The organism is Acidovorax sp. LjRoot38 (genome assembly GCF_964252975.1).
In the GTDB taxonomy this organism is placed as follows: Bacteria; Pseudomonadota; Gammaproteobacteria; order Burkholderiales; family Burkholderiaceae_C; genus Acidovorax; species Acidovorax facilis.
In genome coordinates this window covers 282,512-338,539 of sequence record NZ_CAXUPT020000005.1, presented here as the reverse complement: position 1 = coordinate 338,539, position 56,028 = coordinate 282,512, and the positions used below count along the sequence as shown (strand labels likewise).

The 56,028-nt window shown below is 66.5% G+C and carries 52 protein-coding genes (2 of these 52 only partly in view); 19 read left to right on the top strand and 33 right to left on the bottom strand.

Annotated elements, in window-relative coordinates; translation table 11 throughout:
* From ACSQ22_RS11645 to ACSQ22_RS11610, 8 genes are all read right to left on the bottom strand, one after another.
* On the bottom strand, positions 1–82 hold the 5' end (the start) of the coding sequence (locus ACSQ22_RS11645; protein WP_436130374.1) for a DUF2855 family protein. Its footprint begins 1,013 nt before the window's first position; the window shows 82 of its 1,095 coding nt (coding positions 1–82); its start codon is at positions 80–82; its stop codon lies off the left edge, out of view.
* An 85-nt stretch (positions 83–167) separates the two neighbouring features.
* Complete coding sequence (locus ACSQ22_RS11640; protein WP_436130373.1) at positions 168–1,607, bottom strand: protein kinase domain-containing protein; 1,440 nt, start codon at positions 1,605–1,607, stop codon at positions 168–170.
* Positions 1,604–2,362: a metallophosphoesterase family protein gene (locus tag ACSQ22_RS11635; protein WP_436130372.1), complete on the bottom strand. Its 759-nt coding sequence runs from the start codon at positions 2,360–2,362 to the stop codon at positions 1,604–1,606. The genes ACSQ22_RS11640 and ACSQ22_RS11635 overlap by 4 nt, the downstream gene beginning before the upstream one ends.
* 134 nt (positions 2,363–2,496) lie before the next feature.
* Positions 2,497–2,883 (bottom strand): DUF1304 domain-containing protein, encoded by a 387-nt coding sequence (locus ACSQ22_RS11630; RefSeq protein ID WP_121422133.1) that lies wholly within the window; start codon positions 2,881–2,883, stop codon positions 2,497–2,499.
* A 3-nt stretch (positions 2,884–2,886) separates the two neighbouring features.
* Complete coding sequence (locus ACSQ22_RS11625) at positions 2,887–3,303, bottom strand: organic hydroperoxide resistance protein (protein WP_121423023.1); 417 nt, start codon at positions 3,301–3,303, stop codon at positions 2,887–2,889.
* A gap of 72 nt (positions 3,304–3,375) precedes the next feature.
* Complete coding sequence (locus ACSQ22_RS11620; protein WP_436130371.1) at positions 3,376–3,840, bottom strand: MarR family winged helix-turn-helix transcriptional regulator; 465 nt, start codon at positions 3,838–3,840, stop codon at positions 3,376–3,378.
* Between the two features lie 270 nt (positions 3,841–4,110).
* On the bottom strand, positions 4,111–4,929 hold the full coding sequence (locus tag ACSQ22_RS11615) for a crotonase/enoyl-CoA hydratase family protein (RefSeq protein WP_436130370.1): 819 nt from the start codon (positions 4,927–4,929) through the stop codon (positions 4,111–4,113).
* A gap of 81 nt (positions 4,930–5,010) precedes the next feature.
* Entirely contained in the window at positions 5,011–5,859 is an 849-nt protein-coding gene (locus ACSQ22_RS11610) for a 3-hydroxybutyryl-CoA dehydrogenase (RefSeq protein WP_436130369.1), read from the bottom strand.
* 128 nt (positions 5,860–5,987) lie between these two features.
* Here ACSQ22_RS11610 and ACSQ22_RS11605 point away from each other — a divergent pair, with 128 nt between their 5' ends.
* Together ACSQ22_RS11605 and ACSQ22_RS11600 are read left to right on the top strand one after the other, a co-directional pair.
* A complete protein-coding gene (locus tag ACSQ22_RS11605; protein WP_436130368.1) occupies positions 5,988–7,577 on the top strand; it encodes a GMC family oxidoreductase in 1,590 nt (529 codons plus the stop codon).
* A gap of 188 nt (positions 7,578–7,765) precedes the next feature.
* Positions 7,766–8,503 carry a hypothetical protein gene (locus ACSQ22_RS11600; RefSeq protein ID WP_436130367.1) on the top strand — a complete coding sequence of 246 codons (738 nt, stop codon included), beginning with the start codon at positions 7,766–7,768 and terminating at the stop codon, positions 8,501–8,503.
* 27 nt (positions 8,504–8,530) lie between these two features.
* Here the strand turns inward: ACSQ22_RS11600 and ACSQ22_RS11595 are convergent, their stop codons facing one another.
* From ACSQ22_RS11595 to ACSQ22_RS11585, 3 genes are read right to left on the bottom strand one after another with little or no spacing between them, the layout of a single operon-like run.
* Positions 8,531–9,883 (bottom strand): GAF domain-containing protein, encoded by a 1,353-nt coding sequence (locus tag ACSQ22_RS11595; protein ID WP_436130478.1) that lies wholly within the window; start codon positions 9,881–9,883, stop codon positions 8,531–8,533.
* Positions 9,880–10,395, bottom strand: a complete 516-nt coding sequence (locus ACSQ22_RS11590; protein ID WP_436130366.1) for a hypothetical protein — start codon at positions 10,393–10,395, stop codon at positions 9,880–9,882. The genes ACSQ22_RS11595 and ACSQ22_RS11590 overlap by 4 nt, the downstream gene beginning before the upstream one ends.
* Positions 10,392–11,243, bottom strand: a complete 852-nt coding sequence (locus tag ACSQ22_RS11585) for an ABC transporter permease (protein ID WP_056745601.1) — start codon at positions 11,241–11,243, stop codon at positions 10,392–10,394. The genes ACSQ22_RS11590 and ACSQ22_RS11585 overlap by 4 nt, the downstream gene beginning before the upstream one ends.
* A 90-nt stretch (positions 11,244–11,333) precedes the next feature.
* Between ACSQ22_RS11585 and ACSQ22_RS11580 the strand changes: the two genes are divergently transcribed.
* From ACSQ22_RS11580 to cynS, 6 genes are all read left to right on the top strand, one after another.
* On the top strand, positions 11,334–12,542 hold the full coding sequence (locus ACSQ22_RS11580; protein WP_436130365.1) for a PAS domain S-box protein: 1,209 nt from the start codon (positions 11,334–11,336) through the stop codon (positions 12,540–12,542).
* On the top strand, positions 12,539–13,234 hold the full coding sequence (locus ACSQ22_RS11575) for a response regulator (protein ID WP_094289105.1): 696 nt from the start codon (positions 12,539–12,541) through the stop codon (positions 13,232–13,234). Before ACSQ22_RS11580 ends, ACSQ22_RS11575 begins: the two co-directional genes overlap by 4 nt.
* Before the next feature lie 146 nt (positions 13,235–13,380).
* Entirely contained in the window at positions 13,381–14,787 is a 1,407-nt protein-coding gene (locus tag ACSQ22_RS11570; protein WP_108499165.1) for a CmpA/NrtA family ABC transporter substrate-binding protein, read from the top strand.
* Between the two features lies 1 nt (position 14,788).
* Entirely contained in the window at positions 14,789–15,658 is an 870-nt protein-coding gene (gene ntrB / locus ACSQ22_RS11565; RefSeq protein ID WP_099731375.1) for a nitrate ABC transporter permease, read from the top strand.
* Positions 15,648–16,523: an ABC transporter ATP-binding protein gene (locus ACSQ22_RS11560; RefSeq protein ID WP_436130364.1), complete on the top strand. Its 876-nt coding sequence runs from the start codon at positions 15,648–15,650 to the stop codon at positions 16,521–16,523. The genes ntrB and ACSQ22_RS11560 overlap by 11 nt, the downstream gene beginning before the upstream one ends.
* A 112-nt stretch (positions 16,524–16,635) precedes the next feature.
* Entirely contained in the window at positions 16,636–17,079 is a 444-nt protein-coding gene (gene cynS, locus ACSQ22_RS11555) for a cyanase (RefSeq protein WP_055396329.1), read from the top strand.
* A gap of 196 nt (positions 17,080–17,275) precedes the next feature.
* Here the strand turns inward: cynS and ACSQ22_RS11550 are convergent, their stop codons facing one another.
* The 8 genes from ACSQ22_RS11550 to ACSQ22_RS11515 all read right to left on the bottom strand — a co-directional run bounded on the left by ACSQ22_RS11550 (position 17,276) and on the right by ACSQ22_RS11515 (position 25,398).
* Entirely contained in the window at positions 17,276–18,043 is a 768-nt protein-coding gene (locus tag ACSQ22_RS11550) for an anti-sigma factor (protein ID WP_055396331.1), read from the bottom strand.
* Positions 18,040–18,606 (bottom strand): sigma-70 family RNA polymerase sigma factor, encoded by a 567-nt coding sequence (locus ACSQ22_RS11545; protein ID WP_055396332.1) that lies wholly within the window; start codon positions 18,604–18,606, stop codon positions 18,040–18,042. Before ACSQ22_RS11545 ends, ACSQ22_RS11550 begins: the two co-directional genes overlap by 4 nt.
* A gap of 107 nt (positions 18,607–18,713) precedes the next feature.
* The gene (locus ACSQ22_RS11540) at positions 18,714–19,292 is read right to left on the bottom strand and encodes a DUF3455 domain-containing protein (RefSeq protein ID WP_055396334.1); all 579 of its coding nucleotides are present in this window, start codon (positions 19,290–19,292) and stop codon (positions 18,714–18,716) included.
* A gap of 156 nt (positions 19,293–19,448) precedes the next feature.
* Complete coding sequence (locus ACSQ22_RS11535; protein WP_436130363.1) at positions 19,449–20,774, bottom strand: FAD-dependent oxidoreductase; 1,326 nt, start codon at positions 20,772–20,774, stop codon at positions 19,449–19,451.
* Positions 20,771–21,928: an acyl-CoA dehydrogenase family protein gene (locus ACSQ22_RS11530; RefSeq protein ID WP_436130362.1), complete on the bottom strand. Its 1,158-nt coding sequence runs from the start codon at positions 21,926–21,928 to the stop codon at positions 20,771–20,773. The genes ACSQ22_RS11535 and ACSQ22_RS11530 overlap by 4 nt, the downstream gene beginning before the upstream one ends.
* Before the next feature lie 43 nt (positions 21,929–21,971).
* On the bottom strand, positions 21,972–22,541 hold the full coding sequence (locus ACSQ22_RS11525; protein ID WP_008905298.1) for an OsmC family protein: 570 nt from the start codon (positions 22,539–22,541) through the stop codon (positions 21,972–21,974).
* 83 nt (positions 22,542–22,624) lie between these two features.
* Positions 22,625–23,536: a sulfurtransferase gene (locus ACSQ22_RS11520; RefSeq protein WP_056745584.1), complete on the bottom strand. Its 912-nt coding sequence runs from the start codon at positions 23,534–23,536 to the stop codon at positions 22,625–22,627.
* 233 nt (positions 23,537–23,769) lie between these two features.
* Positions 23,770–25,398, bottom strand: coding sequence for a sigma-54 interaction domain-containing protein (locus ACSQ22_RS11515; RefSeq protein WP_436130361.1), 1,629 nt, complete (start codon positions 25,396–25,398; stop codon positions 23,770–23,772).
* Positions 25,399–25,506: 108 nt separating this feature from the next.
* Here ACSQ22_RS11515 and purT point away from each other — a divergent pair, with 108 nt between their 5' ends.
* Complete coding sequence (gene purT, locus ACSQ22_RS11510; protein ID WP_436078308.1) at positions 25,507–26,709, top strand: formate-dependent phosphoribosylglycinamide formyltransferase; 1,203 nt, start codon at positions 25,507–25,509, stop codon at positions 26,707–26,709.
* Between the two features lie 64 nt (positions 26,710–26,773).
* Positions 26,774–29,185: a putative bifunctional diguanylate cyclase/phosphodiesterase gene (locus tag ACSQ22_RS11505; protein WP_436130360.1), complete on the top strand. Its 2,412-nt coding sequence runs from the start codon at positions 26,774–26,776 to the stop codon at positions 29,183–29,185.
* Here the strand turns inward: ACSQ22_RS11505 and ACSQ22_RS11500 are convergent.
* The 4 genes from ACSQ22_RS11500 to ACSQ22_RS11485 form a co-directional block, all read right to left on the bottom strand.
* Entirely contained in the window at positions 29,160–30,095 is a 936-nt protein-coding gene (locus tag ACSQ22_RS11500) for an ATP-binding cassette domain-containing protein (RefSeq protein WP_218298944.1), read from the bottom strand. The genes ACSQ22_RS11505 and ACSQ22_RS11500 overlap by 26 nt on opposite strands.
* 117 nt (positions 30,096–30,212) lie before the next feature.
* Positions 30,213–31,349 carry a GGDEF domain-containing protein gene (locus ACSQ22_RS11495; RefSeq protein WP_436130359.1) on the bottom strand — a complete coding sequence of 379 codons (1,137 nt, stop codon included), beginning with the start codon at positions 31,347–31,349 and terminating at the stop codon, positions 30,213–30,215.
* 24 nt (positions 31,350–31,373) lie between these two features.
* On the bottom strand, positions 31,374–32,855 hold the full coding sequence (locus ACSQ22_RS11490; RefSeq protein WP_055396354.1) for an AMP nucleosidase: 1,482 nt from the start codon (positions 32,853–32,855) through the stop codon (positions 31,374–31,376).
* A gap of 68 nt (positions 32,856–32,923) precedes the next feature.
* Complete coding sequence (locus tag ACSQ22_RS11485; protein ID WP_228897479.1) at positions 32,924–34,996, bottom strand: putative bifunctional diguanylate cyclase/phosphodiesterase; 2,073 nt, start codon at positions 34,994–34,996, stop codon at positions 32,924–32,926.
* A 164-nt stretch (positions 34,997–35,160) separates the two neighbouring features.
* Here ACSQ22_RS11485 and ACSQ22_RS11480 point away from each other — a divergent pair, with 164 nt between their 5' ends.
* The 5 genes from ACSQ22_RS11480 to ACSQ22_RS11460 all read left to right on the top strand — a co-directional run bounded on the left by ACSQ22_RS11480 (position 35,161) and on the right by ACSQ22_RS11460 (position 40,964).
* On the top strand, positions 35,161–36,441 hold the full coding sequence (locus ACSQ22_RS11480; RefSeq protein WP_436130358.1) for an MgtC/SapB family protein: 1,281 nt from the start codon (positions 35,161–35,163) through the stop codon (positions 36,439–36,441).
* A gap of 33 nt (positions 36,442–36,474) precedes the next feature.
* Entirely contained in the window at positions 36,475–37,878 is a 1,404-nt protein-coding gene (gene dbpA / locus ACSQ22_RS11475; RefSeq protein WP_436130357.1) for an ATP-dependent RNA helicase DbpA, read from the top strand.
* A 389-nt stretch (positions 37,879–38,267) separates the two neighbouring features.
* The gene (locus tag ACSQ22_RS11470) at positions 38,268–39,011 is read left to right on the top strand and encodes a GntR family transcriptional regulator (protein ID WP_436130356.1); all 744 of its coding nucleotides are present in this window, start codon (positions 38,268–38,270) and stop codon (positions 39,009–39,011) included.
* Between the two features lie 120 nt (positions 39,012–39,131).
* The gene (locus ACSQ22_RS11465; RefSeq protein ID WP_436130355.1) at positions 39,132–40,142 is read left to right on the top strand and encodes a tripartite tricarboxylate transporter substrate binding protein; all 1,011 of its coding nucleotides are present in this window, start codon (positions 39,132–39,134) and stop codon (positions 40,140–40,142) included.
* 3 nt (positions 40,143–40,145) lie between these two features.
* The gene (locus tag ACSQ22_RS11460; RefSeq protein ID WP_436130354.1) at positions 40,146–40,964 is read left to right on the top strand and encodes an amidohydrolase family protein; all 819 of its coding nucleotides are present in this window, start codon (positions 40,146–40,148) and stop codon (positions 40,962–40,964) included.
* Between the two features lie 55 nt (positions 40,965–41,019).
* Here ACSQ22_RS11460 and ACSQ22_RS11455 read toward each other — a convergent pair whose 3' ends face one another.
* From ACSQ22_RS11455 to ACSQ22_RS11440, 4 genes are all read right to left on the bottom strand, one after another.
* Positions 41,020–41,709: an ankyrin repeat domain-containing protein gene (locus ACSQ22_RS11455; protein WP_436130353.1), complete on the bottom strand. Its 690-nt coding sequence runs from the start codon at positions 41,707–41,709 to the stop codon at positions 41,020–41,022.
* 41 nt (positions 41,710–41,750) lie between these two features.
* Entirely contained in the window at positions 41,751–42,245 is a 495-nt protein-coding gene (locus tag ACSQ22_RS11450) for a GlcG/HbpS family heme-binding protein (protein WP_436130352.1), read from the bottom strand.
* 139 nt (positions 42,246–42,384) lie between these two features.
* Positions 42,385–43,017, bottom strand: a complete 633-nt coding sequence (locus tag ACSQ22_RS11445) for a response regulator transcription factor (RefSeq protein ID WP_436130351.1) — start codon at positions 43,015–43,017, stop codon at positions 42,385–42,387.
* On the bottom strand, positions 43,007–44,554 hold the full coding sequence (locus ACSQ22_RS11440) for a sensor histidine kinase (RefSeq protein WP_436130350.1): 1,548 nt from the start codon (positions 44,552–44,554) through the stop codon (positions 43,007–43,009). The genes ACSQ22_RS11445 and ACSQ22_RS11440 overlap by 11 nt, the downstream gene beginning before the upstream one ends.
* A 146-nt stretch (positions 44,555–44,700) precedes the next feature.
* Here ACSQ22_RS11440 and ACSQ22_RS11435 point away from each other — a divergent pair, with 146 nt between their 5' ends.
* Positions 44,701–45,651, top strand: coding sequence for a cation diffusion facilitator family transporter (locus tag ACSQ22_RS11435; protein ID WP_436130349.1), 951 nt, complete (start codon positions 44,701–44,703; stop codon positions 45,649–45,651).
* Positions 45,648–46,100, top strand: a complete 453-nt coding sequence (dtd, locus tag ACSQ22_RS11430; protein WP_436130348.1) for a D-aminoacyl-tRNA deacylase — start codon at positions 45,648–45,650, stop codon at positions 46,098–46,100. Before ACSQ22_RS11435 ends, dtd begins: the two co-directional genes overlap by 4 nt.
* 40 nt (positions 46,101–46,140) lie before the next feature.
* Here dtd and ACSQ22_RS11425 read toward each other — a convergent pair whose 3' ends face one another.
* The 6 genes from ACSQ22_RS11425 to ACSQ22_RS11400 all read right to left on the bottom strand — a co-directional run bounded on the left by ACSQ22_RS11425 (position 46,141) and on the right by ACSQ22_RS11400 (position 53,780).
* On the bottom strand, positions 46,141–47,430 hold the full coding sequence (locus ACSQ22_RS11425) for an MFS transporter (protein ID WP_436130477.1): 1,290 nt from the start codon (positions 47,428–47,430) through the stop codon (positions 46,141–46,143).
* Between the two features lie 11 nt (positions 47,431–47,441).
* Positions 47,442–48,182 carry a sulfite exporter TauE/SafE family protein gene (locus tag ACSQ22_RS11420; protein WP_436130347.1) on the bottom strand — a complete coding sequence of 247 codons (741 nt, stop codon included), beginning with the start codon at positions 48,180–48,182 and terminating at the stop codon, positions 47,442–47,444.
* Positions 48,183–48,425: 243 nt separating this feature from the next.
* Complete coding sequence (locus ACSQ22_RS11415) at positions 48,426–50,258, bottom strand: FG-GAP repeat protein (protein WP_436130346.1); 1,833 nt, start codon at positions 50,256–50,258, stop codon at positions 48,426–48,428.
* A gap of 75 nt (positions 50,259–50,333) precedes the next feature.
* The gene (locus ACSQ22_RS11410) at positions 50,334–52,163 is read right to left on the bottom strand and encodes an FG-GAP repeat protein (protein WP_436130345.1); all 1,830 of its coding nucleotides are present in this window, start codon (positions 52,161–52,163) and stop codon (positions 50,334–50,336) included.
* 132 nt (positions 52,164–52,295) lie between these two features.
* Positions 52,296–52,760, bottom strand: coding sequence for an rRNA maturation RNase YbeY (gene ybeY / locus ACSQ22_RS11405; protein ID WP_436130344.1), 465 nt, complete (start codon positions 52,758–52,760; stop codon positions 52,296–52,298).
* A gap of 63 nt (positions 52,761–52,823) precedes the next feature.
* Positions 52,824–53,780, bottom strand: a complete 957-nt coding sequence (locus ACSQ22_RS11400; RefSeq protein ID WP_436130343.1) for a PhoH family protein — start codon at positions 53,778–53,780, stop codon at positions 52,824–52,826.
* Between the two features lie 47 nt (positions 53,781–53,827).
* Here ACSQ22_RS11400 and ruvA point away from each other — a divergent pair, with 47 nt between their 5' ends.
* Together ruvA and ACSQ22_RS11390 are read left to right on the top strand one after the other, a co-directional pair.
* Positions 53,828–54,403, top strand: a complete 576-nt coding sequence (gene ruvA, locus ACSQ22_RS11395; RefSeq protein WP_121507662.1) for a Holliday junction branch migration protein RuvA — start codon at positions 53,828–53,830, stop codon at positions 54,401–54,403.
* 71 nt (positions 54,404–54,474) lie between these two features.
* Positions 54,475–56,028, top strand: the 5' portion of a protein-coding gene (locus ACSQ22_RS11390) for a trypsin-like peptidase domain-containing protein (RefSeq protein ID WP_436130342.1). It continues 381 nt past the right edge of the window; the window shows 1,554 of its 1,935 coding nt (coding positions 1–1,554); the start codon lies at positions 54,475–54,477; its stop codon lies beyond the right edge, outside the window.

Sequence of the window (56,028 nt, the reverse complement as noted above, 5' to 3'; positions counted from 1 at the left end):
CTTCCAGCGGGGTGTCGTCGGCGGTCAACAGGCGGGTGCTGGCCAGGTTGTCCTGGCGCACGAGGAGGGTGGTGGTGCTCATGCCGCCACGCTAAACGAAAGCCCGGCGCGGCTCAAGCGGGCCGCGCCACCTCGGCGACAGCGGGGCCCACTCTTTGAACAGGCGCTTAGCCCGGGAACGTCTGGCCCAGTTGCTCGAACGGCAGCGCCTGCTTGACCAGGATGACGGTGCAGGGCGCCTCACGCGCCACGCGGATGGGCACGGTGTCGATGAAGCGCTGCATCTGCAGCCCGTGGGTGGCGGCGCCCAGGATCATCATGCTCACGTGGTTGCTGGCTGCATAGCGCACCAGCGCCTGGGCCACATCGCCCGCTTCGAGCACGTGGTAGCTCACGGCATGTCCGGTCAGGTCCAGCCCCTGGGCCCACTGGCGCAGACGGGCCATGTGCTGGCGGTGCAGCGTGGTTTCACTGCGCTCGCTGTCGCTGGTGCTGCTGGCGCTGGGTGAGATCACCGTCACGCAGGCCAGCCGCGCGCCGGGGCGGATGCCCAGCGAGCGGGCCACGGCCTGGCGCAGCGAGTACAGCGTGGCATCGCTCACATCGGCATGGGGCACGGCGACCATGAGGATGGGCGTGTCCTCGATCTGTTGCGAGGGCAGGGGGCTGGGCGTGTAGTGCATGCCCGCAGCACGCAACCAGCGCCGCACGTGCGTGCGCAGTGGAGTGCGCTCGGTGCGTTCGCCGCGTTCGGTAACCTGCACCTGTTCGGGGTTCGACAGGTCGAAGGCCAGGTGCGCGGCCGACGGGTAGCGGCTCCCTGCCTCAGGCTCCAGGCAGCGCAGGATGACTTCCTGCAGCCAGGGCGGGATGTCGGCGCGGTGTTTGCGCGGCGGGGCAGGCGTCATCCACAGGCGCTGTCGCATGCCGCCGCTGGTGGTGGGCGCGCCAAAGGGCAGCTCGCCCGTGGCCAGCTCGTACAGCATCACGCCGATGGCGAAGATGTCGCTGCGCGGGTCGCCGCGCACGCCCACCACCTGCTCGGGCGCAATCCAGGCGGGCGAGCCCACGGCCTGGCGCATTTCCTCGGCCAGCAGGTCGGGGTAGTGCGCGTGGCACGACAGGCCAAAGTCCAGCAGCACGGCCGTGCCATCTTCTTTGATGAGCACGTTGGCCGGCTTGAGGTCGAGGTGGCACACGTTCTGCTGGTGCAGGCTGTGCGCCGCGCGCGCGGTGGCCGCGCCCAGGCGTGCGATGGTTGCTGTGTCGCAGCGGCCAGGCCCTTCGTCCAGCCAGTGCTGCAGCGTCTGGCCGGGCATGTATTCCATGACCAGGTAGGGCAGACGCACCAGGTCGCCCGCCGCCACAAAACGCGGCACATGCGGGCCGCTGAGCACGGGCAGGATCTGCAGCTCGACCTCGAAGCTCACGATGTTCTCGGCCCCGTCGCCCGCCGTCATGCGCGGGATCTTCATCGCCATGGGAAAGCCGGGGCTGCGGTCGGCCTGCGCGTATTCCACGGCGTAGATGTGGGCCATGCCACCCGCGTGGATGCAGTCCACCACGCGAAAGCCGTCGATCTCGGTGCCGGGTTCGAGCAGTTTCATTGACCATGCTCCAGCCTGTCGGCATAAAACGCGGGCAGTCCTGCCGCGCGGATGGCGGCGGCGGCGGCCAGGTGGTCATACGGCACGCGGTAGAAGGTGATCTGCCTGGCGGTGTCGTCGAACAGTGCGTACATGGCGCGCGCATCGCCGTCGCGCGGCTGGCCCACCGAGCCCACGATGCCCAGCCACTGGCGGTGCGGTGGCACAGGCACGGGCACGCCGGGCTCGGGCGCAAAACGCATCAGCTTGGCGGTGGGCGTGAGGAAGTACAGCACCTGCTCATGCACATGGCCGCAGAACACGTAGCGGATGGCGGGGTCGAGGGCCTGGGCCGCCGTCATGCTGCGCTCGGCGGCGTTGGAGTCCTCCACGTAGCGCCATTGCTCCGGCATGTCGGCGCTGGCATGCACGAGCAGCGCGCTGCTGCCTAGACGCGCGGTGAGCGGCAGCGACTGCAAAAAAGCGATGTGGGTATTGCCGAGCTGGTCGTGCGTCCACTGCGCGCCCAGCTCGCTGCGGTTGCGGGGGTTGGCAGGCGGCGCCAGGGCCATGGCGTCGTGGTTGCCCAGCACGCACAGGGCGCCTTGCTGGGCGAGGTCGCGCACCTGCTCCACCACGGCCACGGGCTCGCCGCCGTAGCCCACCAGGTCGCCCAGCAGCGCAAACTGCTCGGCGCCCTGGGCGCGGGCGTGTTGCAGGCAGGCGGTGAGGGCCTGGCGGTTGGCGTGGATGTCGGACAGCAAGGCGATTTTCATGGTGTTGTCTCCAACCCCATCATCGCGCGCATGGCTGAATGGCAGCTTGCAGGCGGCAGTACCTGCGTGGATTCAAAGAAAAAATAGCTGCCAGCGCTTGTTGATCAAGCGCTGGCAGCTATGGTTTTGGTAGCTCAGAGGCTGCGCTGTACGGCGGGTTTTTTGTCCAGCGCCAGCACCAGGCCCAGCGCAATGATCGCGGGCAGCGCCTGGCTGAAGAAGATCTTGGGCGCTGCGGTGGCGGCGCCAAACACCCCGGCCACGATCACGCAGGCCAGGAAGAAGATCTTGAACACCCGGTTGCCGGTGAACAGACCCCAGAACAGGCCCGCCGCCAGAAAACCGTTGTACAGCCCCTGGTTGGCCGCCAGCGTGGTGGTGGCGTCGGCCAGCTCCTGGGTCAGGTTGAAGGTCTTCATGCCCAGGGGCTTGTTCCAGAAGAACATTTCGAGCACGAGGATGTACACATGCTCGATGGCCACCAGGGCCACCGCGATGCGGGGAAGCAACTGGCGGCCCATGGCTTACACCAGCGTGATGGTCACGTCGATGTTGCCGCGCGTGGCGTTGGAGTAGGGGCAGACCTGGTGGGCTGCGTCCACCAGCTTCTGGGCGGTTTCCTTGTCCAGGCCGGGCAGGCTGATGGCCAGGCGGGCGGCGATGCCGTAGGCGTTCGGGATGGGGCCCAGGTCCACTTCGGCGTCGATGGACACGTCCTGGGGCACGGGGATGCCGATCTTGCCACCCACAGCCTTCATCGCGCCGATGAAGCACGCTGCGTAGCCGGAGGCAAACAGTTGCTCGGGGTTGGTGCCGGTGCCGGCGGTGCCGGGCGAGGACAGCTTGACTTCCAGGCGGCCGTCATCGGTCTTGGCGGCGCCATCGCGGCCACCGGTCACGTGCGACTTGGCGGTGTACAGGACTTTTTCGAGCTTGGTCATGGTGTCTTCCTTGCGGTTGTTGCCCACTGGCGGGCGGTGGAGGGAATCGGTTCTTGCGCTGTCTGCAGACCGTCAGCGTTGCTCGCTGAGCCGGTCTCGCAGCTGCTTGAGTTCGGTGGTCAGGGCCGTCAGCTCGGCAATCGAGCACTGGCTGCTTTGCAGCACACAGGGCGGGATGGCCTCGGCCTGGTCGCGCAGTGCGCGGCCTTGCGACGTGAGGGTGATGCGCACGCGGCGCTCGTCCTGCACATCGCGCAGCCGGGCAATGTGGCCCTGCGCCTCCAGGCGCTTGAGCAGCGGCGTGAGCGTGCCGGAGTCGAGAAACAGGCGCTCGCCCAGCTCGGACACGGTCACGCCATCCTGCTCCCACAGCACCAGCATCACGAGGTACTGGGGGTAGGTCAGGCCGATCTGGTCGAGCAGCGGTTTGTACAGCTTGGTCATCGCCAGCGAGGCGGAATACAGCGCAAAGCAGACCTGGTTGTCCAGCCGCAGGATGGCGGGGCTGGGTGTGGAGGGGGTGCTGGGGCTGGGCATGGGGTGAATTGTGAGTTTGAATTCAATTGTGTGCAATTAAATTGTGAAAAACTTTGTTAATGGATGGGATTGTGCCGATGGGGGAGCGGCGCCGCGCCATCGGTGCTATTCGCGCGCTCCGCTGGCGCATGCGGGGGCGCCGCATCTATGTCGCCCTCAGGAGGTGCTATCAATAGTGAAGCTGCTAGCGCGTGATTTATCTGCGCTGGCGGTCAATTGGGCTTGAAATCTGGCGCGTGGTGGCACTGGCGGCGACGCACCACCAGGCCCTCAGCGCCCGCTGAACTGCGCGGGCCGGCGCTCGACAAACGCGCGCACGCCTTCGGCCGCATCCTCGCTGTTGGCCAGTTCCTTCTGCACCGGGATGAAGTCCGCCACCGCAGCCGCCTGGCCTTGCTCGATGGCCTTGAGCACATTCAGGCGCGTGGCGACCACCGCACGCGGCGCCTGTGCGGCAATGCGCTGGGCAATCGCCAAGGCCTCGTCCAGCTCCTGGCCAGCCGGCACGACTTTCTGCACAAAGTTCAGGCGGTACGCCTCGGCGCTGCCGAACTCGTCGGCCGTCAGCAGGTGCAGCAGGGCATTGCCCGTGCCCGCGCGCTCGGCCATGCGCAGCGTGGCGCCGCCTGTGGCCATGATGCCGCGCTGCACCTCCATCTGCGAGAAGCGGCAGTTGTCGGCCGCCACCACGATGTCGGCGCCCAGCATCAGCTCGATGCCCACCGTGAAGCAGATGCCCTTGACCGCCACCACCATGGGCTTGGTGCGGCGCCGGTAGCCGGGCAGGCCGTAGTCGTGCGGCTCCACCAGGCCTTCGGGGATGGCTTTTTCGCCGCGCTGCATGTAGGCGCTCACGGCGGGCAGGTCGAGCCCGGCGGTGAAGTGGTCGCCAAACGCATGCAGCACGCCCACACGCAGGGCAGGGTCGTCGTCGAGCCGGGTGTAGGCCTCGGCCAGCTGGCGGAACATGGGGGGCGTCCAGCCATTGCGCTTGGCGGGCCGGTTGATGCCGATCAGCAGCACATGGCCGACGACCTGGGTGTCGATACAGCCCTCGGGCGGGGGCGTGGTGGGGGTGATGTTTGTCATGGGCGCATGTCTCCTGGCTCATGATTGAAAACGCAATGGAAACTGCGCGCCGTCCCCCGAGGGACAGCGCGCTGAAGGCCGTCAGTAGGTGTAGACGCCTTGCCCGGTCTTGCGGCCCAAGCGGCCTGCGGCCACCATTTCCTTGAGCAGCGGGCAGGGGCGGTACTTGCTGTCGCCAAACTCGGTCAGGTACACGTCCATCACCGCCAGGCACACGTCCAGGCCGATCATGTCCGCCAGCGCCAGCGGGCCGATGGGCTGGTTGCAGCCCAGTTTCATGCCCGCGTCGATGTCCTCGGGCGTGGCCAGGCCTTCCGCCAGCACGAAGAAGGCCTCGTTGATCATGGGCACCAGAATGCGGTTGACCACAAATCCAGGCGCGTTCTTCACGGTGATGGGGCTCTTGCCCAGCGCTTCGGCCAGCGCCTTCACGGCGTCGTGGGTCGCGTCGCTGGTCTGCAGGCCGCGAATGATCTCCACCAGCGCCATCATGGGCACGGGGTTGAAGAAGTGCATGCCGATGAACTTGTCGGCGCGGCTGGTGGCGGCGGCCAGCTTGGTGATGGAGATCGAGGACGTGTTCGATGCGATCAGCACCTCGGGGCCCACGAGGGCATCCACCTGCTTGAGGATCTTGAGCTTGAGCTCGTAGTTTTCGGTGGCGGCCTCGATCACCAATTGCGCGGCTTTGAGGTCGTCGTAGCTGGTGGTGGTTTGGATGCGTGCCAGGGCCGCAGCCTTGTCGGCCTCGGTGATTTTTTCCTTCTTGATCAGGCGGTCCAGGCTGCTGGCCACGGTGGCCAGGCCTTTTTGCACTGCAGCATCGGAGATATCAACCATCACCACGTTGATGCCCGACACCGCACAGGCCTGTGCAATGCCGTTGCCCATGGTGCCTGCGCCGATGATGCCTACGGTCTGAATCGTCATATAGAGAGCCCTCTTCAAAGTGAAACGGATGGCCGGAATGGTAAGGGGAATCGCACGACCGTTCGGTTATCGTGCGTCAAACCTGAACCAACAAGCCGCTGCGCAGCACGGCGGAGGAGACACAAAACATGTTCGACTACATCGTGATCGGTGGCGGATCGGCGGGCTCCGTGCTGGCCGGTCGTCTGACTGAGAACCCCGCCGTGCGCGTCTGCCTGCTGGAGGCCGGGCCTGCCGACAAGAGCGTGCTCATCCACTGCCCGGCTGGGCTGGCCGTGATGGCCAAGTTCGAACTGAACGGCTGGGGCTTCAACACCACGCCGCAGGCCGCGCTGAATAACCGGCGCGGCTACCAGCCACGCGGCAAGGTGCTGGGGGGCTCCAGCTCCATCAACGCCATGGTCTACATCCGGGGCCAGCACGCCGACTACGACCACTGGGCTGCGCAGGGCAACCCGGGCTGGGGCTGGGAGGATGTGAAGCCCTACTTCCTGCGCGCCGAGCACAACGAGCGCGGCGCCGATGCCTGGCACGACCAGGGCGGGCCTTTCAACGTGGCCGACTTGCGCTCGACCAACCGCTTCAGCCACCACTTCACTGAAGCGGGTGTGCAGGCCGGGTACCCGCACAACACCGACTTCAACGGGGCCACCCAAGAGGGCGTGGGCCTGTACCAGGTCACGCACAAGAACGGCGAACGCCACAGCGCGGCCAAGGGCTACCTCACGCCCCACCTTGCGCGCTCCAACCTGCAGGTCATCACCGGTGCCCACGCCACGCGCATCCTGTTCGAGGGCACGCGCGCCGTGGGTGTCGAATACCGCCAGGGCGGTACGCTCCAGCAGGTGCGCGCGGCACGCGAGGTGCTGCTGAGTGCGGGCGCGCTGCTGTCACCGCAGCTGCTGATGCTGTCGGGCGTGGGGCCCGCCGCACACTTGCAACAACAAGGCATCCCGGTGCTGCACGACCTGCCGGGCGTGGGCCAGCACCTGCACGACCACCCCGACGTGGTGCAGGTGCTGGACGCACCCGAGCTCAAGGACCTGTTCGGCCTGTCACTGTCGGGCATGGCGCAGACGCTGCGCGGCATAGCCGAATGGCGCAAGCACCGCACGGGCATGTTGACCACGAACTTTGCCGAGGCGGGGGGCTTCATCAAGAGCGACCCATCCGAGCCAGCGCCCGACCTGCAGCTGCACTTTGTGATCGGCAAGCTGGTGGACCACGGGCGCAAGACCGTGTTCGGCCATGGCTACTCGGCCCACGTGTGCCTGCTGCAGCCCAAGAGCCGGGGCGCGGTCACGCTGGCCAGCCGCGACCCCATGGCCTTGCCTTTGGTGGACCCGAACTTCCTGGCCGATCCCGATGACATGGCACGCATGGTGCGTGGCTTCAAACGCACGCGGGAGATCCTCATGCAGCCGGCGCTCGCGAAGTTCGGCGCCAAGGAGCTGGCGGCCTCGGCCAGTGCGCGCAGCGATGCGGAGATCGAGCAGTTCATCCGCCAGTACGCCGACACCATCTACCACCCCGTGGGCACCTGCCGCATGGGGCCCGGGCCGCTGGATGTGGTGGATGCCGAACTGCGTGTGCATGGCCTCGCGGGCCTGCGTGTGGTGGACGCGTCCATCATGCCGCGCATTGTGAGCGGCAACACCAATGCGCCCACGGTGATGATTGCTGAAAAAGCGGTGGACCTGCTGCGCGCCGCGCCGTGAACGATTTCACGTTTGGCGCCCGGAACGCGATTTTTAAGGTTTTCAAAGGGTCTGTTTAAGGAGTTTTTAACAGGCAAAAGCGCGGCGAATTTCTAGACTTCTTTGCATGGAAACGGGTGCATGGTGCACCCGGCCCAGCGCCCAAAAAAAGGCGCTGAAAGAGCCCACCGGGGCCATGAAAGAACGTGATGAAGATTGATGCCCGCGAAATTGCCGCACTGACACAAGCCCAGCCCGCCGCCCCCCGCATGGACATGTACGCCAGCATCCACAAGGCGCTGCGCGCCTTCATGGCAGACACGCTGCTGGGCCTGGGCCGCATGGATGTCGAGGATGACCTGGAGTTTGCCCACACCTGCGACCGCGTGATGCAGCTGCTGGACCTGTGCCGCGCCCACCTGCACCACGAGAACCAGTTCGTGCACGCCGCCATGGAGGCGCGCCAGCCCGGATCCAGCCAGAGCATTGCCGGTGAACATGTGGAGCACGAAGAGGCCATCACGGCCCTGGCAGACGGCGTGAACCACCTGATGGCCTGTGCCAAGCCCGCACGCCCCGCAGCCACCCAGGCCCTGTACCGCCAGCTGGCACTGTTTGTGGCTCACAACTTCGAGCACATGCACGAGGAAGAGACTGCGCACAACCGCGTGCTCTGGCAGTGCTACACCGACGCGGAACTGGCGGGCGTGCACGATGCGCTGGTGGCCTCGATCCCGCCGCAGGAAATGATGGTGGTGGCCCGCTGGATGGTGCCCTACATGTCACCCGCCGAGCGCACGGCCATGCTGTCGGACATGAAGCAGCATGCGCCTGCCCCTGTACTGGCAGCGGTGCTGGCGCAAGTGCAGCCGCACCTCACGCAGCCTGAGTGGACCAAGCTGATGCGCAGCCTGGGCCTGCCGGTGGTGCCGGGTCTGGTGCACTGACTTTGAGAAATCAGTGGCGTGAAGGCGTCAAGCGTCTTCCAGCACCACGGGGCGCAGTACGCACAGCCGAAAGCGCCCGCGCCCTGTTTTTTCGATGTGGATGTGCGGGCAGTTCTCCTGCAGGCGGCGCTGCAGCAACAGCAGGCGGGCCTCCAGGTTGTCGGCCACATCGGGCAGGCGCAGGGCGGGGTCCAGCCGCAGTTCGCGGTTGGTGAAGTCCACGCGCCCGGTGTGCTGGTGGTCGCGCAGCAGCTTCCAGACAATGGCGCCCGCCACGCCCTTGATCAGGTAGTCGTCGTTGATGAAGACGCTGTCGTTGGCCGCAAAGTGGCGCACCCGCAGCGCGCTGCCGCTCACCGGCGGTGCCGCTGTTGGAGTAGGCAGCGGCTCGGGCGCATCGGGCGCGGCCTGCAGCAGGTCGATGGCGGCGGCCAGCTGGCCCGCAATGGCCACCAGCAGGTCTTCATCCTCGAAACCAAAGCGCATGTCCTCGGGGCTCTCGGCAAACAGCACTCCCAGCAGGCGTCCGGCCGACAGCAGCGGCACCGCCACCTGGCTGTGCGGCTCTGGCAGGCCGGGGTAAGGGATGTCCAGGCCGCGCAACGGGGGCGCATCGGGCGCGGCATGCGCGTCCATGCTTTCGCGGATGGCGTGGCTGTACAGGGCAGCGTGCGTCATGTGGCTGATGCGCACCGGCGTGCGCTCGCGCGCGGCCATGCCGATCACTCCCTGGCCCAGCCGGATTTCTGAACCCACGCCCGATGTGGCATAGCCGCAGCTGGCCACCGTGTAAAGCTGCTGGGCGCTGGCATCCAGCATCAGCACCATGGCGTGCTGGATGCCCAGCTTGTCCTGCAGGCCCTGCAGCGCGCCTTGCAGCAATTCATCCAGCCCCGAGCAGCGCGCGATGCTTTCGCTGCACAGGCGCAGCGTGTGCAGCAAGCCAGAACGTGGCGCCGGTGCCGGCAGGCCTTCGCCCGCCACCGATTCGATGCGCTCCACAGCGTAGATGTCGGCCCCCTTGAGTTCAAACACCTCGGCCATGCCCGCATGCGACGCAATGCCCGCCAGCTGCGCGCGCATGCTCTCGAACACCGGGCCACTGTCCTCGGTGCGTTCGTACAGCAGGTGCAGGCGGTAGAAATGGGCGGTGAGGGGGTTCAGCACCAGCACGGACGCGCGCGGATTGCGCAAGATGTTCTGGCGGGTCTTGTTGAAGAACTGGAACGACAGTGCCACATGCCCCGCATCCACATAGACCACCTGCGAGATGTAGGCCACGTTGGGGGTGCCGTCAGGGTCGCAGGTCGCCATGATGGCGGGAATCGCGCCCTCCAGGCAGGGGCGGATGCTGTGCAGGGACGGCGCTGCGGTGCTCATGGCTGCGGCGTAGGTGGTGAGGGTGATGTGGGTGGCGAACACAACTCCGCGCCGGCGCGCGGGCCCGGTGTCTGGTCGAACGCGCTGGTGGGCGTGAAGCTCACGGCCACCACATCCTGCAGCGGTGCCGCCAGCATGGCGCCCACATACTGCGGCCCGTAGCCGACCTGGCCCACCTCCTGCACCATGGACTGCAGGTAGGCCTGCAACACAGGCAGGTCACCGTCATGGGCCGGGCGCTGCGTGGCCCGGCGGGCCTTGAGCTGCAGCGTCTGGTGGGTGGACGGCACGCTGAACACCACGGCAATCTCGCCGGTGTGCGCAATGTCCTGCAGCAACTGTTCGGACTGGCTGCGCCGCAGGTACACCGTGACCTCCAGCCCATCGCCGCTGATGCGACTGCCCACGGCCCGCATGATGCTCGGCCGCAGGGCCGCATCGCGTGACGCCACGATGGCCGACACGCCCTTGGCCACCATGGCGATATGGCTGGGGCCGAGCAGGGCGGTCATGCCTTGAAGCGCTTGCGGGTCAGGGCCAGGGCCACCCAGAAGGCGACCACGGTGGTCACCACCAGCACCAGGCCGTGGCGCAGGGGGTGGGCAGGCCACTGGTCCATGAACAGCGGGCGCACCAGCTCGACCGCGTTGGTCAGCGGCAGCCAGTCGGAGATGGCGCGCACGATGGGGGGCAACTGCTCGCGCGGGAAGAACACACCCGAGAGAAACATCATGGGCGTGAGCACCAGCGTGAAGTAGTAGGTAAAAAAGTCATACCCCTTGGCGAGCGCATTGAAGATGAGCGCGATGCTGGAGAACATCACCCCCACGAACAGCAGCACCGGCCAGGCCACAAGCAGCTTCGGGCTGTGGCTGATGGAGAGGGCCAGCATGACGCCCAGGATGGCGGTGACGGTGAATAGCGCCTTGAACGCCGCCCACAGCATCTCGGCCAGCACCACGTCGTCCAGGCTCACCGGCGCGTTCATGATGCCGTCCCAGGTCTTTTGCACATGCATGCGCGAGAAGGCCGAGTACAGCGCCTCGAAGCTGGCCGCGTTCATGGCGCTCATGCAGATGGAGCCGCTGGCCAGGAACAGGATGTAGGGCACCTTGGTGTCGCCCGCCGCGCCGCCCACGTTCACCTGCCCCACCAGGGCCCCCATGCCGTAGCCAAAGGCCACCAGCCACATCAGCGGCTCGGCAATGTTGCCCACCAGGCTGGGGATGGCCAGCTTGCGCCAGACCAGCAGGTTGCGCATGAACACGGGCCACCAGCGCACGGACAGGCTGGGCGGGCGCCATACCGACGGCGGGGGCGGGGCCACAGTGGCCACAGAGGGCGGGTGAGCGGTTTGCATCCGCTTATTGTGCGATGTTGGCGGGCGGGCGCACAGTCCCCGATGTGTTCCTGGTCGCCACCTGGGCACGGCCATTGCTTGGGTACCCCTATGTCCACCCACGTCCTGAACCTGCCCGCCGGTGCCAGTGCCCTCTGGCAGAACCGCCTGGGGCTGCTGCTGGAGTCCACGGGCGAGGGGGTGTTTGGCATTGATCTGGCGGGCAACTGCGTGTTCATCAACCGGGCGGGCGCGCAGATGCTGGGCTTTGCGGCCGATGAGGTGATGGGGAGCAACATGCACGCGCTCACCCACCACAGCCACCCCGACGGCAGCCCGTATGCGGACGGCGACTGCCCCATCTTCAATGCGTTCCGCCAGGGCTTGCCCTGCCGGGTGGACTCCGAGGTGTTCTGGCGCCGCGATGGCTCGGCGTTTGCCGTGGAGTATTCGAGCCACCCCATTTTGGAAGGCGATCAGGTGCAGGGTGCCGTGATCGCTTTTGTGGACATTACCAGCCGCAAGCGTGCCGCCGATGAGCTGCAGCGCGCGCACGATGAGCTGGCCCGCGCCAACGACGAGCTGGAGCGCCGAGTGGCAGCACGCACACAAGAGCTGTCACAGGCGCTGGCGCAGCTGCGCGAGCTGTCGGCCTACTCGGAGCAGGTGCGCGAGGACGAGCGCACCCGCATCGCCCGTGAGGTGCATGACGAGCTGGGCAGCCTGCTGGTGGCGCTGAAGATGGATGTGAACTGGCTGCACAAGCGCCTGGGCGAGCAGGGCGAGCGCACGCCCGAGGCCGCGGGCGACATGCGCACCCAGATGCGCTGCAAGTGCCAGAACATGAGCCGCCTGATCGAAAACGCCGTGGACAACGTGGGCCGCATCATCACCGACCTGCGCCCCAGCATCCTGGACCACCAGGGCCTGTGGGCGGCGCTGGAGTGGCAGGCACAGGAGTTCGTGCAGTCGGCCGAGCTGGAGCTGGCGTGGCAGATGGACGTGCCTGCCACCCTGCACCTGCCCGAGCCTGCCGCCATCGCGGTGTTCCGCATCTTTCAGGAGATGCTGAGCAATGTGGGCCGCCACGCGCAGGCAAGTGCCATCGACATTGCCATCGACGTGCAGGACGAGATGCTGCAACTGCGCGTGCGCGACAACGGCGTGGGCGCCACTCGCCAGGCCCTTGAGGCGCCCACCGCCTATGGCGTGATGGGCATGCGCGAGCGGGCGCGGCAGCTTGGGGGCCGGTTGAGCATCACCAGCAAGCCGGGGCAGGGCTCGTGCCTGCAATTGCTGATTCCTCTGGAGCTGTCATGAATTCCGTGGTTCGAGTGTTGATCGGTGATGACCACCGCATCGTGCGGGAGGGGCTCAAGCAGGTGCTGGGCGACCCGGCCAATGGCGTGCCCGAGATCACTGTGGTCGCCGAGGCCACCCAGGGCAACGAGGTGCTGGAGCTGGTCGCCGCCTTGCAAGGGCCCACGGGAACACCGGGGCTGGACCTGGTGCTGCTGGACATCGCCATGCCGGGCATGGACGGCCTCGAAGTGCTGCAGGCGCTGCGCAAGGCCTGGCCTGCATTGCCGGTGCTGATGCTCAGCACCTACCCCGAGCGGCAATACGCGGTGCGCTGCATCCAGATGGGCGCGGCGGGCTACCTGCACAAAAGCGCCGATCCCGACGACATGGTGGCCGCCGTGCGCAAGGTGGCCGCTGGCGGGCGCTACCTGACGGAGGCGACCGCGCAAGCCCTGGCAGGTGCACTAGAACGCACCGGGGTGGTGCGCACCGCCCAGCAGGGCACGCCCGCCGGGGTGGACGCGCTCTCCTATCGGGAGCACCAGGTGTTCCGCCTGCTCACTGCCGGGCAGAGCGTGAGCGAAATTGGTGCGCAGCTCAAGCTCGCGCCCAACACGGTGAGCACCTACCGCGCCCGCATCCTCGAAAAGACCGGCGCGCGCAACGATGTGGAGCTTGCGCTGCTGGCACGTGGCGCACCGGCAGAGTGAATTCGGTGCGTTGCACGACCGATTTGTAGTGCTGGCCCTACACGCTGTAGACACCACACCCACGAATTCATGACAGCGGGCCGACACCGGCAAAAACTGGCCCGCGCTTTGCGTAACGCCTGGCACCAACTTCTTCGAGGTGTGCCATGTCCGAATTCTTCTCGCCCTACGATGCCGACCGCCCGTTGATGCTGAAATGCAGCTGTGGCCGCGACCACACGGTGGCCGACCACCACACCGAGGTGTCGGCCGATGCCGCCGCAGCCACCCTGCGCCAGCGCAGCGAGACCCGTGAGTTCGAGCTCTACAGCAACGAGTTCATCGAAGCCACGCTGGTCAAGGCGCTGTTTCCGCAAGACGCAGTGCGCCGCCGCTTCATCAAGGCGGTGGGCAAGGGAACGGCCATGGCGGCCATCGCCAGCGTGTTGCCCGTGGCCAGCATGCAGGCCATGGCGCAAGAGAAACAGGGCGCACTGGAGAAGACCAACCTCAAGATCGGCTTCATCCCGATCACCTGCGCCACCCCGCTGATCATGGCCCACCCGCTGGGCTTCTACAGCAAGCAGGGCCTGAGCGTCGAAGTCACCAAGACGGCCGGCTGGGCACTGATCCGCGACAAGATGATCAACAAGGAGTACGACGCCACGCACTTCCTGAGCCCCATGCCGCTGGCGATCTCCATGGGCCTGGGCTCCAACGCCACGCCGATGAACGTGGCCACCATCCAGAACGTGAACGGCCAGGCCATCACGCTCAGCCTCAAGCACAAGGACAACCGCGATCCCAAGAACTGGAAGGGCTTCAAGTTCGCGATCCCCTTCGAGTACAGCATGCACAACTTCCTGTTGCGCTACTACCTGGCCGAGGCGGGCTTGAACCCCGACACCGACGTGCAGCTGCGCGTGGTGCCACCCGCCGAGATGGTGGCCAATCTGCGTGCGGGCAACATCGACGGCTTCCTCGGCCCCGATCCTTTCAACCAGCGCGCCGTGTTCGAGGAAGTCGGCTTCATCCACCTGCTCACCAAGGACCTGTGGAACGGCCACCCCTGCTGCGCCTTCGGCACCAGCACCGAGTTCATCCAGAAGAACCCCAACACCTTTGCTGCGCTGTACCGCGCGGTGCTCACCTCGGCCGCGATGGCGCGCGACCCGGCCAACCGCGAGCTCATCGCCAAGGTGATTGCGCCCCAGGCCTACCTGAACCAGCCCGAGGCCGTGCTCAACCAGGTGCTCACCGGCAAGTTCGCCGACGGCCTGGGCAAGATCCAGAACGTGCCGGACCGCGCCGACTTCGACCCCATGCCGTGGCAGAGCATGGCCGTGTGGATGCTCACGCAGATGCAGCGCTGGGGCTACATCAAGGGCGATGTGGACTACAAGCAGATCGCCGAAAAGGTGTTCCTCATCACCGATGCAAAAAAGCAGATGAAGGCGCTGGACCAGAAGGTGCCCGAAGGCGCGTACCCCAAGTTCAAGATCATGGGGCGCGAGTTCGATGCGGCGAAGGCGGCCGAGTACGCCAAGAGCTTCCCCATCCGCAAGGCGGCATGACATGACTCCCGCCAAGAACCTCAACCTGCGCGCGGGCCTGTTGTCCGTGCTCATCTTCCTGGCCCTGCTGGGGATCTGGTACATCGCCACCGCTTCTTCGGGCGCGGGCAACAGCACGGCCGGCATGACCGCCGAGCAGATCGAGTACGCCAAGATGATGGGCAAGGACCCAGGCGCCAGCGCCAAGGGCAGCGGCTTCCCCTCACTGGCAGAGATGGGCCGTACCGTGTGGGGGCACGTGTCCAACCCGTTCTATGACAACGGCCCCAACGACAAGGGCATCGCCATCCAGCTCGCGCATTCGCTGGGCCGGGTCGCGCTAGGGTTCGGCCTGGCCTGCTTGGTGGCGATACCGCTCGGTTTCGTCATCGGCATGTCGCCGCTGCTGCGCCGTGCGTTCGACCCGTTCATCCAGGTGCTCAAGCCCATCAGCCCGCTGGCGTGGATGCCGCTCGCGCTCTACACCATCAAGGACTCATCCATCTCGGGCATCTTCGTGATCTTCATTTGTTCGGTGTGGCCCATGCTGGTGAACACGGCGTTTGGCGTGGCATCGGTCAAGCGCGAGTGGCTCAACGTGTCGGCCACGCTGCAGGTCAACCCGCTGCGCAAGGCCTTCCTGGTGATCTTGCCCGCCGCAGCGCCCACCATCCTCACGGGCATGCGCATCAGCATGGGCATCGCCTGGCTGGTGATCGTGGCGGCCGAGATGCTGGTGGGCGGCACGGGGATTGGCTACTTCGTGTGGAACGAGTGGAACAACCTGTCGCTCACCAACGTGATCTTTGCCATCCTGGTGATTGGCGTGGTGGGCATGTTGCTCGACCTGGCCTTCGGCCAGCTGCAGAAGGTGGTGACCTATGTGGAGTGATGTCGCCCAGCGCCCGGCTGTTCCAGCCCCTCTTGCCACTGACGCCCCGCAACGAAAGGCCTCTGCCGTGACCCAAGGCTTCCTCCAGATCGACCGGCTGAGCAAAGCCTTTGTGCCCGCCAAGCCCGTGTTTGCTGATGTGTCGTTCACGCTCGACAAGGGCGAATTCGTCTGCATCATCGGCCACTCGGGCTGCGGCAAGACCACCATCCTGAACGTGCTGGCGGGGCTGGACACCGCCACCTCGGGCACCGTCATCATGGACGGGCGCGAAGTGGCCGGCCCCAGTCTGGACCGGGGCGTGGTGTTCCAGAGCCACGCGCTCATGCCCTGGCTGACGGTGCGCCAGAACATCGCGTTCGCCGTGAAGTCGCGCTTGCCCGACTGGAAGAAGGCCCAGGTCGATGCGCATGTGGAGAAGTTCGTGGCGCTGGTGGGCCTGAGCCCTGCCATCGACAAGAAGCCATCGCAACTTTCGGGCGGCATGAAGCAGCGCGTGGGCATCGCGCGCGCGTTCTCCATCCAGCCCAAGATGTTGCTGCTGGATGAACCCTTTGGCGCACTGGATGCGCTCACGCGCGGCACCATCCAGGACGAGCTGATGGCCATCGTGCGCCAGACGCAGCAGACGGTTTTCATGATCACCCACGATGTGGACGAAGCCATCTTGCTGGCCGACCGCATCCTGCTCATGAGCAACGGCAACGAGACGCCCGAGGGCTACCGCTCCGGCGGCATCGCCGAGGTGGTGGTGAACCCGCTGCCACGCGAACGCACGCGCACCAGCCTGCACCACCTGGACGGCTACTACGCGCTGCGCAACCACATCGTGGACTTTCTCGTCACCCGAGCCAAAGCCCACTGATTTCCTGAATAACCCAGCACTGTCGTGTTGCCCCTTGGGGTGGCAGGGAGTGCTGCACCCTGAAGTTCCTGTTCCCTGTTCCAAAACCCATCCAACCGAAGGAGCCATCACCATGAACCGCTACGACGTTACCGAAAAGATCATCAGCACCAAGGTCGCCAAGGGCCTGCAATGGGAGGCCATTGCCAAGAAGGTCGGCCAGTCCAAGGAATGGACCACGGCCCTGTGCCTGGGCCAGATGACGGCCACGCCCGAGCAGGCCAAGATCGTCGGCAAGATCTTCGGCCTCACCGCCGAAGAGCAGAAGTGGCTGCAGGTGGTGCCCTACAAGGGCTCGCTGCCCACGCCCGTGCCCACCGATCCGCTGATCTACCGCTGGTACGAGGTGGTGAGTGTGTACGGCACCACCATCAAGGAGCTGATCCACGAAGAGTTTGGCGACGGCATCATGAGCGCCATCGACTTCAGCATGGACATCCAGCGCGAGGCCAATCCCAATGGCGACCGCGTGAATGTGGTCCTGTCCGGCAAGTTCCTGCCGTATAAACAGTACTAACCCCCTGAGTCGCTTCGCGCCTTCCCCCTTTCTCTCGAATTGCTGCGCAATTCGGGAAGGGGGACACCGCCAGCGCCCGCCAGCGAAGCGCCGCCTGTGCGGCTTGGCGGCCCTTGCGCGGCGGTCGCTGGTATAGGCCGTGCTCGTTACACCGGCGTGGGCCTATGCATTGCACCGAGTGGGGTAACCAAGACGGTCAGAGCACCTTGACGGCGCGACCGATGAACTGGATGGGCCCCGTGGGCTTGCCAATCGGCGAGCCCGTGGGCGGTTCCAGCGTCAGCTCGAACAACTGGTTGGGCTGCAGCGGCGGCAGCTTGTCCAGCGGGATCTGGAGCGGCTGACCGGGCTGCACCAGGCCCAGCGATACGGGGCCGCTCCAGCCGTCGGCCTTGGTCCAGAACTCCAGGGCCTTGTCGGCCGGTACTTCGGCCATACCCAGCGGAATCAGGCTGATCTGCCGGGGCGAGCTGGCCTGCACCACCCAGCCCGGGGCCTTGTCATGCGGCGCGACCAGCACCACCATGAACTGCGGCGGCGCGGCCACTGGGGCGGTGCGGGTGACGAGCACTGCCGCGAGCACCGCCGCCATGGCAAAGCCCGAGCCGGCGAGGGCCCGCCACAGGCCCAGGTGGTCCCACCAGCGCACGGACGGTTTGCGTTTTGTTTCTGCGCGGGGCGGTGCAACGGGTGTCGCAGTCTGTTGAGGGCTCGCCGCTCGCAGCGACTGGTCGATGCGCGCCCACAAGACAGCGGGCGGCGCGATGGGCTCTGCCAGCTGGGTCAGCGGCAGCAGGCGGGCTTCCCATTCGGCAACCGCCTGTTGCAGTGCCTTGTCACCAGGCAGGCGTTGCTGCACACCCTGGCGTTCGGCAGCGGGCAGGGTGCCCAGCACGTACTCGCCGGCCAGCACGCTCAGGTCTTCCGGCGAGGGGGTGGACGGTGTGTTGCGCACGTCGGTCATGCCATGCACTCCCGCAGCGAAACCAGGCTGCGCCGGATCCACGCCTTGACGGTGCCCAGCGGCGCGCCGAGGCGCTCCGCAATTTCTCCGTGCGAGCAGCCGTCCACATAGGCGTGCAGCACGCAGTTGCGGCGCGCGGGGTCCAGGGCCTCCAGGCAATGCTGCAGGCGGCCCAGGCTGGCGTTCAGCGCAAAGGTTTCCTCGACCTCATGGTGGGCCTGCACAGACATGTCGGCCTCCAGGGCTTGGGTGGTGGTGTCGTCCACATCAACGTGGCGGCCCGCGTCGCGAACGGCGTTCAGGGCCAGGTTGCGCACCACGCTGTAGATCCAGCCGCGTGCGCTGCCCCGGCGCGGGTCATAGCTGGCGGCGCGGGTCCAGATGTTCACGCAGGCATCGTGCACGATGTCCTCGGCCAGGGCCCGCTGGCGCACGATGCGCAGCGCGACGCCCAGTAGCCGCGCGCCCTCCTGTTGGTACAGGCGGTGCATGGCCTGCCGGTCGCCCGCTGCGCAGGCGGCCAGAGCGGCTTCGTAGTCAAAATCGCCAGGGGTGTCGGGCACGGTGTGCAGGCAGCGGGGCCGCGGCTAAAGAGTGGGCGCATCGTAGCCGCAAACCCGCCACCGCCTGGCGGTAGCCCCCGCTGGGCAGGGGATTGCGTGTGCGTGGTTTACGCGGCCTTCCAGAAGATGTAGTCGGCCTGGTACTTCACGATCTGGCGCTCGCCCTTGTTAGCGGTGGTGCAGGCAGCAGCGGGTGCCACGCCACCCTTCAAGGCCACGCGCTGGATGAAGGTCACGCCGGTCATGGCGCCCGAACCCATGGCGGGGTTGGCCTTGACGAGCTGGTAGGGCAGGTTGCCCGTGCCCGATGGCGCCACGGCCAGCTGGGTGGCTGTCAGCTTGGACCCATCGCTCGACTCCCAGGTGGCCGGCGGGCCGTAGTAGGTGCCCACTTGTTTGCCGCTGCGGTCATTCAGCACGGCCTTGGGGCCCACGAACACCCATTCGGTCTGGCCGGGCATGTTGGCCTTGTCGCGGCATTCGTAGGTGATCTCGCCCACGCCCACGGTTTCCATCGCCACCTTGTTGCCAGCCGGCACCTTGATGCTGTCGGGCAGGCTGTCCTGCGAATACATGGATTTGGAGGACGACGACATCATCGAACCGCAGGCGCTCAGCAGCACGGCGGCGGCAATGGCGCCCGTCAGGGGGAGCAGGCGGGAGATGGGGGACGTGTGGATGGTCATGGCGTTTCTCTCTGGTCTGTGGGTTGATAGGACAGCAGCAACAAGATGCGCTGCTGTAGGTACTACCCACGAAAACGCCGTTTGGATGCAGTGGATGCCAAAAATTTTTTGCCGATGCCAGCCCGGTCAAGATTGCCGCCCGGGCCCGAGGCTGCCTCAATGCAGGGTCAGCGGCCGGGTGGTGGTCTTGACCCGCACCACGGCCGCCCGGTGCTCATAGGGGGCCACCGGTTGACCCAGGATGGCGGCCGCCAGCGTGCGCGCCTGCCGGGCAATCGGTTCGATGTAGCGGCTGCACTGCCCGTCGATGCTGATGCAATCGCCCAGTGCATGGATGCGGGATACGCTGGTTTGCAGCGTGCCTGCGTCCACCGCAATGCCATGGGTCCAGTCAAGCCCTGCACTCTGCGCCAGGCGGTGGGGGGGCAGCAGGCCTGCAGCCACCACCACTTCGTCCGCCGCAAAACGCCGCCCGCTGGTGGTGGAGACGCGGTAGCGCGAGCCCACGCGTTCCACCTGCTCCACCTGCAGACCGCCTTCAAAGCGGATGGACAGGTCTTTCCAGGCGTCCAGCAGCTGCGGGCCCGCCTGCTGGTCGTGCCAGCGCGCCAGCGGCTCGGTGGCCGTGTCCAGCAGCGTGATGTGGTGGCCGCCCAGGGCCAGGTCGTTGGCCAGCTCACTGCCGACCAGGCCCGCGCCGATGATGAGCACGTCCTTGGGCTGGTCGCCCAGGTGCTGGCGCAGGCGCTGGTAGGCGTCCAGGTGGTTGATGCGCCAGCACAGCCTGGCGGGCAAGCACGGAGGCAAGGCGGCCTGCGCACCGTGGGCCAGCACCAGGTGGCCGTAGCGCAGCACGCCCCGCGTGGTGCGCAATTGGCGGGTGTCGGCGCAGATGCGCACGGCATGGGTGTGGGCCAGCAGGGTGACGCCCAGGCGGTGCGCCGCATCGCGACCGGTTTCGGACACCAGGGCCAGCGGGTCCAGCTGGCGCGCCATGGCCACCGACAGCAAAGGCTTGTCGTACCGGTCGCCCGCGCAGGCCGTCACCAGGGTGATGGGCAGCGTGGCGCTGTGTTGGCGCAGGGTTTCAGCCAGTTGCCAGCCTGCACGGCCCGCGCCGACGATGAGCACGCCCGGCTCGCCACGCACGCGCAGGGAGGCGGCTGGCGCTGCGCTGGCCTGCGCCCGCAGCGCCTCCAGCGTGGGGGCTTCGTACGGCGAAAAATCGGCCTTGGTCACTCCACACAGCGGGCAGGCCCAGTCGTCGGGTATGTCCGCCAGCCGCGTGCCGGGCGGCAGGCCGCCATCGGGGTCGCCGTCGGCCTCGTGGTAGACGTAGCCGCAGGCGTTGCAGATGTAGCTTTGCCAGGGCGCCTGGGTGGCCGCGTCGGCAAACGCATCGCACAGCGCCTGCGATGCCGCGCTCAACACGAACTCGGAGGTAACCGACGGCGTGGTGGCGGTGGGGAGGGCGGGCGTCATGCAGGCATCTCCTCGGTGCTGAGCCGGGCGATCTCCTTGCGCAGGTGCTTGATGGCGGGCGTGACGATGGCCACAAAGTGCGACTCGCGCACGCGCCGCTGCACGTCCGAGCTCATCAGGTAGCCGCGCGCACCCTGGTGCATCAGGGCCGACTGGGCGGCGCGCAGGCACAGCTCCGCGCCATGGGCACGGGCGTCCAGCACGTCGATGAAGAAATCGGTGCTTGTGTCGAACGGAGTCTGGGCCAGTTGCATGACGCGTGCAGTCAGTGCATCCAGCTCGGCCTGCAGGGCATCGGGCCGGTCTTCCAGGAACTGGTTGACGTGGCCCAGTTGGGCCTCCACCGCCCACATCGAGTCGATGGCGCCCTGGGTGATGCCCACGGCCATGCCACATTGCAGCATCACGAACGCAGCGCGGATGCGGGCGATGAAAGGCCGGGTAGGGTCGGCCATGGTGTCGGCCGTGCCGATGAAATGGTCCTTGAGCCGCAGTGCATAGGTGCCCGTGCCCTCCATGGCGGAGAAGCTGGGGCATTCGCGCATCTCCACGCCCGGTGCGTCGCAGCGCAGCAGGAACATCACCTCGCGCTGGTTGGCCGCACCGTCGGCCTCCACCACCGCCGCAATCGCGCCGCAGTAGTGGTCGGGCCCCAGGTTGCTCACCCAGGGCAGGGTGCCGTTGATGAGGTAGCCCCCCTCCACTGGCGTGGCCTTGAGCAGCAGGCTTTCGATCTGCGCATAGCTCTTCATGGGGTTGGACAACGCCGTGCCGCCCATGCCTGCGCCGCTGGCGTGGCGCTGCAGCACATCGCCCATCAGCGCGGGGTTGCCCGACTGCTGCAGGTACAGCCCACACACCGCCTGGCACCACATCATGAAGCCCGTGGCGCCGCACACGCGCGAGGCCTCGGCCATGGCGCGGATGGCCAGGCCGTAGTCGGCCGGGCCGGCCGTGCTGTCCAGGTGCGCGCTCATCGCGCCCACGGCGGCCAGCTGCTGCAGCTCGGCGCAGGGGTAGTAGCCGGTGCGGTCAATCGCCTCCACCTGCGCGGCCAGCGGGCCCTGCGCAATCTGGCGCACGGCGGCCAGCAGCGCATCGCCCCGCAGGGCGCCGTCCAGGTGGAGTTGGGGAGGGAGGTCGGCGGGGTTCATGGGGCTCCTTGGGTGCGCAGGGCGGGCTCGGTTGCGGGGCTATTTAGTCCGCGAGGCTGATCTCGAAGGGGATGGGGTTGCGCATGCTGTTAGCCACGGGCGAGTAGAAGTTGGCGTGCTGCACGATCTCGTCCAGCACCTCGCGCGGCGCGTCGCCCTCCACCAGCACCTTCACGCGGATCGCCTGAAAGCCCATCTCGGGCGGCGTCTTCTGCAGTGCGCCACCCGCACCCCAGGCGGCGGGGTTACCGATGTCGCCTTCCATGAAGACCTCGATCTTGCTGAGCTTGACCTGCTTCCAGGTGGCCACGGCCGTGATGCCCACAGCCAGGCAGCCGCCCAGGCCCGACAGCACGATCTCGCCGGGAGCGGGTGCCGTGTCCTGCCCGAACAGGTGCAGGGGCTCGTCCACCACCACCGGCGCATGGTTGCCCACATAGCTCAGCGAGCGGTACTGGCCCTCCATCACCGTGTGGACCTTGTTGGTGCCCCGGCTCGCAGGGTTGTTGCGGCCCTTGTCGGCAAAGGCCATCAGGCCGTCGCGGTCGATGGGGCGCAGGTGTGTGTGCACGGTGGTGACGGGGGCAGAGGGTTCCAGCAGATCGGTGGACATGGTGTTCCTTGGAGAATTGTGGGAGTGGAAAAATGAAAGGGATGCCTTGCAGCGGGCTGCGCCTGCTGCAAAAACGGATGTGATCAGGCCGCCAGCGCCAGCGCAGGCTTTTTGGGGAACTTGACCAGCGGCAGCCCGCTTTCGATCGGCAACTTGTCGTCGCGCGACCATTCGTTCCACGAGCCGAAGTACATGCGCACATCGGCAAAGCCCGCCTGCTTGAGCGCCAGGAAGGTGTTGGACGCGCGTGCGCCCTTGAAGCAATACAGGTACACCGTGTCCGCCGGGCTGATGCCCGCCGTGGCGCATTCGGCGCGCACTTCGTCGGGCGACTTGAACACCGGACCCTGGGGCGAGGGCTTCATGAAGCGGTACCACTCCAGCCACTTGGCGCCCGGCAGGCGGCCCTTGCGTGGCGCAAAGTCCTTGCCATAAGGGCTGGAGCTGTCGCCAATCCACTCGTCCACATCGCGCACGTCCAGCAGCACGGTGTCGGTGCCCAGGGCCTCGATCACATCCTCCTTGGTCAGCATCACATCGGTGGTGGCCAGCTGGGTGGGGAAGATGGCGGGCGTGGGCACCACGGCCTCGGTGGAGACGGGCAGCTCTGCCGCCTTCCAGGCCGAGTAGCCGCCGTTCAATACCTTGACCTTGGGGTAGCCCAGCCAGGTCAGCAGGTAGTAGCCCCGGCACGACTGGCCGTAGCCGCTGTTGAGCGCATCTTCATAGAACACGGCCGTCTCGGCGCCCGACAGGCCGATGGCGCCCAGGTGCGCGGCGAAGGTGTCTTTCAGCTCCTGCAGGCCTTGGGGCGTGGAGGTGGCCAGGTACGTGAAGGTTTCGCGCAGGTTCACCGCGCCGGGGATGTGCCCCAGGGCATAGGTGTCGGCGTCGCGGGTGTCGATCAGCACCACAGGTTCTGCGGCTTGCAGGGCCAACAGCTGGGTGGGTGAGATGAGGACGGCGTCGGAGGCGGTGGCGGTCACGGTGCTCATGGAAAACCTTTCGGTGCGGTGGTGGGCGGGATGCCTGCCTTCCTTATCGCAACAGGTGTGCCAGAGCTTGGGAATGCAAAGAAATTTGAATGAAATAGGCTGCTAGCGCTGATTGGTAAAGCGCTGGCAGCTATTGATTTGATAGTATTTTGTGCCGACTATCACCAGAGCGCAGCCTGTCCAACGCGGACGCTGAACACTGTGTCTACAAATTGTTGACACAGTGTTGGGCGTCACTTCAAGCCTGCTTTGCGCAGCCGGTAAGCGAACTGCCGGAGCGTCAACCCCAGGCTCTGCGCCGCGCGCGACTGGTTGCCGTGGTGTTCGACCAGCGCGGCCTGCAGCACCTGAACGCTGTGGGACTGGGCCGAGGCGTAGTCGCGCACCAGCGGTGCTGCGGCGATAGGGGTAGACGGCATCTCGGCCTGAATCTGCTGAACGGGCGCCGGTGCGGGTGGCAAAACCACAGCCGCGGCGGGCAGAAACCGGTCCAGCTCGCCACGCGTTACCAGCGTGTCATTGGTCAGCAGCACCAGGCGTTCGATCACATTGCCCAGCTCGCGGATGTTGCCGGGCCAGGGGTGTTCTTCCAGCCGCGCCAGCGCGTCGGGCGAGAGGTTCACGTTGCGCTGGTGCGCCTGATTGGCGCGGCTCACAAAGTGCAGCGCCAGCGCGCGGATGTCCTCGCGCCGCTCGGCCAGCGAGGGCAGGCGGATGGGGATCACGTTCAGGCGGTAGTACAGATCCTGCCGGAAGTTTCCGGTCTCCACCTCCTGTGCCAGGTCGCGGTTGGTGGCTGCCACCAGGCGCACATTGACTTTGACCTCGCGCTGCCCACCCAGGCGCACCAGCGTGCCCTCCTGCAGCGTGCGCAGCAGCTTGGACTGCAGGGCCAGCGGCAGCTCGCCAATCTCATCCAGAAAGATGGTGCCGCTGTCGGCCTGCTCGAACCAGCCCGCGCGGGCTGTGCTGGCGCCGGTGAACGCGCCTTTTTCATAGCCAAACAGTTCGGATTCGAACAGCGCGTCCGGAATGGCCGAGCAGTTGACCTTGATGAAGGGCCGGTCGCGCCGCCCGCTGGCCAGGTGCACGGCGCGTGCGAACAGCTCCTTGCCCGTGCCCGACTGGCCCAGCAGCAGCACGGTGGCCTGGGTTTGCGACACGCGCTCCAGCTCGCTCAAGGCCTGCAGCAGCGGTGGCGAGCTGCCTATGAGCCCGTAGCGCGCGCTTTTGGTGTTGAGCGCGTTGGCCAGCACGGCATTGCGCGCCTCCAGCTGCCGCGTCTGGTCGGCCACCAGGGCTTCGAGCTGCAGCAGCTGCCCCACCAGCGTGGCCAGCACGCGCAGCACGGCCAGGTCGTCGTTCAGGTGGCGCTGGCGGCTGCGGATGCGGTGGCAGGCCAGCACGCCGATGGGCGCGTTGTTGACCTCGATCGGCAGGGCGATGAAGGCCACTGTCTCGGGCGGCAGCTGGTGGCGCGCCACCACGCGGCCCAGGAACAGCGGCTCGGCATCGATGTCCTGCACGATGGCCGGCTGCCCCGTGGCCAGCACGCGGCCTGTGATGCCCTCGCCCCAGGCGTACCGCCCGCGCTGCACCTCGGCCTGGGTGAGGCCGTAGGCGTGCTGGATGGAGGCGGTGCGCGGCGCGCCGGCTGGGGAGGACGGGGCGTTGTCCACCAGCACGATGCGCCCCCGGTTCAGGCCCAGCAGTTCGCTCATCAGGTGCAGCATCTCGCGCAGCACCAGGCCGGGCGCCAGGCTGCGGCCGATGAGGCGCATCACTTCGCGCATTAGCAGCAGCTCCTGCGCGTGCCAGTCGGTGGGGCTGTGCGAGCGGGCCGTGCTGGAAGGGGAGGGCATGGGCGGTGGGGGCATGTCAGGGCGATTGCAAGTTCTGCGCCCGGGTGCATTAAAGTCGCCTGCGTCCCGCCATTTACCGACTTTTTCACCTTCTCGAAAGCCCCCACCATGACCACCCTCGGAACCCCTCTGTCCCCCCATGCCACCAAAGTCATGCTGCTGGGCTCGGGCGAGCTGGGCAAGGAGGTGCTGATCGCGCTGCAGCGCCTGGGGGTGGAAACCATTGCCGTGGACCGCTACGACAACGCCCCCGGCCAGCAGGTGGCCCACCACGCGCGCACCATCACCATGAGCGACCCGGCCCAGCTCAAGGCGCTGATCGAAGCCGAACGGCCCCACCTGGTGGTGCCCGAGATCGAAGCCATCGCCACCCCCATGCTCGAAGAGCTGGAAGCCGCGGGCACCGTGCGCGTGATCCCTACGGCCCGCGCAGCGCGCCTGACCATGGACCGTGAAGGCATCCGCGTGCTGGCCGCCGAAACGCTGGGCCTGCCCACCAGCCCCTACAAGTTCTGCAATTCGCTGGAAGAACTGCAGGCTGCGATTGACGCAGGTATCGGCTACCCCTGCATCGTCAAGCCCGTGATGAGCAGCTCGGGCAAGGGCCAGAGCAAGATCGACGGCCCAGACGACGTGAAGAAGGCCTGGGACTACGCCATGGCCGGTGGCCGGGTGAGCCACGGCCGCGTGATCGTCGAGGGCTTCATCGACTTTGACTACGAAATCACCCAGCTCACCGTGCGTGCGGTGGGCGCGGACGGCCAAATCACCACCAGTTTCTGCGACCCCATCGGCCATGTGCAGGTGAGTGGCGATTATGTGGAAAGCTGGCAGCCCCACCCCATGCACCCGGCCGCGCTCGAAAAGTCGCGCCAAATCGCCAAGGCCGTGACCGACAACCTGGGCGGCCAGGGATTGTTTGGCGTGGAGCTGTTCGTCAAGGGCCAGGAGGTCTGGTTCAGCGAAGTGAGCCCCCGCCCGCACGACACGGGCCTGGTCACGCTGTGCACCCAGCACCAGAGCGAGTTCGAGCTGCACGCCCGCGCCATCCTGGGCCTGCCCGTGGACACCAGCCTGCGCAATCCCGGCGCCAGCGCCGTCATCTACGGCGGCGTGGAAGCCCAGGGCATCGTGTTCGATGGTGTGGAAGAAGCCCTGCGCGTGCCGGGCACCGATCTGCGCCTGTTCGGCAAGCCCGAGAGTTTTGTGAAGCGCCGTATGGGCGTGGCGCTGGCTCGGGCTCAGAATGTGGACACGGCGCGTGCGAACGCCAAGCTGGCGGCCAGCAAGGTCAGGCCCCGCGTGGCCTGATAGCCTGCGGCCGCAGTTGCGGCGGGCCGGTGCGACGACGGCGCTTCTGTGAAGGAGAACCCCTGTGAGCCTGAGTGCGCGGATCCTGTGGCTGGTGCTGGCAGCCTCTTTGTTGCCTGTGCCGGCCCTGGTGTGGCTGCTGCTGGAGTTCCGGGTGGCCACCACCGGACAGGCGCGCGACCGGCTGGTGGCCCGGGCAGGCATCATTGCCAGCGACCTGGACGACAAGATCGCTGGTACCGGGCAACTCTTGTTTGGCCTTGGGCGCGTACCCCTGCTGGCAGCGGGCGACAAGGGCGCCTGCTCTGATTTCCTGGCAGATGTCCTCAAGGAACATCCCCAGTACACCGGCATCCTCACCATTCAGCCCGATGGTTCCCTGTTCTGTGATTCGCTGCGCAGTGGCCGTACCCTGGACCTGCGGGACCGCAGTTACTTTCAGCGTGCGCTGACAGCCTCCGGGCCGGTGCTGGAAGCGGTCATAGGCCGCCTGACGGGCAAGGGGGTGCTGCAGGTGGCCTACCCGGTGCGCGATGCGGGAGGCGCGTTGCGCTTCATCCTGCTGGCCTCGCTCGACATGCAGGACTACGGGCAGGCCACGGTGCATGCACAGCGCTATGAGCGTATGCATCTGCAGGTATGGAATGCCGACGGTTCGGTGGTCATGGACTTCCGCCGGCCGGAGGTGGCGCCGCTGACCCTGGGGGACGCCGAACGCACTTTCATGTTGCAAGCGGTCGAAGGGCATGTCGTGATGGAGGGGGCCGATGGCGTGCGGCGCGTCTGGGTGCGCGCCCAGTTGCCGCGCGCACAGGGCTCGGATCTGCGTCTGGCCTTGGCCGTGCCCGAGGACGACCTGCGTGGCCCGGTGGAGCGCCAGTTCCGGCGCGCACTGCTGGGGGTGCTGGCACTGGCGGTCATCGTGTTTGTTGCTGCTTTTCTGTTGGTGGAATTTGCGGTGCGGCGCCATGCCATGCGCGCCATACGTGCCATTGGCCGCATGGATGCTGGCAACTACGCCGAACCCATTGGTACACCCTATCCACCGGGAGAGCTGGGGCAGGTGGCCCGGGCACTGGACCGGATGGCGGAGTCCCTGCTGCGCCAGCAGCAGTCCATCGCGCTGCACACGGAGACGCTGGAGCGCCAGGCGCGGCGAGACCCCCTGACCGACTTGGCCAACCGCTACAGCCTCACGGAGCGGCTGGACGCGGCGTTGGACCGGGCGCGGGAGCAGGGCCACTGCGTGGCCGTTCTGGCCATGGACCTGGACCGGTTCAAAGGGGTGAACGACAGCCTGGGCCATGCCCGGGGCGATGCCTTGCTCAAGGAGGTGGCGGCCAGGTTGCAGGGTTGTGTACGCCCTGGCGATGTAGTGGCCCGCCCGGGAGGGGATGAGTTTGTGGTGGTGCTGCCCGACCTGCTGGACCCGGCGGTGGTGGAGCCCATGGCGCGGCGCATTGTGCGGGCGCTGACCCTGCCTGTGGAGACCGGCACGTCCAGCTGGTTGCTGGGCACCAGCCTGGGCATTGCGGTCTTCCCGCAGGATGGGGACTCTGGCGACCTGTTGTTGCGCAATGCAGACGTGGCCATGTACGACGCCAAGGACCTGGGTGGGAATCGACTGGCTTTCTTCAGCCCGCACATGACGGAGGTGTTGACGGAGCGCCTGCGGGTGGAGGCGGGCCTGCGCCATGCCATCGAGCACGACGGGCTGCGCCTGCACTATCAGCCCATCATGGATGCGCGGACGGGGCGCTTGTCGTCGGTGGAGGCGCTGGTGCGGTGGGCGGACCCGGAGCGTGGGCTGGTGTCTCCGCTGCAGTTCATCGGCATTGCGGAAGAAACGGGGCTGATCGTGCCACTGGGCGAATGGGTGCTGAACGAGGCCTGCGCGCAGGCACGGCGGTGGCTGGATGCCGGGTGGGGGGAGATCCCGGTGGCGGTGAACCTCTCGGCCCGTCAGTTCCAGGAGCCTGAGCTGGACCAGGTGGTGGCCCGCGCCTTGCAAAGCACCGGATGCCCACCCCGGTTGCTGCAATTGGAAATCACTGAAAGCTCGATCATGGAGCCCGTGGAGGAGGCCCTGCAGACCATGCAGCGCCTCACCGCGCTGGGTGTGCAGCTGGCCATCGACGACTTCGGCACCGGCTATTCGTCACTCAGCCAGCTCAAGCGGTTTCCGGTGCGCAAGCTCAAAATCGACCGCTCTTTCGTCAACGACCTGGGGAGCAACGACCGGGGCGAAATGCTGGTGGACGCCATCGTGGCCCTGGCGCAAAGGCTGGGCCTGCGCACGGTGGCCGAGGGCGTGGAAACCGACCACCAAGCCCAGTGGCTGGCCCGGCTGGGCTGCGACGAACTGCAGGGTTACCTCTTTTCCCAGCCTTGCGCGCCACAAGACCTTGAAAACTGGTGGCAGGGCCGGGTGGCGGGCCCTCCCGCCGGCCCTATTCCCGGATCTGCCGCCCCGTGAGCTTGAGGAACAAATCTTCCAGATTCGCAGGCCGGTGCAGCGTGCGCAGGTGGCCATGCTGCCCCAGCGCCTGCAGCAGCGGCTGCGCGTTCTGTGTGTAGAAAAACACCGTCTCGCCGCTGATCTCCACGCGCGCGGCCAGGGCACGCAGCGCGGCGTCTTCGGCCATCTGGACGGCCCCCACGCCGAACACCTCCACCACATCCGGCTCCAGGTGCTGGGCGATTAGCTCGCGCGGGCGGCCTTCCGCAATCTTGCGGCCGTGGTCCAGCACCAGCAGGCGCGAGCACAGGCGCTCGGCCTCGTCCATGAAGTGGGTGGTCAGCAGGATCGACTTGCCTTGCTGCAGCAGCAGTTGCAGGCGTTCCCACATCAGGTGGCGGGCTTGCGGGTCCAGGCCGGTGGTGGGCTCGTCCAGCAGCAGCAGGCGCGGGTTGTTGACCAGGGCGCGCGCCAGCGACAGGCGCCGCTTCATGCCGCCCGACAGCTCGCCCGGCTTGGCGTCGGCCTTGTGGGTGAGGGCTGCGAACTCCAGCAACTGGGGTACACGCTCGTCCATCACTGCGCCCTTCAGCCCAAAGTAGCGGCCGAACACGCGCAGGTTTTCGGCGCAGGTGAAGTCCGGGTCGAGCGTGTCAAACTGCGTGACCACACCCAGCTGCGCCTTGATGGCCAGCGCATCGCGGGGCATGTGCAGCGGTGCGGTGCCGGGCTTGGAGGTGAAATGCACTTCGCCGCCATCCGGTGACGCCAGGCCCAGGCACATGCGAATGGTGGTGGTCTTTCCAGCACCGTTGGGGCCGATGACGCCCAGGCATTCGCCGGGAGCAATCGCGAAGGACACGTCGTCCACCACGGTGGTCTCGCCATAACGTTTGCGCAGGTGCAGAGCTTCAAAAAGTGCGGTCATGGAGAGATTGTGTGCGACGTGGGCATACCCGGTGTTGCGCGCAGTCGTTGTGGCAAAAATCAACACTTAGCGCAGGTGGATAGTGCACTGATTGCTATCAAAAGAGGACCAATTGGCTCAGTCCGCTGCGACCAGCCGCCCACGGCCCGCCGTCTTGGCTGCATAGAGGGCGCCGTCGGCACGGGCCATCAGTTCCGCCAGGGCGGCCTCGCCGGGCTGCAGGACGGCCATCCCGGCGCTGTAGTCCAGCGCAAAGCCCAGCTCGGCCACACTGGCTGCATGCAGGCGCCTGCGCAGTCGCCGGTCCAGGGCCAGTCCGGCGGGCTCGCTGTTGTGCAACAGCAGCACACCAAACTCCTCGCCACCCAGGCGGCCCACCAGGTCGCCGCTGCGGCAGGTGTCGCCCAGCAGACGGGCAAACAGTTGCAGGGCGCGGTCACCAGCCTCGTGGCCATGGGTGTCGTTGACCTGCTTGAAGTGGTCCAGGTCCAGCATCATTGCCGTCATGGGCAACTGGTGGCGTGCGGCGTGGGCCAGCAGGCTGCTGCCTTGGGTGGTGAAGCCGCGCCGGTTGAGCACGCCGGTGAGGCCGTCGGTCATCGCCAGCGTGCGCAGCTTGTGTTCAGCCTCCGACCGCCAGGCCACCAGCAGGGCGACCGTGCCCAGCACCAGGCTCACATTGGTGGCCACAGCAGCTGCCAGGTTGACGGGATGGGGCGTGCGAAAGCTGGGGTACTGGTCGGTGAAGGCGCCCAGCATGCCCCGCGCCAACGTGAACGCGGCCGACGTCAGCAGGCAGCCCAACAGCAGGCTGCGCCAGCGCAGGTTGGCCTCGACCACAGGCGCCAGGGTGGCGCGCGCAACGATGCACAGGATGGTGGCCAATACAAAGTTGGCCCAGCCCACGCGCCAGGCGTAGTGACCAAAGCCCAGGGTGTAGCCCAGCGGGGCGGCTATCACCAGCACCAGCAGCAGGCGGCGCAAGGGACGGGGGCCCAGCCATTCTTCGAGCGCCCGGTACAGCATCCACTGTGCGGCCGCGTTGCAGGCAATCGACACGGTGGAAAGGGCCTGGTCCCACAGGGTGGATGAGGCAATGATGGCCGCCCAGGCCACGGCCTGCAGCAGCATGCTGGCCTGCACATGGCGGGCCGCGCGGCTCACGTCCCGGCCCATGATCAGCGGCAGCGCGGCCGAGATCATGAACAGGTTGGCCGCCATGACCGTCATCAGCGTGAGGAAATCCAGTGGCATACGCAGCGGCCCCGGGGCCTGTGTTTACTGAAAAGCGACCTCGGCAAAGCTGCGCAGCTTGCGGCTGTGCAGGCGGTCCACGCCGCCGTTGCGCAGGATCTCGATGGCGCGCATGCCGATGCGCAGGTGCTGGTCCACCCGCTCGCGGTAGAAGTGGTTGGCCATGCCGGGCAGCTTGATTTCGCCGTGCAGGGGCTTGTCGCTCACGCACAGCAGGGTGCCGTAGGGCACGCGAAAGCGAAAGCCATTGGCGGCGATGGTGGCGCTTTCCATGTCCAGCGCCACTGCGCGGCTCTGGCTGAAACGGCGCTGGGGCGTGTTGTCGGGCAGCAGCTCCCAGTTGCGGTTGTCGGTGCTGGCCACGGTGCCGGTGCGCATCACGCGCTTCAGGTCGGCGCCGCTGATCTGCGTGACATCGGCCACGGCCTGCTGCAGCGCGAGCTGGATCTCGGCCAGCGCCGGGATGGGCACCCACAGCGGCAGGTCTTCGTCCAGCACATGGTCCTCACGCACATAGGCGTGGGCCAGCACGTAGTCGCCCAGCTGCTGGCTGTTGCGCAGGCCCGCGCAGTGGCCCAGCATCATCCAGGCGTGGGGGCGCAACACGGCGATGTGGTCGGTGATGGTCTTGGCGTTGGCGGGGCCCACGCCGATGTTGACCATGGTGATGCCGCTGCTGTCTGCGCGCACGAGGTGGTAGCCGGGCATTTGCGGCAAGCGCGGCGGAGCTACGCCCAGTTCGTCGCCGGGCTGGGCACCCAATCCCACGCGGCGGGTTACCACGTTGCCCGGCTCGATGAAGGCGATGTATTCACTGTCGGGCTTGGCCATCTCGGCGTGGCCCAGGCGCACAAATTCGTCGATGTAGAACTGGTAATTTGTGAACAGCACGAAGTTCTGGAACCACTCGGGCGCCGTTCCCGTGTAGTGGCGCAGGCGGTGCAGCGAGTAGTCCACGCGCGGCGCGGTGAACAGCGATAGCGGCTGCGCCTCGCCCGGGCGGGCCTGCCAGGTGCCGTTGGCGATGCCGTCGTCCATGGCAGCCAGGTCGGGCAGGTCGAACACGTCGCGCATCAGCATGCGGCGCTCGGGCGTCAGCGTGCCCTCGATGTGGTCGTGCTCGGCAAACGAAAAATGGATCGGAATGGGGTGGGCGCTGGTGCCCACTTCCAGCTCCACGTTGTGGCTGGCGCGCAGCAGGCGAAACTGCTCGGCGTAGTAGTGAGCGAACAGGTCGGGCCGGGTGAGGGTGGTTTCGTAGCGCCCAGGGCCTTCCACAAAACCATAGGCCAGCTTGGTGTCGGCCCGCGCCACGGTGGTGGTGTGCACCCGTACAAAGGGGTAGAACGCGCGCACGGCGCCTTCGGGCGTTTCGCCCGCCACAAAACGCTGCATGGCGTCGCGCAGGTGGCCAATCTGTTGCTGGTAAATGCGCTGCACCTGGGCCAGTGCGTCGGCCGGGTCGGTGTGGCGGGTGGGGGCGATGAAGTCGGGGATGAGGGGCATGCCCCTATTGTCCACAAGCCGGGAACGTGTCTGTGTGACGGCACCGGGAAGGGATCGGAAACAGGTTCTTAAACCGGCAAATCGCGCATCCAGCGCTGGAGCGCCACGGCATCCAGCGGCACCGACACCACATGCCCCTGGATCAGGTCACACCCCAGGCCCTTGAGCAATTGCACCTGCGCCGGGGTTTCCACCCCTTCGGCCACGGTTTTGAGCTGCAGGCTGCGGGCCATCTGAATGACGGCCGTGACGATGGCCACGTCGTCGGGGTTGCCGGGCGTGTCCACCACAAAAGACCGGTCGATCTTGAGGCTGTCGATGGGGTAGCGCTTGAGGTAGGCCAGCGACGAATACCCCGTGCCAAAGTCGTCGATCGAGATGCCCACGCCCAGCGCTTTGAGGGCATTGAGGGTGTCCAGCACCTGGCCGGTCTGGTGCATGAGCACGGATTCGGTCAGCTCAATCCCCAGGTACTGCGGCGCCAGGCCGGTATCGCGCAGCGCCGCGGCGATTTCGCCAGCGACATCGCGCTGGCGAAATTCGAGGGCCGACAGGTTCACCGCCACGGGCACCAGGGCCAGGCCTTCGTCCTGCCATTCCTTGAGCTGGCGGCAGGCCTCGCGCATCACCCAGCGGCCGATGGGGGTGATGAGGCCGCGCGATTCCGAAAAGGTGATGAACTCGTCCGGCCCCACCAGGCCGCGCTGCGGGTGGCGCCAGCGCACCAGAGCCTCCAGCCCCTGCAGGGAGCCGTCTTCCAGGCTGATTTGGGGCTGGTAGTGCAGCACAAAGGCGTTGTCCACAATGGCCTCGCGCAGAAGGCGCTCGTGCTGCAGCACATCGATGGCGCTGGCTTCCATGCTCGGGGTGTAGAACTGGCGGTTGCCGCGGCCACTTTCCTTGGCGTGGTGCATGGCTGCATCGGCGCAGCGCAGCAGTGCATCGCCGGTGGTGGCGTGTTCGGGGAAGAGGCTGATGCCGATGGAGGGAGACACCGTCAGCGGCACCTGGCCCAGGGTGAACACGCCGTGCATGGACGCCAGCAGCTTGTCGGCCACCCGGGCGGCATCGTCGGGGCCCTGCACATCGGTCAGCACCACCACAAACTCATCGCCGCCCAGCCGCGCCACCACGTCAGCGTCGCGCACGCCCTGGCGCAGGCGTTCGGCCACATTGCACAGCAGCTGGTCGCCTGCATGGTGGCCCAGCGAGTCGTTCACCGTCTTGAAATGGTCCAGGTTCACAAAAAGCACGGCCGCACGGCCGTGGCGCCTGCGGGCCAGCGACAGCACCTGCGACAGCTGCTCCATCAGGAAGTGGCGGTTGGGCAACTGCGTAAGCGTGTCGTGCAGCGCAATGAAGGCCTCGCGTTCCTGGGCCTGCTTGCGGGCCGTGATGTCACGCACCACCACGATGCGGTAGTCCGCATGGTGCAGTGGCATGGTCTTGCCCACCACCTCCACGGGAATGACATGACCGTCCTTGTGGCGGATGGTCACTTCGTAGGGGTCTTCGCGCCCGGTGCGCGTGTAGTCCAGCGCCACGGCCCTCCATTCCGGACTGATGAAGTGGAAGATGGAAAACCCCACCACCTCCTGCAGCGCATAACCCGTCAGGCGGGTGAGTGCCTCATTGCCGTCGGTGATGATGCCGTCGCGGTGGAACACGATGGCCTCGTCCGTTGCCTCGGTGAACTTGCGCATGCGCTCTTCGCTCTGGCGCACCTGGCGCTCCGCGCGCCAGCGCTCGGTGATGTCGGTGATCAGAACGAACGAGCCCAGCTGCTGCGCGCTGGCGTCAAAGTGCGGGATCAGGTTGACCTCGATCATGCGGGCTTCGCCATTGGGCAGGGTCTGCTCACGTGTGTACTTCACATGTTCGCCGCATGCGGACCGTTCCACATGCGGCTGGATGGCCAGCCAGGCCTTGTCGCCGATGGCCTCCTGCACCGTGAGGCCCAGGATGGATTCGGTCGTGTGGCCGTTGTAGGCGGCATAGCCCTGGTTGGCGAACTGGCAGCACAGGCCGGGCAGGTTGTAGTAGGCCATCAGCGCGGGCACGGAGTCTGCAATCAGCCGCAGCAAAGCATCGCTGGAGCCACGGGGGCCAGGGGTGGGGGCTGCGTTGGTGAGGTCTTGCATGGGCAGGCGCTGATGGGTTTTGTTATAGCCGATAGACCTGACAGCAAGGCTTGGGGCAACTCCCCATGCAAGTTTGCTGCGCGGGTGGGTGGGTTGCGGTGGGTCTTTCTGTCACCATGGGGCATTGCCAGAAGAACAAAAGACAGGAAAGGTGCGGGAGTTCCATGCAGGAGTTCGGAGGTTTTTCCACAGCGCTGGCCGTGCTGGCGAGCGCGGCGGGGTGCGGTTTGCTGATGGGTATTGAGCGCGAGCGTCGCAAAGGGGCGGGGCCCGACCGGGCGCTGGCCGGGGTGCGGTCGTTCACCCTGGCTTCCCTGGGGGGCGCGGCAGCTGCGCTCACGGCGGTTCCTGTGCTGGTGGTGGTGGGGGCCGTGTTGGTAGCGGCCCTCACGGTGGTGGCCTATGCGCGCGACCGCTCCGGCGACCCTGGCGTCACTACCGAGATCGCCTTGTTTCTGGCCTATCTGATCGGGGTGACCTGCGCGCGCGACCAGTTGCTGGCCGCCGCCCTGGCGGTGGTGGTGACAGGGCTGCTGGCGTTGCGGGACGTGTTGCACCAGTTTTCCAACCAGTGGCTGCAGCCCGGCGAGGTGCGCAGCGGGCTCATTCTGGCCGCCTTGGCTTTGCTGGTGTATCCACTGGCCCCCAACACCCCCCTGTGGCAAGACGTGCTGAACCCGCAGGTGGTGGTGCGCCTGGTCATCGTGCTGCTGGTGATCCAGTCGCTGGCGCACTTGGCCAAGCGACTGATGCAGGCGCGCCATGCCGTGGCGCTGTCGGCGCTGGCCTCCGGGTTTGTGTCGAGCACCGCCACCATCGGCAGCCTGGGTATGGAGGTGCGAGCGGGCCGGGCCACGGCGCGCACCAACGCAGGCGCAGCGGTGCTGTCGTGTGTGGCCACCATGGCCCAGATCGTGGTGGTGGCCGCCACCGTGCAGCCGCAGTGGCTGGCTCGGCTGTGGCTGCCCGCGCTGGCGGGCGGGTGTGTGGCGGCCGTCGTGGGATGGTGGGGCGGGCGCGGCGCGGCGCACCTGTCTGCGAAGGCTATGGACGCCGGTGCGGAGGTGGCGGTTGCTGTACCCCCTGACACCCCTATGTTCAAGCTGCGCGATGCCTTGCTGATTGCGGCTCTGCTCACTGGCATTCAGGCCGGTGTGCAGGGGCTCACGGCGTGGCAAGGCGACGCGGGCATGCTGGCAGGCGCGCTGCTGGCGGCCCTGGCCGACGTGCATGCCGCCACGGCGGCCGTGCTGGTGCGCGGCGGCCCGCACAGCGCGGCCGCACCCGCCATCGCACAGGCCCTGATGGCCGCGCTGCTGGTGCATGCAGGCAGCAAGTGCGCGGTTGCCCTGGCCAGTGGTGGCTGGCGCTACGCGCTGGCTGTGGCACCGGGCGTGCTGGCGCACACCCTGGCTTTTGTGGGGGTGTTGGCCCTGCAGGCATAGCGGCTGGTGAAGGCGGGGCCGGATAATCGGCCAATGACCTCCAAAGAAAACCAAGCCCGCACTGATTTCAGCACGCTGGCCCTGAGCCCCGCCACGCTGGCCAACCTGCAGCAGCTGGGCTACACCACCATGACCCCCATCCAGGCGGCCAGCCTGCCGCCCGCGTTGCTGGGCAAGGACCTGATCGCCCAGGCCAGCACCGGCAGCGGCAAGACCGCCGCGTTTGCCCTGGCCCTGCTGGCCAACCTCAACCCCCGCCGTTTTGCGGTGCAGGCGCTGGTGCTGTGCCCCACGCGCGAGCTGGCCGACCAGGTGACCACCGAGATCCGCCGCCTGGCGCGGGCCGAAGAAAACATCAAGGTCGTGACCCTGTGTGGCGGCGTGCCGCTGCGCGCACAGACACTGAGCCTGGAGCATGGCGCGCACATCGTGGTGGGCACGCCCGGCCGCGTGATGGACCACCTGGAGCGCCAGCACCTGTCGCTGGAAGCGCTCAACACCCTGGTGCTCGATGAGGCCGACCGCATGCTCGACATGGGCTTCTTCGACGACATCGTCGTGGTGGCCAAGCAGTGCCCCAAGGAGCGCCAGACGCTGCTGTTTTCGGCCACGTACCCCGATGGCATCGCCAAGCTCAGCGCCCAGTTCATGAAGTCGCCCGAGCAGATCACGGTGCAGGCCCAGCATGCCGAAGGCAAGATCGAGCAGCGCTGGTACGAGGTGAAAAACAGCGAGCGCCTGCACACGGTGTCGCAGCTGCTCAACCACTTCCGTCCAGAATCGTCCATCGCGTTCTGCAACACCAAGCAGCAGTGCCGCGACCTGGTGGGTGTGCTGCAGGCCCAGGGCTTCAGCGCGCTGGCGCTGTTTGGCGAGCTGGAGCAACGTGAGCGTGATCAGGTGCTGGTGCAGTTTGCCAACCGCAGTTGCTCGGTGCTGGTGGCCACCGACGTGGCCGCGCGGGGCCTTGACATTGCCAACCTGGCCGCCGTGATCAACGTGGATGTGACGCCCGACCCCGAGGTGCACATCCATCGCATCGGCCGCACCGGCCGGGGCGATGCCGACGGCCTGGCGCTGAACCTGGCCAGCCTGGACGAGATGGGCTATGTGGGCAAGATTGAGCAACTGCAGGGCCGCGAGTCGCGCTGGTTCCCGGTGGCGGACCTCACGCCCACGGGCAGCGGCCCGCTGGTGCCGCCCATGGTCACCATCCAGATCATCGGTGGCCGCAAGGAAAAGATCCGTGCGGGCGACGTACTGGGCGCGCTCACGGGCGAGATGGGCTACACCCGCGAGCAGATCGGCAAGATCAATGTGAACGACTTCTCCACCTACGTGGCGGTGGACCGCACCATCGGCGCGCAGGCCGCCCAGCGCCTGAACCAGGGCCGCGTGAAGGGCAAGACCGTGAAGGCGCGGCTCGTCACGGACTGAGAGGCTGAGAGTCTTTTATCCATGCCCGCCTTGCGCGCGAAACCGCCCCGGCTCGTCGTTGCAAATGCTCGCCATAGCCCGAGCTATGGCTGTGCTTTGCGCCTAGATCCGAGGCGTTTTCGCGCGCTTTTCGGGCTCGCCTAAAAACTCTCAGCCTCTGAGGCGCTCACGTGGGGCCAGCGCCGCTGCGCGGAGGCTGGCTGCGCTGGTGGCAGGTGAAAGTTTGGGTGAAAAATGCCGCCAGCGCTTGATGGGTGTCATTTGTTGCTATCTATTTGATAGTTGTCAGGTTCTGCCCGGCGGCGGATCATTTCCGCAGCTGTTTTTTTCACGCCGCCTGTGGCATCTGCGCATTGCACCAAGACCTATAGAGGACTATAGTTCTTGGTATGACCACATCCCACAAAGTTGTTGCCTTTGACAGTGCCCCGGGACTGAGCCGCTACGCCGCCCTGGCCGCCGCCCTGCGTGCCCGCGTGGTGGCAGGGGAGTGGCCACCCGGCTCGGCCCTGCCGGCAGAAAGCCTGCTGGCCACCGAGCACCAGGTGGCGCTGGGCACCATGCGCCGTGCGCTGGAACTCCTGGTGGCGCAAGGCCTGGTGGAACGCATACACGGCCGGGGCACCTTTGTGCGCCAGGGGATTGCCGGTGCGTCTATGCTGCGTTTTTTTAGGTTTGACAGCGGCAGTGGCGAAATGCCACGCTCGCGCATCCTGTCACGCCAGCGCGTGGCGGCCCCGGCCGTCGTGGCCCGCAGGCTGGGCTTGGCCACGGGCGAGATGGTGCTGCGGCTGCAGCGTTTGCGCCTGCTGGCCGACCAGCCCTGTCTGCTGGAAGAGCTGTGGTTGCCGCTGGATGTGTTTGCTCCCCTGGCCGAAGGCAGCACCGCCGAATGGGACGACCTGCTGTACCCCATGTTCGCGCGGCGCTGCGGCGTGCAAGTGCACCGTGCCGTGGACGACATTGGCTTTGCCGTGCTGACGGCCGCTCAGGCCATCCCCCTGGGGCTGGCCGCAGGCCATCCGGGCGTGGTGGTGCAACGGGCCGCCTACGACCTGGGCGGGCGCTGCGTCGAATGGCGCACCACGCGCGGCGATGCCCATGCCTTTCACTACACCGTGACCATTACATGAACCACAACCGCGGGGGTGTCCGTGGCCTGGCAAGCCAGTTCCACACCCCCTGCTGGACTTGGGGCGCCGGCTTCCTGCGTGTCCCCCTGAACGCCTGAAAACTCAACCAAGGAGACCTGTATGCACCATCTGTCCGATCCTCTGAACCCCCCTGGTTTGTCGCGCCGCGCGGCCCTGGCTGCCGTAGGCGCCACCTTGGCCGCCCCCTGGGTGCACACCCGCGCCGCGGGCGTGGGCGGCGGACGCACCGTGACCCTGGTTGTCTCTTACCCGGCAGGCGGCGGTGCCGACCTGATGGCCCGCATCATCGCGCCCCGCATGGCCGAGGCGCTGGGGCAAGGCGTTGTGGTGGACAACAAGCCCGGCGCCAGCGGCCAGCTGGCCGCATCGGCGGTGGCCCGCGCCATGCCGGATGGCACCACACTGCTGCTCGATGCATCGTCGTTCGCTGTCAATCCATCGCTCTACCCCAAGCTGCCCTACGACAGCAACACGGCCTTTGTGCCACTGGCCGTGTTGGCGACCTTTCCGAACGTGCTGGTGTGCCACCCGGGCTTCGGTGTCAATTCCGTCAAGGAAGTCATCGCGCGCGCCAAGGCCAAGCCCGAGGACGTGGCCTATGCGTCGTCCGGCAATGGTTCGGCCCAGCATCTGGCGGGGGCGTTGTTTGAAGAGCGCACAGGCGTGCGGCTGTCCCACATTCCCTACCGTGGGGGCGGCCCTGCCATGAACGACGTGATGGGAGGCCAGGTGCCGCTGTTTTTTGCCAATGTGGCCTCGTCCCTGGGCCACATTCAGGCGGGCAAGCTGCGGCCGCTGGCAGTGACCAGCGCCGTGCGCGCTCGCTCGCTGCCCGATGTGCCCACCATGGCGCAGGCCGGCGTGGCCGACTACGAAGTGCTGGAGTGGAACCCCGTGCTGGCTCCGGCGGGCATGGCGCCCGAGGTGCGCACGCAGCTGGTCAACGCCATCCGCAAGGCGCTGGGAGACCCTGAGGTGCTGGGCCGCATCCGCGCGCTGGGCGGCGATGCCTTTCCCGATGCCACCCAGGCCAGTGCGGGCAAGTTTATCCAGGCCCAGCAAGCGCAGTGGGGCAAGGTCATCCGTGAGCGCAAGATCGTGGTGGGCTGACCCATGGGTGCGCTGGCCACATCCACACCGTTGCGGGATGCCCTGGAGGGATGGGATACGCACATCCATGTGTTTGATGCCGCCGCCCCGGTCCAGGCCGGGCACTACCAGCCTGCGCACCAGCCTCTCGAACGCATTGAGGCAGAAGCCGCGAAGCTGGGCGTGGGCCACCTCGTGTTGGTGCAGCCCAGCGTGTACGGCACCGACAACCGGCTGGTGCTCGACGCCCTGGCCCGCGAACCGGGTCGGCACCGCGCGGTGGTGGTGGTGGATACCGACATTGCCGACAGCGAACTGCACACCATGCACGCACTGGGCGTGCGCGGCGTGCGTTTCAATCTGGTGTCTCCCGTGGGCAACGGGGCGCAGGCCATGCAGGCACTGGCGCCCCGCCTGAAGGCGCTGGGCTGGCATGTGCAGTGGTATGCAGCACCCGCACAACTCGCGCAGATTGCCCAGCTGCATGCGCAAACGGGGCTGCCCTGTGTGCTGGACCATCTGGCGGGGATGCACGCCGCCTTGGCGCAGGACGATGCGGCCTGGCAGGCGCTGGCAAGGCTGGCCGACCTGGGGGCATGGGTCAAGCTGTCGGGCTGGTACCGCCTTCAGGCCGGGGCCCCCTACGCCGAACTGCACGGCGCGATCCGCCGCGTGGCCGGTCTGATGGGTGAGCGGCTGGTGTGGGGTTCGGACTGGCCCCATACGGCGTTTGCTCCGGACGCCATGCCCGCCTACGCGGGTGTGTGGGAGCCGGTGGTGAATGCCCTGGGCGCGGCGCGCGCCGACAAGGTGCGCATGGCGGGCGCTAAGCTGTACCGCTGAAGCGAAGTGCGTTTGGAGGACATTGGCATGGGTGCTTGCCGCACCCGCCGTCTCTTTACCTGGCGCCTGCCTCTTCCAGCATCCGCACCATTTCGCTGAAGCCGCGCTGCCGTGCAAGTTGGAGCGGCGTGTTGCCCTGTCGGTCGGTCAGCGTTTGGCTCGCACCCGCCCGCAACAGGGCTTGCAGGGTCGCTTGGTGGCGCGGGCCGCCGTTGCCCAGCACGATGGACTCGATGAGCGCCGTCCAGTGCAGGTTGTTCACATGGTCGAGCGGCGCGCCAGCGGCGATCAGCTGGCGCACCACGCCGTCGTGCCCCAGGTGGGCAGCGGCGATGAGCGCCGTGCCGTCGTAGCGGCTGGTCACCTGTTTGGCGCTGGCGCCCAGTTGCAGCAGCACGCGCAGCGTGGCCTCGTCGTCGGCCACGGCGGCAATGGTCACGGCGTCGTAACGGTCGTTTTCCAGCAGATCCAGGCCAGCGCCCGCTTTGGCAAGGGCGCGGATCGCTTCGGCCTGCCGGGCGTATGTGGCCACATGCAGCGGTGTGCGACCGTAAGCGTCGCGTGCGTTCAGGTCACCCTTTGCGGCAATCAGCTTGTTCAACGTCGGCATGTCGCCCCGCGCCGCAGCGGCATGCAGGCCCTGGTAGGCCGCTGTTTCGGCCGCCGTGGGAGGCACCTGGCCCTGGGCCGTGGTGGCACAGGCCAGTGCAGCGGCCAGTGTGAATACAAGGTTCCAGTGCTTCACGGGTGTCTCCGATGGCGTGCGTTGCAGGTGTGGGCGGGGGGTTACTTCAGCAGATCCTGCACCTTGGCGATGCCTGCGACTGCGCATTGCTCGTCCAGGTGGCCACCGGGTGCGCCGCCCACGCCCACGGCGCCGATGACTTCGTTACCCACCTTCACCGGCACGCCGCCGCCCAGCAGCAGGTAGCCAGGGATGTTCACCAGGTTGGCAGCAGCGGGGTTTTTCTGCGCGCCTTCCATCATGGCCAGCGTGGTGTTCTTGGCCGATGCCGAGGTGTAGGCCTTCAGGCGGCTGGCTTCCAGCGTGTGGGGGCCTGCGTTGTCGGCGCGGTGCACGGCGCGCACGGTGCCTGCGCGGTCCACCACGGTGGCGGTCACGTTGTAGCCGTTGGCGCTGCAGGTGGCGACGGTTTGCGCGGCGATCTGCGTGGCCAGGCCCAGCGAGATGTTCTTTTCGGTGCGTACGCCTTCGGCGCTGGCCGCTGTGGCGATCAGGGACAGGGTGAGGGCGGCGATGGTGGCGAGGCGGTTTTGCATGGTGTTCTCCGGTGTTTTTGACGTCGGCACCACCCGTTGTGGCGCCGTGGGAGAACTGTAGAAAACGCTGCGGTTTTCAGCCATTCGGGCGGCTACGCGCGGGCCTCCGTAAAACTACGGAAGGCCTTGGCAAAGCAGCTCAGGATGCCGCATCCACCAGCGCCGCATACCACCGTATCAGCTGCGCCAGCGATTCCGCCCCCAGCTTGCCAAACAGGTTGGCGCGGTGCGTTTCCACCGTGCGGGGCGACAGTGTCAGCGCGCGCCCAATCTCCTTGTTGGTCAGGCCCTCCACGATCAAGCCCAGCACCTCGCGCTCGCGGGCCGACAGTTGCGCGAAGCGCTCGCGCGCCTGCTGGTCGGCCTGGTGGCGCTCGCGGGATCGCACATGCTGGCGCACGGCGTTCTGCAGGGCTTCGATCAGCACTTCGTCGTCCACCGGTTTTTCCAGAAACTCCGCCGCCCCGGCCTTGAACGCGCGGCGGCACATCTCCACCGTGCCGTGGCCGGTCAGCAGGATCATGGGCTGGTCCACGCCCTGCGCGAGCAGCTGCTCCAGCACCGTGAGGCCGCTGATGCCGGGCATGCGCACATCGAGCACGATGGCGCCGATGCTGGCGCGGTCAAACCCTGCCATGAAGGACTGCGGGTCGGCCCAGGCCTGTACGCGCAGGCCCACGGTGCTGATGAGCAGGGAGAGGCTGTCGCGCACGGCGGCATCGTCGTCCACCAGGTGGATCAGGGGCGAGAGGGATTGCGCGTTATCGGTCATGGGCGGGCGGTGCAGTGGGCAGGGTCAGCACAAACTCCGCGCCCCGTAGGCCTTGGGCTGGCGCAGTGGCCTCAGGCGCCAGGGCCAGCTGCGCGCCCATGGCCTGCGCCAGGCTGTCGCACAGTGTCAGGCCCAGTCCCAGCCCGCCCGTGCGTGTGGTGTAGAACGGCTCGAACAGCCGCTGGCGTGCCTCGGGTGGTATGCCCGGGCCGTGGTCGCGCACCGACAGGGCCACGTGCCCGGTATCGGTGCGCGCCAGGGCAATGTGCAGCTGGCGTTCGGTGGCTGGCACCTGTTCCAGGGCCTGCAATGCATTCATCAGCAGGTTGTGGATGATCTGCTGCAGGGCCACAGGCTCGGCCAGCACGGTGGGCAGGTCGGGAGTGGTGGTCACGCTGGGCACCACCCCCCGCTGGGCCAGCTCGGGCTCCAGTAGGTGCAGCGCGTCGTGCACGGCCGTGGGCAGCGCCAGCGGCTGGGCCTGGCCTGCCAGGTCGGGGCGCTCCACCAGGCGGCGCAGGCGACCCACCACAGTGGAAGCGCGGCGTGCCTGCTCTACCGCACGGGCCATGGCCGTCTGGGCGGTCTCGAGGTCGGGCGGCTCATCGGCCAGCAGGCGCTGGGCGGCCTGGGTGCTCGACAGCAGGGCCGTCAGTGGCTGGTTCAGCTCGTGCGCCATGCCGGCGGCCAGCTCGCCCAGTGTGTTCAGGCGTGCCACCTGGCCCAGGCGCAGCAGCTCTTCGGCCCGCTGGCGGGCCACGCGCTGGCGCCACAGTGCGCGGCCTGCAGCCCACAGCGCAGCGGTCAGCACGCACCAGCCCAGCATGCCCCACCACGGCAGCTCGTGCAGGCCCACGCTGCGGCGGGCCACCACGTCCAGCGGCTGGCTTTGTGCCGCCAACAGCTTGTGAAACTCGTAGGTGCGGCTCCAGGCGCCCACGTCAGATCGGCCCGGCTGTACGACGAAAGCCTCGCCATCGCGCTCCAGCGTCACACGCACGGGGCTGGTGGACCTGTCCATGGGCCACTCGTCCATGGGAATGGTGCTGCGCAGGTCGATGTGCAGTGCGTAGCTGGCGGGCGTGCCTGCCAGCACGAGGTGATAGCGGCCTGCGGGCAGGTTCAGCCCTGCCATGGCCGCATGGCCGGTGCGGCGTGAGGAGGCTTCAGCGGCCGCCAGTTCTGCCTGTAGTGCGGGGGGCCAATCACTCTGCGCTGTGCGCTGCAGCACCGCCAGAATTTGCGGGTAGACCGAAGGCAGGCGGGGCAGGGGGGATGCGGCGTCGGTGCTGTTGCTCGCTGCGGCGGTGGGCTGCAGCAACGCCAGCGTGGCCATGATGGCATCGTGCTGCACCACACGCTGGCTCAGTAGCCGGTGCACGATGCGCGCGTCGGTCTCGAACGCTGCGTGCAGCTGCTGCAAACGCGCGACGGCCAGCCAGCTGGCGCCCGCGCATGCGACCACGGCCCAGAGCAGCAGGCTGGGGAGATGCAGGGTGCGGTACGAGGGAAGGCGGCGGCGCCATGCCGGGGTCATGCGCGGATTCTGGCATGGGGGCTTGCGCGGGACGCGCTTCGCCGAAGGTAGCGCTGTCTGAGCAATCGGCGTAAAGCGGGTCTTAAGGCCGCTCTGGTGTAATTCCGGCTCGGTTCTTCAGCGCTGCTCCTCCAATACCTCCATCCATGTCCAACCCTGCTCCAAAGCCTCACCAATGGCTCACACCCCGCAACCTGCTGTGGGCATCTATTGCGGTGGCGGGAGTCACCATTGCTCTCAAGACGCTGGCCTGGGTGGTCACTGGCTCGGTGGGCCTGCTGTCGGATGCGATGGAGTCGTTTGTCAACCTGGCCAGCGCCATGTTTGCGCTGGCCATGGTGACCGTGGCGGCGCGGCCTGCGGATGACGACCACCCCTACGGCCACCACAAGGCTGAGTATTTTTCGTCAGGGTTCGAAGGCATCCTCATCGTGGGGGTGTCGGGGGGCATCCTGTGGGCGGCCGGGCACCGGCTGATGGACCCGCAGCCCATCGAACAGTTGGGCTGGGGCCTGGGCCTGTCGGTGCTCAGCTCGGCGCTCAATGGCTTTCTCGCGTGGCTCATGTTCCGCTCGGCCCGCGAGTACCGCTCCATCGCGCTGGAGGCCGATGCGCGCCATCTCGTCACCGACGTGTGGACCTCGGCCGGTGTGCTGGTGGGCATTGCGGGCGCGGCCCTCACGGGCTGGCTGTGGCTGGATGCGCTGGCGGCGATTGCAGTGGCGCTGAATATCCTGAAAGAGGGCGTGGAGCTGGTGTGGCGATCCTCCCAGGGCCTGATGGATTCAGCGGTAGAGCCCGAGGTGCAGGCCACCATCGACGCCACGTTGCACCAGTTTGTGCAATCGCAGGCGCCCGGTGCCGTGCGGTTTGACCATGTCTCCACCCGCCGTGCGGGCCAGCGCCAGTTTGTGGACATGCACCTGCACATGCCCGCCGACTGGACCCTGCGCCACGCCGCCGAGCTGCGCGGCCAGGTCGAGCGTGCGCTGATGACCGCCGTACCCGGCCTGCGCGCCACCATCGAGCTGCTGCCCACCGATGTGGAAGCGCATTTCGACGACCCCCGTGACGATTTGAAGGATGCCGTGAAGTGATCAGCGTATTGCAGCGTGTGCGCGAAGCGCGCGTGGAGGTGAACGGGCAGACCGTGGGCGCCATCGGCGCAGGCCTGCTGGTGCTGGTGTGTGCCGAACGCGGTGACACGGAGATGGAGGCCGACAAACTGCTGGCCAAGATCCTCAAGCTGCGCATTTTTTCGGACGCCGCAGGCAAGATGAACCAGAGCGTGCAGGACATCGGTGGTGGCCTGCTGCTGGTCAGCCAGTTCACGCTGGCGGCAGACACCACCGGCGGCAACCGCCCCAGCTTCACCCAGGCGGCTGCACCCGATGAGGGGCGGCGGCTGTACGACTATGTGGTTGCCCAGGCGCGCAAGGTGCACCCCGAGGTGGCCACGGGCCAGTTTGCCGCCGATATGCAGGTGCACCTCGTCAATGACGGCCCGGTGACCATCCCGCTGCGGATACCTCCTACAGCGGCTTAGTGGTCAAAATAGATAGCATTCAGCGCTTGATGGATAAGCGCTATGGCCTTGTTTTCCTTTTATTTTCGAGAGAAACCAAGGGCGACACCGGCAGCACCCGGAACCCTGCCGACGCCAGCGCCAGCCAGGTGGCAATGGCCAGCATGACGGCCGTGTAGGCATCCCACCCCTGGCGCTGCGCCCAGGTGGCGACGATGCCAGTGAACCACTGCATCAGCGCCACACCCAGGAACATCGCCATGGTGTAGGCCGACAGTGCCCGGCCTGTGAGCGTGGGCGGATAGGAGGCCCGCACATCGGCGTACTGCAGCACGCCATAGCCCGACAGCAGGCCCATCAGCAAAATCAGCACCACGCTGGCCGCAGCGCTCCCGTGCAGGAACGCCAGCACCATGAACAGGCTCGCCATGAGCAGCGATGCATTGCCGATCCAGCGCCTGCGGCGGGCGATGCCCGGGTCCAGCCGACCGCCCAGACCCGGCGCGAAGAGGGCAATCAGCGAGAGCCCCAGCGCAACGTTGCCACTGTCCACCAGCGAGAGGTGGTAGCGGTCCATCAGCAGCGGTGCCAGCCACAGGCCGCGCAGCGACAAAAATGCGGCGTAGCCCGACATGCCCAGCAGCAGAATGCCCCAGGTGTGCGGCACGGTGAGCAGCTGGCCAAAGCCCAGCAGCGCCTGGCCCCAGGTTTCGCGCTGCGCCGGGGGCGGCACCAGAGGGGTGGGCTCGTGCACGCGCAGCCAGATCAGCAGCCACGACAGCGCGCTAAGCACCGCCAACACGGCATAACCCGTGCGCCAGCCACCGCCGTGTTGCACCAGCCAGGCCAGCGGCGTGCCGGTGAACAGCAGGCCCAGGCCACCCACACCCATCGCCACGCCCGACAGGTAGGCAAACCGGTCCGCTGGAAAATGCCGTGCAATGAACAGCGTGCAGGCCAGAAACGCGGGCGAGCAGCCCACGCCGATCAGCAGTTGCCCTGCCATCAGCCAGGGGTAGGTCGGCGCGGTGGCCGAGAGCGCCGACCCCGCAACCGCCAGCGGAAACGCCGTGAGTACCGTGCGCCGCAGGCCGTACAGGTCCAGCCCCACGCCCATCAGCAACTGGGCCACGCCGAAGGAAAGGCCAAACAGCCCCGCAAACGCGCCCAGCGACCCTGGCGAGAGCCCGAAGTCCGCCGTCAGTCCTTGGGCCACCATGGCCGTGGTGGTGCGAAAGGCCTGGCTCAGTGCAAACCCGCTGAGCAGCGCAAGCAGCATGACCCACAGCGCACGCGGTGATGGCCGGCCGCTGTCCGCAGGAAGGGATGGAGATGCCGACGAGGACGGCAAGGGGCTGCCGCTCACTGCCGCCAGAAGAACAGAGCGGCCATTACCAGCCCGGTAGCCACAATGCCCCAGCGCAGCACGTTAGCAGGCAGCTTGCGCGCTACGCGTGCACCACCATACCCGCCTGCGGTGGCGGCCATCATCATCATCAGCGCCTGCTGCCACAGCACCACGCCACCTGCCGCATAGATGAGCACGGCAATGGCGGTAAGCAGGGCCGACACCCAGTTCTTGAGGCCGTTCATAGCGTTCAGGTTCGTCTGCCCCAGCAGGCCGAACAGCGCCAGCAGAAGGATGCCCAGCCCGCCGTTGAAATAGCCGCCATAGGCAGCCACCGCCAGCACGCCCACCGTGGCCTTGGCGGTGGAGGGTTTGCCGCCCGCCAGCATCCGGCGCAGCTGCGGCCCGAATGCAAACAGCGCCGTGGCCGCCAGCAGCAGCCAGGGAACCACGCGGCGGAAGGTGGCGTCGGGTGTGACCAGCAGCAGCGCGGCCCCGGCCGCGCCCCCGATGAGTGAGAGCACCACCAACAAGCGCATCGACAGCCCCGGCGGCGGTGCCGTGTCTTCGCGGAAACCCCATGCGCCGGCCATGTAGCCGGGCAGCAGGGCCACCGTGCCCGTGGCATTGGCCACCACAGGCGGCACGCCGGTGAAGACGAGGGCGGGCAGGGTCAGAAAACTGCCGCCTCCGGCGACGGCGTTGAGGGCGCCGGCAACGAAGGCGGCGGTGAGCAGCAGGGCGGTGTTAAACATGCACCGATATTAGAAGGCGGCGCAGCGGTCATTAGCGCTGGCGCGGGTGCAACAGTTTTGTCTGCGTACGTCCGATGGCCAACGTCCACATGACAGCTCGTACGGGGTGGCGTTGACGTTCCGGGTGGAGTTGTAGTCCTTTACGTCATAGTCCACGGCGATGCCTGAGGGTGCCGAGGGACCGGAGGCCCAGGCACCGGAGGATCGAAAGCATGGTGGCGGTGCTTTTCTTTTCGAGGGCGGTCAGTAAAGATACAGCGCACCGTCGAACTGGTTGTCCGCCCCGACGGCCAGCGTGTGTCCATCGGCCGACAAGGCCAGGGTCCGGCCGAAGGCCAGCGACATCTTGGTGCTCATTGGCTTTACATAGGCGCGCTGGTTCCAGGTGCTGCCGTCGCGGCGGTAGATATACGCGGCGCCAGCCTGCCAGACGGTGTTGTCGGCTTGGTTGCCATTCATGCCGGTGGCGCTGCTTGCCTCTTGGGGGCCGCCCACAGCCAGTGTGTTGCCGTCAAACGATAGCGCCAGGGCATTGCCGAACACGTCCCCTGTGTCGGTATTGCTGGCCTTGATATAGGCCTGCTGGTTCCAGCCGACGCTGCCGCGCGTGTAGACGTAGGCGGCCCCGGCTCCTTGTGCAGAGTTGTCACTCTGCACCCCCTGGATGCCCGTGGCCTTGCTGGCTTCGCCCTGCGCGCCCACAGCCAGTGTTGCCCCGTCGCCTGAAAGGGCGAGGCGATAACCGAAAAAGTCGTTGGCATCGGTGTTGCTGGCCTTGATGTAAGCCTGCTGGCTCCAGACGCTGCTGCTTCGCGTGAACAGGTATACGGCCCCCGCTTTGTTCGCGGACCTGTCTGCTTGGTTGCCGTTGATGCCCGTTGCCGCACTGCGTTCGCCCAGCGCACCAACCGCCAACGTGTTCCCATCGGCTGACAGGGCCAGGCTGGTGCCAAATTGCTGGGCGTTGGCGATGACGTTGATGAACCCGGGGGCTGTCACGTATTCGGGCGTCTGCTCGGTGTTGCTTGCCTTCACATAGGCCTGCTGGTTCCAGGTGTTCGCAAAACGGCTGAATACGTAAACGGCCCCAGCGCTTGGCATCATGGAATTCGTCTGGTCGCCGTGGATGCCAGTGGCGTTGCTGGATTCACGCACCGCGCTTACGGCCAGCGTGTTGCCATCTGTCGCCAGCGCAACACTCCAGCCGAACGATTGGGCCACGCCGGTGTTGCTCGGTTTCACATAGGCTTGCTGAGTCCATTGGCTGTTGCTGCGGGTGAAGACATACGCCGCTCCGGGGCTGCCCGACTTGGAGGTGTCCGTCTGGTCGCCGTTGATGCCCGTGGCACCGCCACGTTCCCCAATGGAGCCCACGGCCAACGTATTGCCGTCGGCCGACAGTGCCACACTGAAGCCAAACGACGTTTCGGACGCGGTATTGCTGGCCTTGATGTAGGACTGCTGGGTCCAGCCGCCGCCGCTGCGCACGAACACCACCACGGCGCCGGAGCCGGGCGCTGCGGCGTTCCCCGGATCCCCATTGATGCCGGTCGCGCCGCTGTCGTCGCCCGTCGCCCCTACCGCCAGGGTGCTGCCGTCTGCAGAGAGGGCCACGCTGTTGCCCCATCGTGCCGATAGGCCCGTGTGGTTGGGCTGGATCTGGCCAATGGCTTTCGTGAGGTCGGGCACCAGCGCGGCGGTAAAGGCGCCGCAGCCGCTGGCATCGCAGGCGCGCACGCGGTAGCTGGCATTTACCCGCTCGTGCAACAACTGGGATGTCAGGCTGTGTGCGTAAGCGGTGTTTGCAAGCGTGCCCCCGATCTGCACCTCTGGTTGGGAGCCCGTTGCGCCATCGGGGTCCTCGAACAGTTCATACCGTGTGGCGTTGGTGCTGGCGTTCCAGCTGAAGTTGTAGGCCTTGACGTCATAGCCCACGGTGAAGCCCGTGGGGGACACGGGGCCTGAGGGCGCAGGATCAGAGGGCTCGGCGCTGCCGGAGCCCCCGCAGGCCGTCAAAGCCAGAGCCAGGGGCGCAGCGAGCGACAAGGCGCTCAGGCGCCGGGGGATCAATACCATGGTTGTTTCCTGGTGAAGGTTCGTTTCTGCGCGCCGGGTCAGTGGGTGCCTATGGGGACATCGCGCTCGAGGCCGTCAATACAGGTACACCGAGCCGCCGGTTCCAGGCTGAACGGTGTTGGGGTCTGTTGCGCTGGTGGCCTCTGATCGAGAGGCTATTGCAAGCGTATTTCCATCTGCCGATAGTGCTATGGCCTGGCTGAAATCAATGTGGCTGGCCGTGTTACTGGCCTTGAGGTAGGCCCGCTGGCTCCAGGCGTTGCCGTTTTGCGTGAAGAGGTAGGCAGCGCCCGCGAGCCTTGCGGAGTTGTCCGTTGGGTCGCCATTGATGCCGACGGCCTTGCTCATTTCCGCAGGTGCCCCCACGGCCACTGTGCGGCCGTCCGCCGACATTGCGAGCGTTCGGCCAAATCCCTCCAATTTTTCGGAGATGGCGGGTTTTAGGAGTGCCTGCTGGCTCCATTGGCCGACCTGCCGGTGGAATGTGTACACGGTCCCCGGCGCAGCCGTGTCCGGAGGGGAAACTGGGCGCGGCGTGACGGCATCGGTATATCCAGGAGCGCCCACCGCCAGCGTGTTTCCGTCGGTGGACAGTGCGAGCGCGGTGCCGAAAGCGGTGGATTCGATGACCGGGGGTTTCAACGCTGTTTGCTGAGTCCAGGTTGCACCATTGCGGGTCAGGACATAGGCCGCCCCCACGCTGCTCACATACCGCCCACTCGGGTGGAGGGCATCTGGAGCCAGAAAGCCTTTTCTGTGGGGGGCGCCGACGGCCAGCGTCTGCCCATCTCCCGAGATGGCCAATTGGGTGCCAAAGCGGTCACTATCTTCGGCTTCGCTGGAAGTGACCCGGCTATGGACGGTCCATGTGTCGTTGTTGCGCGCGTACACATGGACCGCACCCCCAAAGTTGACCTGACTGGGTGTATTGAGACCGTTGTATTCGCCGGGCGATCCCACGGCCAATGTCTTGCCGTCTGCCGAGAGGGCCAAGGCTGACCCAAAAAAGGTGCTGGGTTGCAACACCTCCAGCACGGGTTTGATATAGGCCTGTTGCGCCCAGGTTCCCGTTGTGCGCGTGAACACATAGGCGGCCCCCGCCCCAAATACGGATGTGTCGGCCTGATTGCCATTGACCCCCGACGCATTGCTCGATTCGGCGGGCGCGCCAGCGACCAGTGTGTTGCCGTCCGCCGAAAGGGCCACGGTGGCACCAAAACTGCCGCCTTGGTTGCTGGCCTTGACATAGGCTTGCTGATCCCACCGGCCGTTGACTCTGGCATACACGTAGACTGCGCCGCTATAGTCGGTTGCTTCGGATGGAGATGGATCGCCATTGATGCCGTGCGACGCGCTGCTGTCCCCGGGTGCACCGATTGCCAGGGTAGAGCCATCGGCCGATAACGCCACACCCCTGCCGAAGTCATGGGTTCCGAAGCGTCCGGACCAGCGGGGTGCAGGCGCGCTGGCCCGGAAGTACCCGATGGCACGGGTCAAGTCGGGCACCACGGCGCTGGTGAAAGCGCCGCAGCCGCTGGCATCGCAGGCGCGCAATCGGTAGCTGGCGTTCACACGCTCGTACAACAGTTGTGTGGCCAGGCTGTGCGCGTAACTGTTGGGGGCGATGGCTCCACCCACCTGGGCTTCGGGCAAGGGGCCGAGGCCGTCTGGGTCCTCCACCAGTTCGTAATGTGTGGCGCCTGCCGTAGCGCTCCAGTGGAACAGGTAGCCCTTGGTGTCGTAGCTGACCGAGAAGCCGGAGGGGGCAGTTGTTTTGTCCAGGGACGCATCGCCACTGCCTCCACCACAGGCGCTGATCGCCAAAGCAGCAAAAACACCCGTTGCACTGAACTGAAAGGCGCGCAGCAGCATGCGCCGTGCCTTCACATCTGGTAAATGCATCATTTCCAACTCCCTGAAAGTTGGAAACTTTTATACCACCTGGTAAAGGAACAGAAGTACTGATACCTTTTGTTTCCGGGACGTTTTGGTCTGTGTTCCAAAGACTGGGGCTGAGTGCCCCCCGCAACAGGGGAGCTATGGTCCAGTGGCGTAAGGGTCTGCAAACCCCAGTTCGCGCAGGATGTCCGTTTCGTAGGACTCCATGGCCTGTGCATCTTCTTCACTGGTCTCGTGGTCCCAGCCCTGGGCATGCAGCGTGCCATGCACCAGCATGTGGGCGTAGTGTTCTTCCAGGCTTTTGTTCTGCTCTTTGGCCTCGCGCTCGATCACGGGGGCGCACAGCACCAGGTCGGCCGTTACCAAGGGCTCCTGGGTGTAGTCGAAGGTGAGCACGTTGGTGGCGTAGTCCTTCTTGCGGTACTCGCGGTTGAGCTGCTGGCCTTCTTCGGTGCCCACGATGCGCACGGTGATCTCGGCATCGGTGGCCAGCGCGTGTCGAATCCAGCGGGTGACCTTGTGGCGTGGCAGCACGGCGCGGTGGGCGGCGGCTCCGTCGAACGGGCCGAACTGCAGCGACAAGGAGAGTTGGTTTAAAGACATTTTTGCTATTTTTGGCCGTCAGCGCTTGATGGATAAGCACTGAAAGCTATCAAAATGATAGTACTAGTCCTGGCTGCGAGAAGCCGGGGCGCGGCGCGGCGCGTCGTAGGCATCCACAATGCGCGCGACCAGCGGGTGGCGCACCACGTCAGCCGTGGTGAAGCGGGTCACGGAGATGCCCTTCACCCGCTTGAGCACCCGCTCTGCATCAATCAGGCCGCTCATGGCCCCCTTGGGCAGGTCGATCTGGCTCACGTCGCCCGTGACCACGGCCTTGGCGCCAAAGCCGATGCGGGTGAGGAACATCTTCATCTGTTCGGGCGTGGTGTTCTGCGCTTCGTCCAGGATCACGAAGGCGTTGTTCAGCGTGCGCCCGCGCATGAAGGCCAGCGGCGCGATTTCCAACGCATTGCGCTCGAAGGCCTTCATCACCTTGTCGTAGCCCATCAGTTCGTACAGCGCGTCGTACAGCGGGCGCAGGTAGGGGTCCACCTTTTGCGCCAGATCGCCGGGCAGAAAACCCAGGCGCTCGCCCGCCTCGACGGCCGGGCGGGTCAGCACAATGCGCTGCACGGCGCTGCGCTCCAGCGCATCCACGGCGCAGGCCACGGCGAGATAGGTCTTGCCGGTGCCTGCAGGGCCGATGCCAAAGGTGATGTCGTGGCTGGCGATGTTTTCGAGGTACAGGTTTTGTGTAGGCGTGCGGCCGCGCAGGTCGGCCCGGCGGGTGTTGAGCACAATGGCGCCTTCGGGCGCCTCCACCAGGGCGGAGTCTCCGGCCAGCATGAGCTGCAGGTGGTCCTCGGTGATCGGGCGTTCGGCCATCTCATACAGCGCCTGCAAAAGCTCCATCGCCTGCGTGGCCTTCGCTTTGGGGCCGTCCACCTTGAACTGCTCATGCCGGTGCGCAATGCTCACCGAGAGGGCCACTTCGATGGTGCGCAGGTGCGCGTCGGCCGGGCCACACAGGTGCGTGAGTCGGGTGTTGTTGTGGGGGGTGAAGGTGTGGCGCAGGATCACGCGGATAATTCCCGTTGGATCGCCGCAGTGCGCGGCAAAGGACATCAATGATAGGCAAATTGACCGGCACCCTGCTGGAGAAGAATCCCCCCGAGGTGCTGTTGGACTGCCATGGCGTGGGCTATGAGGTGAATGTGCCCATGAGCACGTTCTACAACCTGCCCGCTGTGGGCGAAAAGGTGAGCCTGCTGACCCAGTTCATTGTGCGCGAAGACGCGCAGCTGCTGTATGGCTTTGCCACGGCGCCCGAGCGCCAGGCGTTCCGTGAGCTGATCAAGATATCGGGCGTGGGGCCGCGCACCGCGTTGTCCATCCTGAGCGGCATGGGCGTGGCGGATCTGGCCCAGGCCATCACGCTGCAGGAGGCAGGCCGCCTGGTCAAGGTGCCGGGAATTGGCAAGAAGACGGCCGAGCGGCTGCTGCTGGAGCTCAAGGGCAAGCTGGGGGCCGACATGGGCGCTGCCCACGGGCCCGCAGCCAGCGACGCACAGGCCGACATTCTTCAGGCACTGTTGGCTTTGGGCTACAACGACAAAGAGGCTGCGGCGGCCCTCAAGGCCCTGCCACCAGAGGTGGGTGTGAGCGATGGCATCAAGCTGGCACTGAAGGCGTTGGCCAGGTAGTGCACTTGCGGGTTTGTTGCGGCAGTTGTTTTCGTGTTCAATGGCGGTTTTGACCGGAGCGAGGGAAAGAAATGAAAAATGGAATGATGTGGCGGATGGGCGTTGCCTGGGGTGCGGCGCTTGCCTTGTTGGCCGGATGCGGCGGAAGCGGTACCGAGGCCAGCGCGCAAAAGGCGGCCTCTGTGCTAATGGTGGATGGCTGGGTGCAGCCCGCCAGCGTGGACCAGGGTGTCTCGAACATCAAATCCCGCAGCGCGCTTGTCACAGCGCCCACGCCTTCCCGGGTGAGCCTGGGAGCCTTGGATGCCTCCAAGACGGCTACGCTGGGTGGCGGTATCGGCCCACGCCAGGTGGGTACAGCGCGCGATGTGGTGGCCACCCGCGCCGCAGCCCAGACACAGCAGCAGTTGCAGTGGAAGCCCACCGCCACTGGCGGTAAGGTGGCTGCTATCAGTTTTTCTGCCGAAGGCGCGTACGGATTGCGCCTGGGCGTAGTGGTCAAGGCGCTGCCACAAGGCACAGTGCTGCGTGTGTACAGTCAGGCCAACGCCTCCAAGGTGTTCCAGATTTCCGGCCAGGAAGTGCTGCAGCGCATTGAGCGCAATGCGCAGGCGGGCGACACCACCCTGGACGGTCAGACCTGGTGGACGCCAGATACCGGATCGGACGAGGCCACGCTGGAGCTGGAGTTGCCCGTAGGTGCGGATGCCAGCACGGTGGACATCTCGGTGCCGCGCGTGTCGCACATCTTCGATAACCTGTCGATCCCTACGGAGGCAGAACTCTCCACCAAGATCAACGAATCGGCTTCGTGCCACCTGGATGCCACTTGCTACGATACCTATGCGACTGAGCGCAATGCCGTGGCGCGCATGTTGTTCACGTCCGGTGCCAACACCTATCTGTGCACGGGCACATTGCTCAATGACAGCCGGTCTTCGGGCACGCCGTATTTCTTGACGGCCAACCACTGCATCTCCAAGCAGTCCGAAGCTGCCTCGCTGCAGACCGACTGGTTCTTCCGTTCGCCAACGTGCAACAGCCGCACCCTGTCGAGTGCCACCGTCCAGCGCGTCAACGGCGCATCGCTGCTCTACGCCTCGGGTGCCATGGACATGGCCCTGCTGCAGCTGAACGACACACCTCCTGCAGGGGCCGTCTTTGCCGGTTGGGATGCGGGCACCCAGGCTTTGAGCACACCTGTGGTGGGCCTGCACCATCCCCGGGGCGACCTGCTCAAGGTCAGCCTGGGTACGTTGAACAGCCTGATTTCCTGCACTCCCACCAGTGAAACCCAGTTCCAGTGCAGCGGCACAACGGGCAACTACTACCAGGTGAACTGGACCCAGGGCACCACCGAAGGCGGCAGCAGTGGCTCGGCCTTGTTCAAGGGTGGCACACATGTGATCGGTACGCTCTACGGCGGCGGCTCCAGCTGCACGGCCACCACGGTCCCCGATTACTATGGCCGTTTTGACGTAGCGTTCAACGCAGCGCTCAAGAACTGGCTGTCGTCTGCCACGCCACCCACTGGCCCCACGGGGCGGGTGCCTGTCTATCGCTTCTACAACAGCGCTGGCCTGGAGCATTTCTACACCAGCAATGTTGGCGAGCGGGATCTCCTG

Coding starts and splice junctions, on each gene's coding strand:
- ACSQ22_RS11640 (WP_436130373.1), bottom strand. CDS start 1,607: ATGAAACTGCTCGAACCCGGCACCGAGATCGACGGCTTTCGCGTGGTG.
- ACSQ22_RS11635 (WP_436130372.1), bottom strand. CDS start 2,362: ATGAAAATCGCCTTGCTGTCCGACATCCACGCCAACCGCCAGGCCCTC.
- ACSQ22_RS11630 (WP_121422133.1), bottom strand. CDS start 2,883: ATGGGCCGCCAGTTGCTTCCCCGCATCGCGGTGGCCCTGGTGGCCATC.
- ACSQ22_RS11625 (WP_121423023.1), bottom strand. CDS start 3,303: ATGACCAAGCTCGAAAAAGTCCTGTACACCGCCAAGTCGCACGTGACC.
- ACSQ22_RS11620 (WP_436130371.1), bottom strand. CDS start 3,840: ATGCCCAGCCCCAGCACCCCCTCCACACCCAGCCCCGCCATCCTGCGG.
- ACSQ22_RS11615 (WP_436130370.1), bottom strand. CDS start 4,929: ATGACAAACATCACCCCCACCACGCCCCCGCCCGAGGGCTGTATCGAC.
- ACSQ22_RS11610 (WP_436130369.1), bottom strand. CDS start 5,859: ATGACGATTCAGACCGTAGGCATCATCGGCGCAGGCACCATGGGCAAC.
- ACSQ22_RS11605 (WP_436130368.1), top strand. CDS start 5,988: ATGTTCGACTACATCGTGATCGGTGGCGGATCGGCGGGCTCCGTGCTG.
- ACSQ22_RS11600 (WP_436130367.1), top strand. CDS start 7,766: ATGAAGATTGATGCCCGCGAAATTGCCGCACTGACACAAGCCCAGCCC.
- ACSQ22_RS11595 (WP_436130478.1), bottom strand. CDS start 9,883: ATGAGCACCGCAGCGCCGTCCCTGCACAGCATCCGCCCCTGCCTGGAG.
- ACSQ22_RS11590 (WP_436130366.1), bottom strand. CDS start 10,395: ATGACCGCCCTGCTCGGCCCCAGCCATATCGCCATGGTGGCCAAGGGC.
- ACSQ22_RS11585 (WP_056745601.1), bottom strand. CDS start 11,243: ATGCAAACCGCTCACCCGCCCTCTGTGGCCACTGTGGCCCCGCCCCCG.
- ACSQ22_RS11580 (WP_436130365.1), top strand. CDS start 11,334: ATGTCCACCCACGTCCTGAACCTGCCCGCCGGTGCCAGTGCCCTCTGG.
- ACSQ22_RS11575 (WP_094289105.1), top strand. CDS start 12,539: ATGAATTCCGTGGTTCGAGTGTTGATCGGTGATGACCACCGCATCGTG.
- ACSQ22_RS11570 (WP_108499165.1), top strand. CDS start 13,381: ATGTCCGAATTCTTCTCGCCCTACGATGCCGACCGCCCGTTGATGCTG.
- ntrB (WP_099731375.1), top strand. CDS start 14,789: ATGACTCCCGCCAAGAACCTCAACCTGCGCGCGGGCCTGTTGTCCGTG.
- ACSQ22_RS11560 (WP_436130364.1), top strand. CDS start 15,648: ATGTGGAGTGATGTCGCCCAGCGCCCGGCTGTTCCAGCCCCTCTTGCC.
- cynS (WP_055396329.1), top strand. CDS start 16,636: ATGAACCGCTACGACGTTACCGAAAAGATCATCAGCACCAAGGTCGCC.
- ACSQ22_RS11550 (WP_055396331.1), bottom strand. CDS start 18,043: ATGACCGACGTGCGCAACACACCGTCCACCCCCTCGCCGGAAGACCTG.
- ACSQ22_RS11540 (WP_055396334.1), bottom strand. CDS start 19,292: ATGACCATCCACACGTCCCCCATCTCCCGCCTGCTCCCCCTGACGGGC.
- ACSQ22_RS11535 (WP_436130363.1), bottom strand. CDS start 20,774: ATGACGCCCGCCCTCCCCACCGCCACCACGCCGTCGGTTACCTCCGAG.
- ACSQ22_RS11530 (WP_436130362.1), bottom strand. CDS start 21,928: ATGAACCCCGCCGACCTCCCTCCCCAACTCCACCTGGACGGCGCCCTG.
- ACSQ22_RS11525 (WP_008905298.1), bottom strand. CDS start 22,541: ATGTCCACCGATCTGCTGGAACCCTCTGCCCCCGTCACCACCGTGCAC.
- ACSQ22_RS11520 (WP_056745584.1), bottom strand. CDS start 23,536: ATGAGCACCGTGACCGCCACCGCCTCCGACGCCGTCCTCATCTCACCC.
- ACSQ22_RS11515 (WP_436130361.1), bottom strand. CDS start 25,398: ATGCCCTCCCCTTCCAGCACGGCCCGCTCGCACAGCCCCACCGACTGG.
- purT (WP_436078308.1), top strand. CDS start 25,507: ATGACCACCCTCGGAACCCCTCTGTCCCCCCATGCCACCAAAGTCATG.
- ACSQ22_RS11500 (WP_218298944.1), bottom strand. CDS start 30,095: ATGACCGCACTTTTTGAAGCTCTGCACCTGCGCAAACGTTATGGCGAG.
- ACSQ22_RS11495 (WP_436130359.1), bottom strand. CDS start 31,349: ATGCCACTGGATTTCCTCACGCTGATGACGGTCATGGCGGCCAACCTG.
- ACSQ22_RS11490 (WP_055396354.1), bottom strand. CDS start 32,855: ATGCCCCTCATCCCCGACTTCATCGCCCCCACCCGCCACACCGACCCG.
- ACSQ22_RS11485 (WP_228897479.1), bottom strand. CDS start 34,996: ATGCAAGACCTCACCAACGCAGCCCCCACCCCTGGCCCCCGTGGCTCC.
- ACSQ22_RS11480 (WP_436130358.1), top strand. CDS start 35,161: ATGCAGGAGTTCGGAGGTTTTTCCACAGCGCTGGCCGTGCTGGCGAGC.
- dbpA (WP_436130357.1), top strand. CDS start 36,475: ATGACCTCCAAAGAAAACCAAGCCCGCACTGATTTCAGCACGCTGGCC.
- ACSQ22_RS11470 (WP_436130356.1), top strand. CDS start 38,268: ATGACCACATCCCACAAAGTTGTTGCCTTTGACAGTGCCCCGGGACTG.
- ACSQ22_RS11465 (WP_436130355.1), top strand. CDS start 39,132: ATGCACCATCTGTCCGATCCTCTGAACCCCCCTGGTTTGTCGCGCCGC.
- ACSQ22_RS11460 (WP_436130354.1), top strand. CDS start 40,146: ATGGGTGCGCTGGCCACATCCACACCGTTGCGGGATGCCCTGGAGGGA.
- ACSQ22_RS11450 (WP_436130352.1), bottom strand. CDS start 42,245: ATGCAAAACCGCCTCGCCACCATCGCCGCCCTCACCCTGTCCCTGATC.
- ACSQ22_RS11445 (WP_436130351.1), bottom strand. CDS start 43,017: ATGACCGATAACGCGCAATCCCTCTCGCCCCTGATCCACCTGGTGGAC.
- ACSQ22_RS11440 (WP_436130350.1), bottom strand. CDS start 44,554: ATGACCCCGGCATGGCGCCGCCGCCTTCCCTCGTACCGCACCCTGCAT.
- ACSQ22_RS11435 (WP_436130349.1), top strand. CDS start 44,701: ATGTCCAACCCTGCTCCAAAGCCTCACCAATGGCTCACACCCCGCAAC.
- ACSQ22_RS11420 (WP_436130347.1), bottom strand. CDS start 48,182: ATGTTTAACACCGCCCTGCTGCTCACCGCCGCCTTCGTTGCCGGCGCC.
- ACSQ22_RS11415 (WP_436130346.1), bottom strand. CDS start 50,258: ATGGTATTGATCCCCCGGCGCCTGAGCGCCTTGTCGCTCGCTGCGCCC.
- ACSQ22_RS11410 (WP_436130345.1), bottom strand. CDS start 52,163: ATGATGCATTTACCAGATGTGAAGGCACGGCGCATGCTGCTGCGCGCC.
- ybeY (WP_436130344.1), bottom strand. CDS start 52,760: ATGTCTTTAAACCAACTCTCCTTGTCGCTGCAGTTCGGCCCGTTCGAC.
- ruvA (WP_121507662.1), top strand. CDS start 53,828: ATGATAGGCAAATTGACCGGCACCCTGCTGGAGAAGAATCCCCCCGAG.